The 57,671-nt window shown below is 69.7% G+C and carries 49 protein-coding genes and 3 pseudogenes (1 of these 52 running past the window's edge); 30 read left to right on the top strand and 22 right to left on the bottom strand.

The window, feature by feature from the left end:
- Positions 1 to 1,035, top strand: a 1,035-nt coding sequence (locus ADK67_RS27570; protein ID WP_157620876.1) for a tetratricopeptide repeat protein, incomplete at its 5' end; no start/stop codon positions are given.
- Positions 1,036 to 1,165: 130 nt separating this feature from the next.
- Here ADK67_RS27570 and ADK67_RS51230 read toward each other — a convergent pair.
- The gene (locus tag ADK67_RS51230) at positions 1,166 to 1,429 is read right to left on the bottom strand and encodes a hypothetical protein (RefSeq protein WP_157620877.1); all 264 of its coding nucleotides are present in this window, start codon (positions 1,427 to 1,429) and stop codon (positions 1,166 to 1,168) included.
- Between the two features lie 459 nt (positions 1,430 to 1,888).
- On the opposite strand from ADK67_RS51230, the gene ADK67_RS51235 reads away from it, so the two are divergent.
- Both ADK67_RS51235 and ADK67_RS27575 read left to right on the top strand, forming a co-directional pair.
- Positions 1,889 to 2,077: a hypothetical protein gene (locus ADK67_RS51235; protein WP_157620878.1), complete on the top strand. Its 189-nt coding sequence runs from the start codon at positions 1,889 to 1,891 to the stop codon at positions 2,075 to 2,077.
- A gap of 594 nt (positions 2,078 to 2,671) precedes the next feature.
- On the top strand, positions 2,672 to 6,100 hold the full coding sequence (locus tag ADK67_RS27575; RefSeq protein WP_053719436.1) for an error-prone DNA polymerase: 3,429 nt from the start codon (positions 2,672 to 2,674) through the stop codon (positions 6,098 to 6,100).
- Between the two features lie 283 nt (positions 6,101 to 6,383).
- Here the strand turns inward: ADK67_RS27575 and ADK67_RS27580 are convergent, their stop codons facing one another.
- The gene (locus ADK67_RS27580; protein WP_053719437.1) at positions 6,384 to 8,861 is read right to left on the bottom strand and encodes a tetratricopeptide repeat protein; all 2,478 of its coding nucleotides are present in this window, start codon (positions 8,859 to 8,861) and stop codon (positions 6,384 to 6,386) included.
- Positions 8,862 to 9,266: 405 nt separating this feature from the next.
- Positions 9,267 to 11,552 (bottom strand): ATP-binding protein, encoded by a 2,286-nt coding sequence (locus tag ADK67_RS27585; RefSeq protein ID WP_231648376.1) that lies wholly within the window; start codon positions 11,550 to 11,552, stop codon positions 9,267 to 9,269.
- A gap of 524 nt (positions 11,553 to 12,076) precedes the next feature.
- Between ADK67_RS27585 and ADK67_RS27590 the strand changes: the two genes are divergently transcribed.
- From ADK67_RS27590 to ADK67_RS27600, 4 genes are all read left to right on the top strand, one after another.
- Positions 12,077 to 12,730 carry a TnsA-like heteromeric transposase endonuclease subunit gene (locus tag ADK67_RS27590; RefSeq protein ID WP_269436034.1) on the top strand — a complete coding sequence of 218 codons (654 nt, stop codon included), beginning with the start codon at positions 12,077 to 12,079 and terminating at the stop codon, positions 12,728 to 12,730.
- Positions 12,727 to 13,908 (top strand): helix-turn-helix domain-containing protein, encoded by a 1,182-nt coding sequence (locus ADK67_RS52745; protein WP_197289636.1) that lies wholly within the window; start codon positions 12,727 to 12,729, stop codon positions 13,906 to 13,908. The genes ADK67_RS27590 and ADK67_RS52745 overlap by 4 nt, the downstream gene beginning before the upstream one ends.
- Positions 13,909 to 14,205: 297 nt before the next feature.
- Positions 14,206 to 14,859, top strand: a complete 654-nt coding sequence (locus ADK67_RS52755; protein WP_197289637.1) for a hypothetical protein — start codon at positions 14,206 to 14,208, stop codon at positions 14,857 to 14,859.
- Entirely contained in the window at positions 14,856 to 15,761 is a 906-nt protein-coding gene (locus tag ADK67_RS27600; RefSeq protein ID WP_197289644.1) for an AAA family ATPase, read from the top strand. Before ADK67_RS52755 ends, ADK67_RS27600 begins: the two co-directional genes overlap by 4 nt.
- A 247-nt stretch (positions 15,762 to 16,008) precedes the next feature.
- Here ADK67_RS27600 and ADK67_RS27605 read toward each other — a convergent pair whose 3' ends face one another.
- Positions 16,009 to 16,485, bottom strand: coding sequence for a hypothetical protein (locus tag ADK67_RS27605; protein ID WP_053719438.1), 477 nt, complete (start codon positions 16,483 to 16,485; stop codon positions 16,009 to 16,011).
- A 516-nt stretch (positions 16,486 to 17,001) separates the two neighbouring features.
- Between ADK67_RS27605 and ADK67_RS27610 the strand changes: the two genes are divergently transcribed.
- Both ADK67_RS27610 and ADK67_RS27615 read left to right on the top strand, forming a co-directional pair.
- On the top strand, positions 17,002 to 17,514 hold the full coding sequence (locus ADK67_RS27610; protein ID WP_053719439.1) for an RNA polymerase sigma factor: 513 nt from the start codon (positions 17,002 to 17,004) through the stop codon (positions 17,512 to 17,514).
- Positions 17,511 to 18,293, top strand: coding sequence for a hypothetical protein (locus tag ADK67_RS27615; protein ID WP_157620879.1), 783 nt, complete (start codon positions 17,511 to 17,513; stop codon positions 18,291 to 18,293). The genes ADK67_RS27610 and ADK67_RS27615 overlap by 4 nt, the downstream gene beginning before the upstream one ends.
- Before the next feature lie 625 nt (positions 18,294 to 18,918).
- Here ADK67_RS27615 and ADK67_RS27620 read toward each other — a convergent pair.
- The 6 genes from ADK67_RS27620 to ADK67_RS27645 all read right to left on the bottom strand — a co-directional run bounded on the left by ADK67_RS27620 (position 18,919) and on the right by ADK67_RS27645 (position 25,987).
- Complete coding sequence (locus tag ADK67_RS27620) at positions 18,919 to 19,257, bottom strand: hypothetical protein (RefSeq protein WP_053719441.1); 339 nt, start codon at positions 19,255 to 19,257, stop codon at positions 18,919 to 18,921.
- Positions 19,258 to 19,369: 112 nt separating this feature from the next.
- The gene (locus ADK67_RS27625) at positions 19,370 to 19,909 is read right to left on the bottom strand and encodes a CHAP domain-containing protein (protein ID WP_053719442.1); all 540 of its coding nucleotides are present in this window, start codon (positions 19,907 to 19,909) and stop codon (positions 19,370 to 19,372) included.
- A 209-nt stretch (positions 19,910 to 20,118) separates the two neighbouring features.
- Complete coding sequence (locus ADK67_RS27630; RefSeq protein WP_053719443.1) at positions 20,119 to 20,991, bottom strand: helix-turn-helix transcriptional regulator; 873 nt, start codon at positions 20,989 to 20,991, stop codon at positions 20,119 to 20,121.
- A 230-nt stretch (positions 20,992 to 21,221) separates the two neighbouring features.
- Positions 21,222 to 22,175 (bottom strand): hypothetical protein, encoded by a 954-nt coding sequence (locus ADK67_RS27635; protein ID WP_053719444.1) that lies wholly within the window; start codon positions 22,173 to 22,175, stop codon positions 21,222 to 21,224.
- Between the two features lie 3 nt (positions 22,176 to 22,178).
- A complete protein-coding gene (locus tag ADK67_RS27640; RefSeq protein ID WP_053719445.1) occupies positions 22,179 to 22,748 on the bottom strand; it encodes a hypothetical protein in 570 nt (189 codons plus the stop codon).
- Positions 22,745 to 25,987 (bottom strand): CHAT domain-containing protein, encoded by a 3,243-nt coding sequence (locus tag ADK67_RS27645; RefSeq protein WP_157620880.1) that lies wholly within the window; start codon positions 25,985 to 25,987, stop codon positions 22,745 to 22,747. Before ADK67_RS27645 ends, ADK67_RS27640 begins: the two co-directional genes overlap by 4 nt.
- Positions 25,988 to 26,077: 90 nt before the next feature.
- Between ADK67_RS27645 and ADK67_RS27650 the strand changes: the two genes are divergently transcribed.
- Positions 26,078 to 27,916, top strand: a complete 1,839-nt coding sequence (locus ADK67_RS27650) for a hypothetical protein (protein ID WP_053719447.1) — start codon at positions 26,078 to 26,080, stop codon at positions 27,914 to 27,916.
- A 420-nt stretch (positions 27,917 to 28,336) separates the two neighbouring features.
- Here the strand turns inward: ADK67_RS27650 and ADK67_RS27655 are convergent, their stop codons facing one another.
- Positions 28,337 to 29,170 carry a phosphotransferase family protein gene (locus ADK67_RS27655; RefSeq protein ID WP_197289639.1) on the bottom strand — a complete coding sequence of 278 codons (834 nt, stop codon included), beginning with the start codon at positions 29,168 to 29,170 and terminating at the stop codon, positions 28,337 to 28,339.
- 71 nt (positions 29,171 to 29,241) lie between these two features.
- Positions 29,242 to 30,630, bottom strand: coding sequence for a helix-turn-helix transcriptional regulator (locus ADK67_RS27660; protein ID WP_053719448.1), 1,389 nt, complete (start codon positions 30,628 to 30,630; stop codon positions 29,242 to 29,244).
- 709 nt (positions 30,631 to 31,339) lie between these two features.
- On the opposite strand from ADK67_RS27660, the gene ADK67_RS27670 reads away from it, so the two are divergent.
- Positions 31,340 to 32,107, top strand: coding sequence for an SAM-dependent methyltransferase (locus tag ADK67_RS27670; protein ID WP_197289640.1), 768 nt, complete (start codon positions 31,340 to 31,342; stop codon positions 32,105 to 32,107).
- Between the two features lie 455 nt (positions 32,108 to 32,562).
- On the opposite strand, the gene ADK67_RS27675 is transcribed toward ADK67_RS27670, so the two are convergent.
- Positions 32,563 to 34,275, bottom strand: a complete 1,713-nt coding sequence (locus ADK67_RS27675) for a hypothetical protein (RefSeq protein WP_053719451.1) — start codon at positions 34,273 to 34,275, stop codon at positions 32,563 to 32,565.
- Positions 34,272 to 35,489, bottom strand: a complete 1,218-nt coding sequence (locus tag ADK67_RS27680) for a hypothetical protein (RefSeq protein WP_053719452.1) — start codon at positions 35,487 to 35,489, stop codon at positions 34,272 to 34,274. Before ADK67_RS27680 ends, ADK67_RS27675 begins: the two co-directional genes overlap by 4 nt.
- A gap of 364 nt (positions 35,490 to 35,853) precedes the next feature.
- On the opposite strand from ADK67_RS27680, the gene ADK67_RS53925 reads away from it, so the two are divergent.
- Positions 35,854 to 36,042 (top strand): transposase, encoded by a 189-nt coding sequence (locus ADK67_RS53925; protein WP_231648378.1) that lies wholly within the window; start codon positions 35,854 to 35,856, stop codon positions 36,040 to 36,042.
- Between the two features lie 246 nt (positions 36,043 to 36,288).
- Here ADK67_RS53925 and ADK67_RS27685 read toward each other — a convergent pair whose 3' ends face one another.
- Complete coding sequence (locus ADK67_RS27685; protein WP_157620881.1) at positions 36,289 to 37,488, bottom strand: tetratricopeptide repeat protein; 1,200 nt, start codon at positions 37,486 to 37,488, stop codon at positions 36,289 to 36,291.
- Between ADK67_RS27685 and ADK67_RS51240 the strand changes: the two genes are divergently transcribed.
- The 10 genes and pseudogenes from ADK67_RS51240 to ADK67_RS55130 all read left to right on the top strand — a co-directional run.
- Positions 37,472 to 37,669 (top strand): hypothetical protein, encoded by a 198-nt coding sequence (locus ADK67_RS51240; protein WP_157620882.1) that lies wholly within the window; start codon positions 37,472 to 37,474, stop codon positions 37,667 to 37,669. The two genes, ADK67_RS27685 and ADK67_RS51240, sit on opposite strands and share 17 nt — an antisense overlap.
- Before the next feature lie 242 nt (positions 37,670 to 37,911).
- Positions 37,912 to 38,043: a hypothetical protein gene (locus ADK67_RS54780; protein WP_269436035.1), complete on the top strand. Its 132-nt coding sequence runs from the start codon at positions 37,912 to 37,914 to the stop codon at positions 38,041 to 38,043.
- 64 nt (positions 38,044 to 38,107) lie between these two features.
- Complete coding sequence (locus ADK67_RS54785) at positions 38,108 to 38,242, top strand: hypothetical protein (protein WP_269436036.1); 135 nt, start codon at positions 38,108 to 38,110, stop codon at positions 38,240 to 38,242.
- 1 nt (position 38,243) lies between these two features.
- Complete coding sequence (locus tag ADK67_RS51245; RefSeq protein WP_157620883.1) at positions 38,244 to 38,405, top strand: hypothetical protein; 162 nt, start codon at positions 38,244 to 38,246, stop codon at positions 38,403 to 38,405.
- Between the two features lie 628 nt (positions 38,406 to 39,033).
- Positions 39,034 to 39,246, top strand: a complete 213-nt coding sequence (locus ADK67_RS27690) for a hypothetical protein (protein ID WP_053719454.1) — start codon at positions 39,034 to 39,036, stop codon at positions 39,244 to 39,246.
- Positions 39,247 to 39,389: 143 nt separating this feature from the next.
- Positions 39,390 to 40,019, top strand: a complete 630-nt coding sequence (locus ADK67_RS27695; protein WP_197289641.1) for a hypothetical protein — start codon at positions 39,390 to 39,392, stop codon at positions 40,017 to 40,019.
- A complete protein-coding gene (locus ADK67_RS27700) occupies positions 40,003 to 40,416 on the top strand; it encodes a hypothetical protein (RefSeq protein WP_053719456.1) in 414 nt (137 codons plus the stop codon). Before ADK67_RS27695 ends, ADK67_RS27700 begins: the two co-directional genes overlap by 17 nt.
- Before the next feature lie 797 nt (positions 40,417 to 41,213).
- Positions 41,214 to 41,675 (top strand): phage terminase small subunit P27 family, encoded by a 462-nt coding sequence (locus ADK67_RS27705; RefSeq protein ID WP_053719457.1) that lies wholly within the window; start codon positions 41,214 to 41,216, stop codon positions 41,673 to 41,675.
- A gap of 100 nt (positions 41,676 to 41,775) precedes the next feature.
- Complete coding sequence (locus tag ADK67_RS55125) at positions 41,776 to 42,672, top strand: terminase large subunit domain-containing protein (RefSeq protein ID WP_053719458.1); 897 nt, start codon at positions 41,776 to 41,778, stop codon at positions 42,670 to 42,672.
- Positions 42,573 to 43,415: pseudogene (locus tag ADK67_RS55130) on the top strand (terminase TerL endonuclease subunit); the annotation flags it as partial. The gene ADK67_RS55125 and the pseudogene ADK67_RS55130, both read left to right, overlap by 100 nt.
- Before the next feature lie 24 nt (positions 43,416 to 43,439).
- Here the strand turns inward: ADK67_RS55130 and ADK67_RS51250 are convergent.
- Positions 43,440 to 44,249 (bottom strand): hypothetical protein, encoded by an 810-nt coding sequence (locus tag ADK67_RS51250; RefSeq protein ID WP_197289642.1) that lies wholly within the window; start codon positions 44,247 to 44,249, stop codon positions 43,440 to 43,442.
- A 230-nt stretch (positions 44,250 to 44,479) separates the two neighbouring features.
- Here ADK67_RS51250 and ADK67_RS27730 point away from each other — a divergent pair, with 230 nt between their 5' ends.
- The 6 genes and pseudogenes from ADK67_RS27730 to ADK67_RS54790 form a co-directional block, all read left to right on the top strand.
- Complete coding sequence (locus ADK67_RS27730) at positions 44,480 to 45,934, top strand: phage portal protein (RefSeq protein WP_063797742.1); 1,455 nt, start codon at positions 44,480 to 44,482, stop codon at positions 45,932 to 45,934.
- A pseudogene (locus ADK67_RS52765) lies at positions 45,931 to 46,205 on the top strand (SU10 major capsid protein). Before ADK67_RS27730 ends, ADK67_RS52765 begins: the two are co-directional and overlap by 4 nt.
- Positions 46,206 to 47,096: 891 nt before the next feature.
- On the top strand, positions 47,097 to 47,249 hold the full coding sequence (locus ADK67_RS51255) for a hypothetical protein (protein ID WP_157620885.1): 153 nt from the start codon (positions 47,097 to 47,099) through the stop codon (positions 47,247 to 47,249).
- A gap of 200 nt (positions 47,250 to 47,449) precedes the next feature.
- Positions 47,450 to 47,659: a hypothetical protein gene (locus ADK67_RS27740; protein WP_053719463.1), complete on the top strand. Its 210-nt coding sequence runs from the start codon at positions 47,450 to 47,452 to the stop codon at positions 47,657 to 47,659.
- A gap of 62 nt (positions 47,660 to 47,721) precedes the next feature.
- Positions 47,722 to 48,978 (top strand): hypothetical protein, encoded by a 1,257-nt coding sequence (locus tag ADK67_RS27745; protein ID WP_157620886.1) that lies wholly within the window; start codon positions 47,722 to 47,724, stop codon positions 48,976 to 48,978.
- 574 nt (positions 48,979 to 49,552) lie between these two features.
- A pseudogene (locus ADK67_RS54790) lies at positions 49,553 to 49,624 on the top strand (hypothetical protein); the annotation flags it as partial.
- A 303-nt stretch (positions 49,625 to 49,927) separates the two neighbouring features.
- Here the strand turns inward: ADK67_RS54790 and ADK67_RS27750 are convergent.
- The 3 genes from ADK67_RS27750 to ADK67_RS27760 form a co-directional block, all read right to left on the bottom strand.
- Positions 49,928 to 50,521 (bottom strand): hypothetical protein, encoded by a 594-nt coding sequence (locus ADK67_RS27750; protein ID WP_053719465.1) that lies wholly within the window; start codon positions 50,519 to 50,521, stop codon positions 49,928 to 49,930.
- 187 nt (positions 50,522 to 50,708) lie between these two features.
- Positions 50,709 to 51,263, bottom strand: a complete 555-nt coding sequence (locus ADK67_RS27755; protein WP_157620887.1) for a hypothetical protein — start codon at positions 51,261 to 51,263, stop codon at positions 50,709 to 50,711.
- A 183-nt stretch (positions 51,264 to 51,446) separates the two neighbouring features.
- On the bottom strand, positions 51,447 to 51,743 hold the full coding sequence (locus ADK67_RS27760; protein WP_157620888.1) for a hypothetical protein: 297 nt from the start codon (positions 51,741 to 51,743) through the stop codon (positions 51,447 to 51,449).
- Positions 51,744 to 52,491: 748 nt separating this feature from the next.
- Here ADK67_RS27760 and ADK67_RS27770 point away from each other — a divergent pair.
- A complete protein-coding gene (locus tag ADK67_RS27770) occupies positions 52,492 to 53,595 on the top strand; it encodes a hypothetical protein (protein WP_053719469.1) in 1,104 nt (367 codons plus the stop codon).
- 126 nt (positions 53,596 to 53,721) lie between these two features.
- On the opposite strand, the gene ADK67_RS27775 is transcribed toward ADK67_RS27770, so the two are convergent.
- From ADK67_RS27775 to ADK67_RS27785, 3 genes are all read right to left on the bottom strand, one after another.
- The gene (locus ADK67_RS27775) at positions 53,722 to 54,363 is read right to left on the bottom strand and encodes a 2'-5' RNA ligase family protein (protein WP_053719470.1); all 642 of its coding nucleotides are present in this window, start codon (positions 54,361 to 54,363) and stop codon (positions 53,722 to 53,724) included.
- A 265-nt stretch (positions 54,364 to 54,628) separates the two neighbouring features.
- Positions 54,629 to 55,519, bottom strand: coding sequence for a phosphotransferase family protein (locus ADK67_RS27780; RefSeq protein ID WP_157620889.1), 891 nt, complete (start codon positions 55,517 to 55,519; stop codon positions 54,629 to 54,631).
- Positions 55,500 to 56,861 (bottom strand): helix-turn-helix transcriptional regulator, encoded by a 1,362-nt coding sequence (locus ADK67_RS27785; RefSeq protein ID WP_053719471.1) that lies wholly within the window; start codon positions 56,859 to 56,861, stop codon positions 55,500 to 55,502. Before ADK67_RS27785 ends, ADK67_RS27780 begins: the two co-directional genes overlap by 20 nt.
- Before the next feature lie 445 nt (positions 56,862 to 57,306).
- Here ADK67_RS27785 and ADK67_RS27790 point away from each other — a divergent pair, with 445 nt between their 5' ends.
- A protein-coding gene (locus ADK67_RS27790; protein WP_197289643.1) for a hypothetical protein crosses the window boundary here: on the top strand, positions 57,307 to 57,671 show its 5' portion. It continues 199 nt past the right edge of the window; only the first 365 of its 564 coding nucleotides appear in the window; its start codon is at positions 57,307 to 57,309; its stop codon lies beyond the right edge, outside the window.

The following is a 57,671-nucleotide window of genomic DNA, read 5'->3' on the forward strand; positions in this document are numbered from 1 at the left end:
ACCCTGCCCGAGCACGTGCGGGAAGCGGCCCTGACCCGGGTGGCGGACTTCCACCTGCACACCGCCCACGCCGCCGCCCGCCTCCTGGAACCCCACCGCCCGCTCCTGTCGCCCGAGCCGCCCGCGCCCGGCGTGCACCCGCACCCGCTGCCCGACACCGCCGCGGCGCTGGCCTGGCTGGCCGCCGAGCACGCCACCCTGCTGGCCACCCAACGCACCGCCGCCACCCTCCGCCACCACCACACCGTCTGGCACCTCGCCTGGAACCTGCACACCTTTCACCTCCGACGGGCACACCGGCACGACGCGATCACCACGTGGCAGGCCGCACTGGACGCCGCCGACCACCTGCCCGACCCCGCCACCCGCGGCCGCGCCCACCGGATTCTCGGCAGCGCCTGCTCCCTGCTGGGCCTGCACGAACAGGCCACCACCCACCTGGAGCAGGCCCTCGACCTGGCCCTGCGCCACCACGACCCCGCCGAACAGGCAACCACCCACCGGGCACTCGCGTTCGCCCGGGGACGACGGGGGGACGACCGGCAGGCCCTGGAGCACGCCCACCAAGCCCTCGACCTCTCCCGTGCCCTCGACCAGCCGGTGGGGGAAGCCGACGCGCTCAACGCGGTGGGCTGGTTCGCCGCGCGCCTGGGCCAGTTCGACACCGCCCGCGAGCACTGCCACGCCGCCCTCACCCTGCACCGATACCACCACAACCCCGACGGCGAGGCGGACACCCAGGACAGCCTGGGCTACATCGCCCACCACACCGGCGACCACCACCAAGCCCTCGACCACTACCACCAGGCCCTCACCCTGTACCGCAACCTCGGCCACGCCTACGAGGTCGCGAACACCCTCGACAACATGGGCCATCCCCACGCCGCCCTCGGACAACACGAGCAGGCCCGCACGGTATGGCGGGAGGCGCTGGAGCTGTACCGGGAACAAGGCCGCGGCACCGACGCCGAGCGCGTCCAACGCCAACTCGACGACCTCGACGACACTGGTCACGCCGGTGCTGACAGGCAGTGACGCCTACCCGCTGACACCTGGTGACGGGTTCTCAGGTCAGCGAACTGATGCCTCACAGGAGGAGGCCGCGGCGCGGCGGAGGGCTCGCTGCTGAACGCAAGGAGCCGGATAACAGTCCATTCCTTCGCGGTCACCGTGGTGGTCGACTCCTCGTCGATGTGGGCATCGGTTGACCCCGATCGAGGGAAGGGATGCCGGGTCGGCGGGTGAGCGCAGTGGCGTAGCGTTCGAGTCTTTGGTTGAGCAGCAGTGTCGTTCCGCGCTGGTTGCGGGGCGTGACGAATATGCTGATCTGTTCGACGAACTGGTGTGTTCCCGGGTCGTGCTGCTTGTGATCCAGCACGATCGGGGCGAACAGGTAGTCGCCCCGGGTGACGTGTGCCCAGACCAGCACCGAGGCGATCAGGCGTTTCCGTTCGGTCCAGTGGGCCGGGCCCGCCGGCCGGTGTCGGAAGGGCAGGTCGTCGGTGAGGTCGTGCCAGTCGGCGGGGCGCCAGCGACCAGGTGGCCGGCCGCGCTCGGCGTCGGACGTAGTCGGTCTTGTACGGCAGGTCGTCCAGGCGTCGCGCGATGGTCTCCGCGCCAGCGTCGAACAGGAGTCAGGGGGATGTCGTGGGGGCCGCCCATCGCCATAACTTCGGCACCGCCAACCCTGCCGGGCCGGGCGGGATGTCCAGTAGCGGCGCGGCACCGTTCCAGGAGCCTCCGGCGGGGAGTTCGACGAGCTTCAGGGCGACCGCTCGTCCCAGCAGCCTGGCGTCGCAGCCGGCGAACTCCGTAGGTCCTCATCGCCGCAACGATGTGACGCGAGACCACCACCGATGCACCGATCGCGCTGGTCGAGGACTCCCTATTGGTCGCAGCGGGCCCGGTCGACCCCGACCTGCTGCGCTGGGCGGTGCTGTTCCCCGGCATCTGGGACGGGCCGCGACGGCATGAGGCGGGCATCCGCCTGAACTCCGGTTCGTCGGCTCGTCGTCCGGATCGCGCGGTGTTGATTCCGGCCGGCGTGAGCGTGCCCCAACCGTATCGTCCTGCCTGATCCAACAGACTGAAACCGTGCACAGAGGTCCCATTTGAACTCCACGGCGAGGCCGGGCGCGGGTTCGAGTGGTTCGCCGAGGACGGCGAGCATGGGCGCGATGTGCGGCAGCGCGTCGATCGGCCGTGCGGGTTCGGCCACCCTCCACCTCCCCGCCGCCGTCGTATCCGTCCAGTCATCCTCGGGTGGAATCGTCGGGTTCGCGACAGGATCATGCAGGGTTTCCGCCAGTCCGGCCCACGTGGAGTCAATCGCGACGCCCGGCCCGGCCGGGCCTACGCGGTGTTCGCGGAGCGCACCACGGCGTGCTCGCGCTGTATCCCGCCGTACGGCGGCAGTACACCCAGGAGTTGGGGCTGCCGGTCACGCGAGTGGCAGGTGCGTGGGCTAACGGTGAAGCGAGGACGCGGGGGCGGCTCGCGGCAGCGACGGACGGACCTGGTCAGCAAGGCGCCTCCCGCTTGCGTGTCCGGGTCGCATGGACTAAAAAGCTGTCGAACCTATGTTCGACCGACCGGTGGCCTCTTCGGATGGCGGTCCGGTCGGTTCTGCCGACTTCCCCTCGGTGGTATCGCCGGTGGGGAGGATTGTGCGTTGGGGTTCGACAGCGGGACGGATCTGCCGTGGGCGCAGCTGGAGCGGGCGCTGTCCGGGCGGGTCGACGCCGCCGGGCACTGTTCGCCGGGACCGCGCGGGCGTGACGGCTATGTCCGCGCGGAGGACCTGCTCGACCGCCGGGTGACCAGGGAAGACCAGAACACGGCGCGGGTGCCCTACGCGGAGCTGCACTGTCACTCCAACTTCAGCTTCCTCGACGGCGCGAGCCACCCCGAGGAGCTGGTGGAGGAGGCGGCGCGGCTGGGGCTGGACGCGGTCGCGTTGACCGACCACGATGGGATGCACGGGGTGGTGCGGTTCGCCGAGGCCGCGCGGGAGTTGGGCGTGCACACCGTGTATGGCTCGGAGCTGAGTGTGCGCTCGGCCGGACCGCGTACCGGCGTGCCGGACCCGATCGGCGAGCACCTGCTGGTGCTGGCGCGCGGCGCGGAGGGCTACCGACGGTTGTGCTCGGTCATCTCCGACGCCCACCTGCGCGGCGAGGAGAAGGGCAGCCCGGTCTACGACCTGGACCAGGTGGTCGAGGAACTCGCCGGGCACGTGCTGGTGCTCACCGGCTGCCGCAAGGGCGCCGTGCGCCGGGCGTTGAAGCGCGGCGGCGCCGCGGAGGCCGCCGAGGCGCTCGGTGTGTTGGTGGACCGGTTCGGGCGGCAGCACGTGGCGGTGGAGTTGGTCGACCATGCGCTGCCGGAGGACTCGGTACGCAACGACCTGCTGGCCGCGCTCGCGACGCAGGCGGGGTTGCCGGTGGTGGCGACCAACGCGGTGCACTACGCCACCCCGCGTGGCGGTCGGGTGGCGGCGGCGATGGCGTCGGTGCGTGCCCGACTGCCGCTGGAGCGGATGGCGGGATGGCTGCCGCCGCACGGGCAGGCGGCGCTGCGGGCGGGGGAGCGGATGGCGCGTCGGTTCGCCCGGTTTCCCGGCGCGGTGCACCACGCGGCGCTGCTGGGGCTGGAGTGCGCCTTCGACTTGCGGCTCGTCGCCCCCAGGTTGCCGCCGTTCGACGTGCCCGAGGGGCACACGGAGGCGTCGTGGCTGCGGGAGCTGACCGCCGCGTGCGCCCGCGAACGCTACGGCCCACCGGAGGCCGACCCGCGGGCGTGGGCGCAGCTGGAGCACGAGCTGGACATCATCGAGCGGCTGGACTTCCCCGGCTACTTCCTGATCGTGCACGACATCGTGGAGTTCTGCCGCCGCAACGACATCCTGTGCCAGGGCCGCGGCTCGGCGGCGAACTCCGCAGTCTGCTACGCGCTGGGCGTCACCAACGTCGACGCGGTGAAGTACGACCTGCTGTTCGAACGCTTCCTGTCGGTGGAGCGCGACGGGCCGCCCGACATCGACCTGGACATCGAGTCCGACCGCCGCGAGATGGTGATCCAGTACGTGTACCGCCGCTACGGGCGCCGGCACGCCGCACAGGTCGCGAACGTGATCACCTACCGGGCACGGTCGGCGATCCGCGACGCCGCGCACGCCCTGGGCTACCCGCCGGGCAGCCAGGACGCCTGGAGCAAGCGGGTCGACGGCTGGGGCACCGTACGCGACGCCGCCGCCGACAACACCCCCGACAACCCCGCCGGCCACACCACCGACCCCGCGGCGGGGGACCGGCCAGTCACCCCCGGCCAGGCGGACGGCATCGGCCACGCACCGGCCCGGTCACCGGAGAGCGGTGGTCGGGTCGGGCCGATTCCGCGGGAGGTGCTGCTGCTGGCCGCCGAACTGGAGGGAGCGCCGCGACATCTGGGCATCCACTCCGGCGGCATGGTCATCTGTGACCGGCCGGTGGCAGAGGTGGTGCCCGTGGAACGGGCCCGGATGCCCGGCAGGACGGTGTTGCAGTGGGACAAGGACGACTGCGCCACCGCCGGGCTGGTCAAGTTCGACCTGCTCGGCCTCGGCATGCTCTCCGCCATCCGCTACACCCGCGACCTGGTCGCCGAACACGAAGGCATACAGGTCGACCTCGCCCGACTCGACCTGACCGACCCGGCCGTCTACGACATGCTGGAACACGCCGACACCGTCGGCGTGTTCCAGGTGGAAAGCAGAGCGCAGATGGGCACCCTGCCCCGACTGCGCCCCCGCAGCTTCTGGGACATCGCCGTCCAGGTCGCGCTCATCAGACCAGGCCCGATCCAGGGCGGCTCAGTGCACCCCTACCTGCGCCGCCGCCGCGGCGAACCCTGGAACCACGACCACCCGCTGCTGGCCCACGCCCTGGACCGCACCCTGGGTGTGCCGTTGTTCCAGGAGCAGGTCATGCAGGTTGCGATCGACGTCGCCGGGTTCAGCCCGGGGGAGGCCGACGAACTGCGACGGGCCATGGGCTCCAAGCGTGCACTGTCCAAGATGGAGCGTCTACGGGAACGGTTCTATGCCGGCGCGGCCCGCAACGGGATCACCGGCGAACTCGCCGATCGCATCTTCCTGCAGGCACAAGCCTTCTCAGGCTACGGCTTCCCACTGAGCCATGCGCTGAGCTTCGCGCACATCGTGTTCCAGAGCGCCTGGTTCAAGCTCTACCACCCGGCCGCGTTCTGCGCCGCCCTGCTGCGCGCCCAACCGATGGGCTTCTACTCCCCGCAGTCGCTGATCGCCGACGCCCGCCGCCACGGCGTCCGCGTCCTGCGCGCCGACGTCGACGTCAGCCTTCCCCACGCCACCCTCGAACCGGACCCCGACAGCACCGGCGGTCACGCCGTGCGGCTGGGCCTGGGCGCCGTGCGCGACCTCGGCGACGACGCCGCCGAACACATCACCACCGAACGCCACACCCACGGCCCCTACACCGACCTGGGCGACCTGGCACGACGGACCGGCCTGACCACCACCCAACTCGAAGCCCTGGCCACCGCGGGCGCGCTGGGCAGCCTGCACCCCGACCGCCGCGCCGCCCTGTGGCAGGCCGGCGCCGCCGCCCGCGAACACCCCGAACGCCTCGCCGGCACCAGCGGCGTCACCACACCACCCGCCCTACCCGGCATGACCACCTGGGACCTGATCGCCGCCGACATGCGCTTCACCGGCGTCACCCCCGACGACCACCCCGTCCGACTACTGCGCACCCACCTCACCGACCTCGGTGCCATCCCCGCCGACCAACTCGCCGACGTCCCCCACGGCACACGCGTCCTGGTCGGCGGCGCGGTCACCCACCGCCAACGCCCCGGCACCGCAGGCGGAATCACGTTCATCAACATCGAGGACGAGACCGGAATGATCAACGTCGTCGTCAGCGTCGGCCTCTGGCGCACCAGCAAGAGCTACGCGCGAGACGCCAACGCCCTGCTCGTGCGCGGCATCATCGAGAACGCCAGCGGCGCCGTCAACCTCGTCGCCGACCAACTCCGCCCACTCGACCCACGAGTAGCCGGCAGATCACGCGACTTCCGCTGACTGCCGGGTCGTCGGTTGTAGGATCTCAAAATCGACTGCCAGTTTTCATTCGAGTCTGCCACCATGCTGCCACTTGGCAGCGGACTGAGACTGGGCTCTTCGGGTAGGACTTCAATCGTGGGGTTATGCGCGGTGTTGCTGTTGCCGATGGTGGAGTTGTGGCTTACACACCGCCCGCTCCTACTGATGGTGACGCGTTGATGGGCGAACCGTTAGTTGGATCGGTGTCTGTGAGTTTGCCCGCTGATGGAAATGGCCTAATTTCCACTTCATTGTCAGCGCGTCAGTTAGAGTGCCGCTTCACCATTTCTTGCCAGTGAGTGAGCTTGTTGCGGGTGATCATAGTACTGGGGTGGTCGGGCCCGAGGACCCGGAGGTGGTCGGCCAGCAGCGCCTCCAACTCGGCCACCGCACTGCCCGGGTCGCCCGCCTCACCCCGCCAGCGGGCGAGGTTGGCACGGGTGCTTAAGGTGACGGGGTGGTCGGGCCCCATCACCCGGAGATGATCTGGCAGCAGCGCCTTGAACCCGGCCACAGCGCCAACTGGGTCACCCGCTTCACCCCGCGAGTGGGCGAGGATGCCACGGGTGATCAGGGTGTCGGGGTGGTCGGGCCCGAGAACCCGGAGTCGGTCGGCCAGCAGCGCCTCCGACTCAGCCACCGCGCTGCCTGGGTCGCCCGCCTCAACCCGCCAGTAGGCAAGGTCGATGCGGGTGTGAAGGCTGTCGGGGTGGTCGGGCCCGAGGACCCGGAGTCGGTCGCTCAGCAGCGCCTCCAACTCGGCCACCGCACTGCCCGGGTCATCCGCTTCGCCCCGCCTGTAGGCGAGGCTCCCGCGGGTGTTCAGGGTGTCGGGGTGGTCGGGTCCCAACACGCGCAGTTGGTCGGTCACCAGCGCTTCTAATCCGGCCACCGCACTGCCCGGGTCACCCTCCTCACCCCGCCAGTAGGCGAGGCTCCCGCGGGTGTTCAGGGTGTCGGGGTGGTCGGGTCCCAACACGCGCAGTCGGTCGGCCAGCAGTGCCTCGAACCCGGCCACCGCGCCAGCCTGGTCACCCGCTGAGCCCCGCCAAGAGGCGAGCTTGCTACGGGTGTCCAAGGTGTCGGGGTGGTCGGGCCCCATCACCCGGAGGTGGTCGGTCAGCAGTGCCTCGAACCCGGCCACCGCACTGCCTGGGTCACCCGCTGCACCCCGCCAGTAGGCGAGCTTGCCACGGGTGTTCAGGGTGTCGGGGTGGTCGGGCCCCAGTTGTGAGTTGATGTGGCCGTAGAGGTTGTGCCAGTAGGTGATGGCGGCGTGGACTTGGCCGCTGCCGCCCAGAGATTTCCCCGCGCGTTCGAGTACGTCGTGGAGTGCGGGGGTGAGCAGTGCGGGGGTTGTGTGGGTGTGGAGTGTGGTGGTGTTGGAGCGTAAGGCTTGGCCGAGGTCGGGGTGGACGGTGTCGACATCCGGCCAGATCCCCAGGAGGGTGTCGGCGGTGGTGTGGGCGAGGGTGTGGAGGTGGTCGGGGCTCAGGGCGTCACGGACGGCGCGTTGGACCAGGGCGTGCACCGCCACCGCCTTGGCTGGGCGGTCGGGGGTGAGGGTGATGAGGTTGAACCGGTGTAGTCGTGTGAGTCCGTCGTTGACGTCGTCGTGATCGACCCGCCTGCGCGCAAGGGTGGTGAGGTGGTCCAGGACCGGTGGGGCGCTGAACATGTCGAGTGGGATGCCGTGGGGGTCGAGCAGGGCGGCGATCTCCAGCAGCGGCCGTGCCAGGCCCGCGCCACGCGGCTGGGTGGGGTTCTCGACGAGGTCGGCGCGGTCGATGGACACCGACCAGGTCGCAGCGATGGTGAGTTGGTGTTCGGGCAGGGCGTGTTCGGGTGGGGTCAGTTCGGCCAGAGTGCGGCGCCGGTCCGCGAGCATCTTCCGGTAGGTCGTGACGGTGAGCAGGGGTTGGTCGGCCAGGTAGGCCGCAGCCTGGCTCAACGCCAACGGCAAACACCCCAGCTCCGTCGCCAACCCGGCCAGCCGGTCCCGGACACCGCCGTCCGCGGTGCCGGCCATGGTTTCGGCGAGGTAGGACAGGGCTTCGTCGGGGGTGAACACGTCCAGCTCGATCACCCGGTGATCGCCGCGCCCCGCCGCCGCGTCACGCCGGCGGCTGGTGACCACGACCTGCCCACCGGCACTGGGTGGTGGGTCCAGGCCGCGCAGGTGCGCCGGGTCCTGCACGTCGTCCAACACGATCAGCCAGCGGCGCGAGGTGGAGGCCAGCCACTCCCGAAACCGGGCCGCAGCCTGCTCGGGTGGCCGGTCGGCGATCTGCGGGTCCTGTTGGACCAGCACCCGCGTGGCAGCGTCGGCGTAGGTGGTCACGATCGCGTCGCGAGAGAGCGCCGACACCCACACCGCCACGTCCACCACCGGGTCGGCCCAGACCGACCACGCGTGACGGGCGGCCAACTGCGACTTGCCCACCCCACCCATTCCCGACACGACCACGCCTGCGCGCTGCGGCGCGCCGACCACCATCGCCGCGCGTCCCGAGGCCAACGCGTCGACCAGCAGCGCGTACGCCCGGCGGTCCTGGTGGTGGTCGGCTGGGGACGGCGGAACGCCGACCCGTACCGGCCATGCCACCCGCGCGCGGTCGCCCTGGTGGACCGCGACCGTCGCGTCGCGACCGGCTTGGACGACCACGGCGTATCCGGACGCGGTCGCGTCCAGGTCCACCCTGTGCCCGTCACCGCCACCCGTGGCACCGTCGGTCGTCACGTGCGCGCACTCCAGTTCGACCGGATCTCCGACCCCTCCAGAACAACCTTGGCGTCCCGCACACTCGCGCACACCGCACGATGGCGGACCGCACCCCCATCACCGGCAGATGGTGCTCCCGCGGGGGCGGGGAAGTGGAGTTCTCTGCCTGCGAGCGCCGGACCGCTCCCGTACGCCGACGCCTTCAACCGGCCCGAGGAAGTGCCACGGGAACTGAGACTGATCTTGGTGACACCGTCGTGAGACAACAGAGAAACCACAGGTCGACTAAGATCGACATGTCCCAAGGGGCGAGAACCTACATTCGTTCCTCAGGTTGTAAGATTAGAACGCAACGCGAACCTACTTTATGCTGTCCGACGAGCAGTTGTTGTTGTTTCGCGAGTCTCACTGTCGAGGGTGTCGTTAGGGCGGCGTGGCACCGATGGGCGCCTGATGTGCGTTCGTGGCCGACGCGGAGTCGAGGTTGTCGAGTAGTTGTCGAACGCGTTCGGCGTCGGCGGTGCGGTCCTGGTGACGGAACAGGCGAAGGGCTTCCTGCCACGCCGTGTGGGCTTGGTCGTGCTTACCGAGATCGTGGTGCACGTGGCCGAGACGGTCGAGTGTGTCGGCGGACAACCTGGCGTCGCCGGTGGTGCGGAACGATTCGAGGGCCTGATGGTAGTAGTTGAGCGCTTGGGTGTGGTCGCCATTGCGATGGGCGATGAAGCCCAGACTGTCCAGGACGTTGCCCTCAGCCTCCGGAGCGCTGTGCTGGCGGAACATGGTCAGAGCCTGCTGGCAGTGGTCACGGGCGGCGGCGAGGTCGCCAACGTGGGCCGCGTGCCACCCGACCGCGTTGAGTGCACTGGCTACGGACAGTGGATCACCGTGGTTGCGGGCTAGGTCCAGAGCTTGCCGGGCGTGCTTCAAAGCCTGCCGGTCGTCCCCGTGAAGCTCCCAAGCCCGTTGGAGATCAAGTTGGATACGGGCTTGACGAACAGGCTCGTGGTGGTGTTCGGCCAATGTGAGGGCTTGGTTCAGCTGCTCGATGGCCTTCTGGTGCTGTCCGTGTTCGGCGTAGGTACGGCCAAGGTATCGGTGGACGCGGATAGCGGCGTAGAAGGGAAGGTATGCGGCGACTCGCGTGGTGGCCTGCCACACGTCCAATGCGCCGTAGCGGTGCCCACGCCGTTCGTGAGCCTCGCCAAGGATCGCAGCCAGGTTGAAAGCGGTCATGTGCCGCTGGTGTGTGACGGCGATGCGGTGAGCGGCCAGTAGATGCGGGTGGTGGAGATCCAACCAGGTCAGCGCGGTGGGCTGGTCGGCGATCGGCTCCGGGCACACGCCGGTGATCGGTGGGGCGGTACGGCTTCCCTTATGCGGGTGCAGGACGTGGTGCACGGTGTGGGCGGTGTCGTCGTAGAAGTCGATCACCCGGTCCAACGCCGCCCGGCGTTGGAGTTCGGTCAGGTCGTTGTGGGCTGTGATGGTGGCGTAGGCGCGGATGAGGTCGTGCATGGAGTAGCGGCCCTGGGGCTGGCGGTCGAGCAGGGAGTGTTCCCGCAGGGCGCGCAGAATCCGGTGTGTCCGTGGCAGGGGCAGGCCGGTGAGGGGGGCGGCGGCGTGCAGGGTGGTGTCGGGTCCGGGGGCGATGCCGAGCAGGGCGAACGTGGTGCGTTGTTCGTCGGTGAGCCGGTGCAGGGACCAGGACAGGACGGTGGGCAGGCTGGCGGCGGGGTCGGTGTCGTGGTCCAGCGCGTCCAGGCCGAGGTCGCGCAGCTCGGTCACGAACTCTGCCAGCGGGATGGCCGGGTGGACAGCGGCTTGACGGGCGGTGATCGTCAACGCCAGCGCGTGGTGGCCGCACAGCTCGATCAGCGCGTCGGTCGCCTCGGGTTCGGCGTTGGTGCGCCGGTGGCCGAGGCGTCGTTCCAGCAGTGCCCGGGCCTCGGCGTGGCCGAGGACGTCCAGCGGTAGGTGGTGTGCGCCGTGGCGGTCGATAAGGGAGGGCAGGATGGTGCGGCCGGTGACCAGCACGGTGCAGGTCGGGCTTCCGGGCAGCAGCGGTGCGACTTGGTCGATCGTGGCGGCGTTGTCCAGCACGACCAGTATCCGCCGTCCGGCGACCATGCTGCGGTACAGCGTGGCCAGGTCGTCGAGGTTCGAGGGTAGGGCCGCGGGGTCGATGCCGAGGGCGGTCAGGAAGCCGCGTGCGGCGTCTGCCGGTGGGGTCGGTCGTCCGGTGGGGCTGAAGCCCTGCAGGTCGGCGAAGAGTTGTCCGTCGGGGAAGCGGTGCAGGTTGCGGTGGGCCCAGGTCAGGGCGAGCGTGGTCTTGCCGATCCCGGCCGCGCCTCCGATGGCCGAGATCATGACCGCCGTTCCGGCTGGCGGCTCGGCACCGGCCCACCCCGGCCTGAGGTGGTCGTCGTGGTGTTCGGACCGGGCAGCGGCGAGGGCACGGTCGAGCGTCGCCAGCTCGGCGGTGCGTCCGGTGAACACCGCGGGCGCGGCGGGTAGCTGACGCGGGACCGACGGCACGGAAGGTGTGGGCGCGGGGTGCAGGTGCACGTCGCCGTGTATCACTCCGGCCTGCACCACCGCGCTCGCGGTACCGGACATCGTGTTGAGTGCCATGGGCAGGCCGTCGTGTTCGGTCTCGCGACCGGACGCGAGACCGGCGCCTAGCCGATCGCGCTTGGGCGTCGCCACGCTCGGCCACCTCCCGGGCCCGTTGTCACCACCTGGTGCCGTTCAGCGTCGCATCGCGCCGTGCGCGTCGGCAGGGAACGGGCGAGCGATTCACCCGACCGCCGAAGCACTCCGCACAACGGTGGAGCCGCCGGTCGCTCGTACGTCAAGGGCCCGATGACAAGCCGCTGCTGGATGGTGGGGCGAACGTGGCCTGACCCGGTGGCCGGTCCGTGATCGCCCACCCGACCCCTCCGTCCCTGGGCAGCTACCCCCGGGTCGTGGTTGGGGCGTAGCCCACCGGGTAGTGGACGGTCGCCGAACCCCGTACGTGCTCGCCCGGTGCCTGTGGCACGCCGCCCGAGACTGATCATCCACACATCGCCGTGAGACACCTCAGAACATCCAGGTCACGGAAGATCCAAATGTCACCAGGCGCGAGACCCTACAGCGCTGTAGGGTCTCACAATTCATGTCGCAATCTCACGAGTAACGTCGCGCGCATGTCGTATACGACATCTATGTAAGATTGATCTTCGCGGGCGGTGGGTCGGTGTTGGGCTGTTCGTGTGGTGTCGCCGACGCGCATGCCGACCTTTCGCTGGTATCGGGGGCAGAAGCACCACTCGGGCACGTACTGGTCGAGCACTATGAAGGGACATGTTCCGTACGAGTCGCGACTGGAACTCGCGCGATTGCTGTTCGCGGATTTCGACAGTTCGGTGCGGGTGATCGCCGCCCAACCCTTTCTCCTGGAGAAGGAAGTTCTGGGTGTAAGGCGTAGGTCCGTGCCGGACTTCCTGCTGTTGACCGGGTCGGGCCCGGTGGTGGTCGATGTGAAGCCTCAGGCCCTCCTCAGCAGGCCGGAAGTCGCTCGCGCTCTCGCGTGGACGAGGGACGAGGTCGAGCCCCGTGGTTGGCGGTACGAGGTCTGGAGCGAGCCTCCGCTCGTCGAGCTGGAGTGCGTCCGGTTCCTGGCGGCTTACCGTCGTGAGTGGTTGTTCGACGGCGACCTGCTGGTGCGGCTGCGGAGCGAGAATCTGGACGGGGCTCGACTGCTCGGGGTCTGCCGGACATGGACTGCGTGGCCGGTCGAGGTGGTCCGGGCCGCGGTGCTGCATCTGATGTGGTGCGGGCACTTCGTCGTCGATCTGGCTCATCCGACAGGGCCTGGCCACATCCTGCGGATCGCACGATGAGCACCGCGGCCGTGCGGATCGGAGTCGGTGCGCGCTTCGTCCACGAGGGTGGCGTCGTGGAGATCGTGGAGATGCTGCGCATGGCTGCGGGCAACGAGGTCGTGCTCAGGAGCACCTCGAACCAGGACCTCCTGCGGGTATCCCTGCGCGAGCTGCTGACCTCTGCCCGCATGAGGCCGATTCCCGACACCTCGGGGCCTGCTGGGGACGATCCCGTGGAACCGGCCGATGTGCTGCTCACACAGCTGTCCGAGGCCGAGCGGGACAGGGTCCGCAACCGCGCCGCGCACGTGCGCGAGGTTCTGACCGGGTATCGCTCGGGAGCGCGCGAGCTGTCGCGGGCGGGCGAGCCTCGGCCGGAGTACGCGCCGGGAGTGGCGATGTACGGCCGGTACGCGGCCAAGGCCGCCGAACTCGGTGTCACCGCGCGTACGGTCCAGCGCTGGGTCCGCGACTTCCAGGACAGCGGTGAAGCCGGTCTTGTACCCCACAGGCGGACGGCACAGCGTGGTCACGGGCTCAAGGTCGACCGGCGCTGGACCGACATCGCGCTCGAAGTGATGGTGGAGCACACCGGCGAGTCGACGCCGTCGAGGACGATGGTGATCGACCGGACCAACGCGCGCGTGCTCGCGCAGTTCGGTGACGGCGTGGTAAAGGTGCCGAGCCGGGCGACGGCGTTCCGGGTGCTGGAGCAGTTGGAGCGGCGGCATCCGACGTTCCGGTTGAGCGCCAGGCGCAACCGGGACATCGCGGAGCGGCCGGCCGGGGTGTACGGGAAGCTGCGACCGACGAGGCCGGGCGAGTACGTGCTGATGGACTCGACGCGGCTGGACGTCTTCGCGTTGGACCCGGTGACGTTGCGCTGGATCAACTGCGAACTCACGGTGGCGATGGACTGGTACACGCGCTGCGTGACCGGGATCAGGCTCACGCCGGTGTCGACGAAGGCCGTCGACGTCGCCTCGGTGCTGTTCCAGGTCTTCCGGCCTCGGCCGGCCGGGGCGGACTGGCCGGAGCACGCGGTGTGGCCCGCGCACGGTATCCCGCGCACCGTGCTGCTCGACGTCGACGCCGTCCAACGCCCGGCGGTTCGGCGGCCTGGGTGTCGGGTCCGGTTATGGTGCCGGAGACGATCGTGGTCGATCACGGCAAGGTGTTCGTCTCCGAGCACCTGACCAGCGTGTGCGCGCGGATGGGGATCTCGATCCAGCCAGCGCGGTTGCGCACGGGCCGGGACAAGGGCCCGGTGGAGCGGTTCTTCCGCACGCTCCCGGAAGACCTGCTGCAGGCGCTGCCCGGCTACAAGGGCCCCGACGTGCACGCGCGTGGATCAACCCGGAGCGCGAGGCGTTCTTCTTCCTCGACGGACTGGAGGCGATCATCCGCGAGTGGGTCGCGGTGGTCTATCACCACCGGCCGCACGACGGGCTGCTCGACCCGCACCTGCCCGCGATGCGGATGTCCCGGCGACGATGTTCGACCACGGCCTCGCCCGCGCCGGCTACATCGAGGCGCCCCGCGATCCGGACCTGGCGCTGGAGGTCCTGCGCACCGCGTGGCGCACGATCCAGCACTACGGCGTGGAGATCGACGGCCGCCGCCACAACGGGCCCGCGCTGGACCCGTACCGCGGCAGCAAGAGCCCCTACACCGGTCGGGCCCGGGGGCGGTGGCCGTTCCAGGTCGACCCGGACGACGTCAACCGCGTGTACTTCCGCGATCCGCACGCGCGCACGTGGCATACGTTGACGTGGGAACACGCCCCGGCCCTGGACATGCCGTTCAGCCAGGACGCGCTGGCCTTCGCCCGCAGGCTGGCGGCGTCGCGCTACACCTATCCCGACGACAAGGTCGCGGTGGCCGACTTGCTGGAGCGTTGGAACGCCGGTCTGGGAGGCAGCCTGCCCGAACGACGGATCGCGTTGCGGCTCGCGCGGGAGCAGACGGCGCTCGACCCGCCGGCGGCCGGATCGACGGTCTCCGCGCTGCCGTCGGTGGCGCGAGTGCTCGACGCCGCGACGCGAGCACCGGAGCCTCCGCCGGTGATGGGCGACGACGACGTCGACGACGTGGCCGTTCTGGAGGCCGAGGACGACTTCTACGCCGACGCGTTGGAGGACGTGTGAGCACCCGCGGGCTGGACAACCTCACCCTCGCGCGCAAGGAGGGCTGGCAGCAGTTCGTCGACGCACCCGCCCGCACCCGGCCGGAGCCGTTGTCGACCAGGAAGATCCGTGCGCTCGGCGAGGCGGCGCGCAACGACTACGACCGGCGGCGTCGGGAGTGGCACGCGAACCTGGGGCCGCTGCGGACCCCGCAGCTGGTCGCACTGCACGAGGATCTGTGGGACATCGTGGACAGCAACGCCCACGACGGGGACAAGGCCAAGGGCGCGGTCGCGATCGACGCCTTTCCCGGCCCGGGCAAGACCACTTCGGTGCTGGCGTTCGCCAGACGGTTCCACCGGCGCGAGATCGCCGAGCACGGGCCGCTCACGCCGGAGGGGCACCAACGGTGGCCGGTGTGCCGGGTCGGGCTGACCGGCAACACCGGGTTGAAGGACTTCAACCGGGCGATGCTGGAGTTCTTCGCGCACCCTGGGACAAACCGGGGCACCGCGGCGTTGTTCGCCGCCCGCGCGCTGGACTGCATGACCAGCTGCCACGTGCGGCTGCTCATCGTGGACGACCTGTACTTCCTGCGGTGGCGCAACACCTCGGGTGTGGAGATCAGTAACCACTTCAAGTACATCGCCAACGAGTACCCGGTGACGCTGGTGTTCGTCGGCGTGGGTTTGGCGCGGCGAGGTCTGCTCGACGAGATCGACGCGGCCGGCGACCCGGTGTTGGCGCAGTCCGGGCGGCGCACCACCCGGCTGGGGATGGAGCCGTTCCTGGTCGACACCGCCGCGCGGTGCTGCTGGCCATCGAGCAGCGCCTGGTGCTGGCCCGCGCACGGCCGGGGATGCTCGCCGACGAGTTGTCGGACTACCTGTTCGCCCGCTCGACCGGACACATCGGATCGTTGATGACGCTGGTTAACCGGGGATGTCAGCGCGCCGTGCGCACCGGGGCCGAACCAGGGGCCGGTCTCGGACGGCTCCGCGGGCCCCCGCAGTCAAGTGCCACCGACACCGGCCCCACGGCCGCCCCAGGTGCGGTCACCACCGACCAACAACCGCGGTCACTTCAGGCAGACAAGGTCAGCGACCCCATGTATGCCTGAGTCGTAGGGAATCTCGTTCTGAGCACGGCTGATGCCCCCATGCGTGTCGGTCACCCACACGCGTACCAGATGCCGTCCCAACCGGCGGGCAGGATGTAGTCCTGGCACCAGAACGTGTTGCTGGACTGCGTGTAGACCGCCAGCCTCCGGTACTTGGACCGCGGGTCCGTGTTCTCGAGGAAGGGCGTGGCGATGTGGTCGGCATAGCCGCCGCCGGGCATCTGCTTCCAACCGCCCGAGTTCGGCCAGGCGTGCCAGATCTTGCGGTCCGGGCCGATGCCGAAGCACTCGTCCGAGGTGGTTGCCCAGTCGACCTTGTAGACGTACGTGCCGACCTTGAACGTGCCGCCGTAGTTGAAACAGCTCACCCGGCCGTTCGCGGGCACTGTGATCAGTTGGTAGGGCGCGAGCTCAATGGCATCCGATGCCTGCGCCGACGCCTGCGCGATGATCGATACACCGCCGTCGCCGCTCGCCGGGCTCGCCTGTGCAGTGGTCGCCGATGCGGTCGTGACCAGCGCGACCATGCCCAGCGCGGTGCAGAAAGCTTTCAACATACGCATGTGTGATCTGCCTTTCTCTATTCCGGGGGACTTCACCCCGGATGTTGGACACGGGGGTTATGCGGCTGAGGTCAGCGTAGCCGGTGTTGGCAGCAGGCTGTTCTCACCCGAGTAACGATCACGGATTTCGCTCGCCCTGCGGTTCGGTGCCCAAGGGAACGATGCGGGGATCTGATCGCGTGAAATTCTCACAGTATACAACCGTTGACCTATCCGGACATGGGAATACGGACTGTGGCTGGACAAGGCGTCGCCACGGGTGCGCGCATGCCGGCCGCACGTAATATTCAGGAAACGCTGCACCACGTCGATCCAGCGCCGCGATCAGTCCTTCCGTCTCGCCACGGTTCACCCCTTACATGCCTGGAGGCAGCGCGGCGTATGAGTCATCGACAAACTTTTTCGCACCTGTTCGGACGCTGACCACTCACCGCCCGGCCAGTACGGTCTGCCACGGGGACGAAGGAGGGTCAAGGGGGCATGGACGACGCATCCGAGTTCGACGAGATCTTCACCGGAATGCTGCCGAGGCTCTACTCGCGCGTCACGGCGTTGGTAGGAAGCCGTGCGCTGGCCGACGACGTGGTGCAAGAGGTCTACCTACGACTGCGGGCCACCGGGCGCCGTACCCGGCGGTTCATCGGGCACCCCACCCCCTACGGCTACGCGTTGACCACAGCGGTCAACCTCGCCCGCGCCCACTGGAGGTCACAACGACGCGAACTCCTGCTCGACGACTTCCCGGCCGCCTCGTACGACGGCGGCATGGCCGAAGCCGAAGCACGGTACGACCTGACCTGGCTGTTGGCGACCCTGACCGCCAAGGAGGCCGCCACGATAGTCCTGGTGGACCTCGACGGCCTTACCCTTGACGAGGTCGCGACACTGCTTGGCGTGCACAAGGGCACCGCACAGCGCAACCGCATGCGCGCCCTGGGCAAACTCCGCGAACGCCTGACCCACCCCTCCTTCCAAGAGGGGACGCGGCGATGACCCGCTTTGACTCGGGCGAGGACGACGCCTACGTCATCCGACGTCTACGCGATGCTTCAGACGCGGTACGACCCCCGCACGACCTACTCCAGCGCGCCCGCCAACGCCACCACGCACGACGACGCCGCAGCCACCTGGCCAGCGCAGTCGCCGCTATCGTGATCATCTTGGGTGCAACCGCATGGCTGCCCGGTCACAACCGGCCGACTGACACCACGACGGGGATGGCGAGCACAGCCCTCGCCACGGGCACGCAGCAGGTGCGCGCGGTCGTTCCGGTCGATGGCCCGTGGCAGCCGTGGAAATCCGGCCCCGATGCGAGTCTGATCACCATCCCCGTATGCCCACCGACGGGAAACCTCCCCGAAGTCAGGGGAATGGGATGGGCCGAGGAGGACTGCCCTGGCAACTCCGCCGCGCTCTACTCTGATGCGCGGAGCGCTGATGACGTTCCGGGCATACTCTTGCGGTTTCCGATTCCGAACCTCACCCGCCTGGCACAGTGTCGCCTGCGCCTCCGCATTCCTAACACCAGCAATGCGCGCGGCCTGGCCCACTACGACCTGTACCTCGGCTCCCTCGACAAACCGACCCGTACCAAAGGTGACCGGTCCTTCGAAATTAACCAAAGCTCCTACCGCGGAAAGTGGCTGGAGTTCACAGACCAACTCATCGTGCCCTCTGCTGGCATAACGACGATCACACTGCAACTCAGAGCCACGACCAAGTCCCCCACCATGTTGGGCGTCGACGCCGCCCAACTTGCCTGCACCACCTGAGCACTACCCAGTCAACCCTTTGGACGGAACGCACCACTCGCTCAGCCAATGCGCTGTCCATGCTGCAGAGGGCGCGATTTGCGCGTCAGTTTGGCCACCACGGCCGTCGGCGTGCCTGTAAGCCGGATCGTAGCTCAACGTGCTCGACGTCGGTCTGCACCCCTGCACCTGGTCGCCGCTGCTTTGTACGTCATCCGTACTTACCTGTGCACACCGGGGCGCACACCGATACGGGGCGGCACACCTCATTGTCCGCATTCGCATCTGACCTGCGGATACTGCGGGAGAAGGCGGACAGTCCGCCAATCGGGACCTCCGCTAGCGAGCCTCTACCAATCGTTGAAGTGCCACGCGCCTGAGACTGGTCATGGTGACGGCGTCGTGAGACAGGCAGAGAACACCCAGCTCACGCAAGATCGACATGTCACACGCGGTGAGAACCTACAGGCGCTGTAGGGTCCCAATTTCGATGACACTTTCCCAAAGGTCGTGGCACTGAATGGCACTAGTGCCACGAAAACTGGGATTGATCATTCTGTCACGTCGCCAGAGTGTCGCGGTGTGCAACACCTGTCGGGCGCGTTTCCGTGGCCGCAGGCGAATCGGTGCGCCTGCGGCCGGGTGATCAGGTGTCGAACCGATCCCAGCGGTCGATGTCCTTCTCGACCTCACCGCCGGCCACGTCCGGTGGTGTCACGTAGAACGCGGGAACGTCGCCAGAGAGGTCGACGAACACCAGGGCTCGAGCGCCTTCGGTGTCTTGCCGGGTGCCGCGCCGCATGGGGCGTTCCTGCGCAGTACGGCGGGGGAACACGCGGGGGAGGGGGCCGCCGATCTCTAGGCGGAACCGCCGGTCCTCTTCCACGACCGTGACGTGGTGGCGGGTGCGGCGTGCCGCTTCGGCGGCCGCCAGATAGACGGCCACCTGGTGTACCCGATCCGGGCTCAAGTCGGCGAACTCCATTCGGACACCCTAGGCCCTGTTCAGGGCAGGTTTCGTGCGGCGAGGCGTCTGCGGTGGCCTCCCCGTGCCGGGGCGGCCACCGCAGACGCCGCGCGGTGCTGGTCGTTCGTTCTCAGGGAGCGAGGATGTAGCTCATACCGACGACGTCGGGCAGGACGCGGGTGGTGAACTCGCCGAGAGCGCCGCCGGCGTTGGTCTCGGTGATGCGGATCTTCTTGACGCCGTTCTCGATGAAGACCTCGTCAACCCAGCCGACGTGCCCGTAGTTGGGGTCGGCGCCGTGTACACCGGGTTCGAACACGACAAGCGATCGGGGTTCGGCGTCGAGCACGACGGTCCAGCCGCGGGCGGCGGCGTTGTCGTTCATGTCCTTGGCGTTGCCGCCGATCAGCGGCCACAGGCCGGTGTGCTCGTGGAACTTCTCGTAGGCGCCCCAGGTGCACTGCCCGTAGTAGTCGCGGGCGAGGTTGTGGTCGGTCGTCTGCCCGGTGGCCCGGTTCTGGGCGACGACGATCGGCGCGGGATCGGCGATCGCGGTCGTCGCGGCGGTCAGCGGCGCCAGGCCGATCAACGCGGTGAGCAACCCGCTCGCGGCGGCGATGCCGGCCCGGCGGCGGCCCGCACGGGTCTCGGCGATGGTGTGGACGGTCATCGTCCTGTTGTCCTTCCCTTGTCGCTGTGGTGCTGCGGTCCACTCCAGCGAGCCAGCGCGACGGGAGGTGTCGCAACGGTGCGACGGGGGTGCGCGTCCTAGTTTCTGCCGTACCGCGCCTGAACAGTCAGAACGGGGTGTGTGCGGAGTGCGCGGGGTGCGGTCTCGCACGTGCGGCGCACTCACCGCACCCCTGGCGCGGGGGACGGTCAGCAGGCGGACAGGCCGGGCACCGGCGTGCTGCCGTCGGTGAAGGGCAGGTCGGTGTAGATGGAGAGGACGTAGGCCCCAGAGCTCATCTTGGCCCACGCCGTGGTGGTGATGGGCCGTCCGCCGACCTCTTCGTCGACGGGCTCCCCGTCGAGCACCATGCACACCACCTGCACGAAGTCGCCCTGCGACAGCACCCCCGCCTGGCAGGAGCGGGAGGGTTGGTCCCAGATCCGCGCGCCCCGCCCGCCGGTGTCGGCGATGCGCGTGCGCACCGACCCCGGTCGCAGGTCCACTTCCACTTTCCTGCAGTTCGCGCCCGATGTCGGCTGCCCAGCGGCCGCGCCCGAGGTGGGCGTGCCGGAGGTGGTCGTGCCCGAGGTCGCGCCGGTGCCGGACTTGGACGGGGACCAGATCAACCAGCCCGTCCCCAGCCCCACCGCGATCAGTGCCGCAGCCAGAGCCGCGCCCTGCAGGAGTGTGAGACGAATGGCTGCCTTCCTGCGGCCGGCGTCGTGCCGGGAGGCGTTCTCCGCGCCGGGGACCGTGCCGTCGGCGTCGGCCGGGGTGGCGAGGCCCAGTTGCGGCTGGGCCAGCTCCCGTAGCTGAGCCCACCGCTGGATCTCCTCCTCCGCCAGGCCCTTCGCCTCAAGCAGAGTCCGCAGGTTCTTCTCGCTGATCAGCCGCTGCTCGTGCAGCCACCCGCGCAGCGTCGAATTGCTGATGTCGATTTCAGCGGCCAGCTTCCGCCAGCCCAACTCGCCCTTGACCCGCTCGGCCAGCGCCTTCTGGAACCCAGGCACCCCGCCGGTCACGGCGTCCGGTGCCCTCGACGGCTCGGCCGGTTCCGGCGTGCCGTTGATCTCCGTCATGACCGACAGTCTGAGTCACCATCGCCTGGGCAGGACACCGGCTGAAGGTAGGACAGGTCGTCGACCGCGTGCTCTACCGTGCCGAGGCCGCAGGCCGTGACCAGGTGTAGCTCGCCGATTCGACCGCGTGCACCAGATCGGCGCCGACGTGTGGTGTGCTGCTGCACGAAGATTGATCATCACCGTGAAGCCGCCGCCGTGATCTGTCGACGGGGCGCGCGCTGGCGTTATCACCTCAGCCACACCACTCCCAGTCCGCTCGTGATGAGCACGGTCCATGCGAGCACGCTCAACGACACGGACGGCAGCGCCCGCACCTCGGCGCGGTCGTCGGGTTCGGGGAGCAGCGGGGTGTCGAGCGGGATGTTGCGGTACCAGAACTGGTTCAGCCGCGGCCACTGGTCGTCGCCCTCCAGGCCGAGGCAGGTGAGCAGTTCCCCGCGGTAGAGGTCGAACGCGACGCGCACCTGTTCGCCGTAGAGACGGGCTGGCGCCAGCGCCCCGCGGTAGGTGGCCCAGGCGACCGCGGCTCCGCCCCAGTAGCAGGCGAGGAACAGCCGGACCGGCCCGCCGGTGACCGCGAGCCACGCTCCCGCCGCCACGGCGAAGAACGCGGCCTGCGCCGAGATCGTCAGCTGGAACTCGATCTCCGCGCGGGCGGCGGTCAGCGACGCGGTGAGCTTGTCCGGCAGTAGGGGGAACAGGCGCGGCCACGTCAGCACGGCGTCCGCGCCGTAACGCTCGGACGGGTAGCTCTCCGCGGAGCGCAGGACGTTGCCGAGCCGGGTCGGGAGGACGTCGGCCGGGTCGGCGGGGTAGTCGGACGCGCCGCGTTCGAAACCGAGCCGCCGGGCGCGTCGGCGGTGCCGGTGTGTGCCGGGAAGCAGCAGGACGCGCCCCAGCCGGCCCGGCCAAAGCCCTTCGTAGCATCGGATGAGCGGCTGCGTCCGCCCCGAGACGATGGCGGCGATCAACACGGCGGCGACGACGGTCGCGGTGCCCGCCAACACTTTCACCGTGCCGTCGAGCGTGTTCCACGCGCGCAGGGCCCCGGCCGGGTCGGTCAGCGTGCTCGCGACCACTGCCCCGAGCAGGCCGAGCGTGATCAGGGTCGGCAGCAGCGCGTTGACCAGGAACCGTCGGTCGAACAGGCCGGTGGTCTCCCGCACGACGTCGGTGAGCACCGGTCACCCTCCCAGTTCGAGGTCGTGCGGTTCGCGGTCGGGGTTGGCGCAGCGCGGTGGCCTGCGCGGGTTCCAGTGCTCCAGTGTGTTGCGGTGGCCGCAGTGCGCGCAGGCGACGTGGGCGGCGGCGAGCCGCACCCGGCCGGGTAGCGCTCCGTCGGCCGAGGCTCCGGCCGGGCCCATCTGATTGCCGAGCGCGGGATGGGTGCCGGAGGCGAGGTAGTCCGAGACCCGCGCGACCGGCAGCACTCCGGCGGGCGTGCCGTCCCGCGTCAGCACCAGACGGGTGATCCCGAGCAGCAGCAAGGAGATCGCGGGGGAGTCGGCGAGCTGCGCGAAGGTCAGGCCCGCGTCGACCTCGACCGCCGGCGGCAGCGCCTGCCATGTCGCCAGGGTGTCCGCGTCGGCGTCGGCCAGTTCCGGCGCGGTCACGGTGCCCAGCACGGTGCCATCGTCGTCGATCACTACCCCGGTGCCCTTCAGCACGGCGCGCGCCTCGGCCGGGGTCAGCTCGCCGGCCAGGACTGTGAAGTCGTGGTCGCGGTGTTCGGCGATCTGGTCCGTGGGTTTCACCGCCAGTCCCCGATCAGCACGAACCCCGCCCAGTGGTACGGATGCGCATACGGCCTCCTGGTGTAGTCGGGCCGCGCGGCGGTGGCGCGCGATGCCAATGTCGCCCTGGCGTGTGCGGCGGACAGCCCCGGGTCGTCGTCGCCCGCGGAGTCGAGCAGCCTCTCACACGCTGCGGCCGCCGCGGCGAAGTCACCCGCGCGGAACCTGATGTCGGCCACGGTCCGCGTGACGGTCCGCTCGTCACCACCGACCATCGTGCAGTACTCGATCACGTCGGCGCACGTCGAGGTGCGTACCGCGAGTTGTGCCGCGCGTAGCGCCTCGGACTTGCCCGCACCCGCCTTCAGGGCCGGGTAGAACGAGTTCATCAACAGGCCGGTGGACAGCTCGTCCACCGGCCACAGGCTGACCAGTACGGCCGACGCGCCCGCGTAGATCAACGCCCTGGGCAGGCCGAACAGCTCGTCGCCCGCCCTGCGGTGCGCGACACCGCTCTGGCACGCGCTCAGTGTGACCAGGTCGGCGGGCAGCGACAACCCGAGGATCTTCTCCGCGGTCAGCGCACCGTCCGCGTGCCCGCCTGCGAGCAGCACACGGGACCGCGCGGGCCGCTCGGCGTCGAACTCGCCGTGGCAGGCGATGTGGAGCACGGAGACGGCCTCCCGCACCGCGGACCTCATGCCGGACAGCGACGCCCGGTCGCCGACGAGCCGTTCGGCGTCGCCGAGCACCGAAGCGATCAGCCGGCTCTGCGCCCGCGAATGCCCCAAGGGCCGGTCGGGGCGGGAATCGGCCAGCACGACCGACCTGGTCGCGGCCGGCCGCCGTTTCGCCTGGCAGTGGCGCATCACTGCGGCGGACGGGGTGTAGCACGTCGGATTCCGCTCGGCCAGCGGCACTCCGTCGACCTCGACCGCGTGCAGCGGAACGCCGTGCAGGTGGTCGTGCGGGACGATCCAGATCACCTGCCCCGGCGTGCTGTGCCGCACCAGCGGTGCGACCAGCGGGCTCAACTCACGCCAGCCGTCCGGATCGGCGGAACGCACGTCGTCGAACGAGGCGGCCACGATCCTGGCGAGCGCGGAGCGACGCAGCGGCACGCGCACAACGGTCGGTTCCGCGTCGCCGGCCTCGACCAGCAGCAGCACGACGGCGTCTTCGGTGACGTGGTACTCGGCGAGCAGGGCCCGCCCCAGCAGCGGGCCGACGTCGGCGAACGCGAGCGGATCACCGCGGCGGAGCTGGACGTACTCGGCGCCGCGCACCCCGACGGCGGCGATGTCCTGCCAGGTGGCGCTCAGCCTGGCGCGGGCGGCCCGCACGGCGGCCAGTGCGGCGACGTGCCCACCGGGTGCTCGCATCTGCGGGCGAAGGCGCTCGATTTCCTCGATGGCCTCGCGTTCACGCCGCACCAGGGGGTCCGGCACGTGGTCGGCCCGCAGGTGCGTGGTGCCCAGCTGCTCCAGCAGCAGCCGCGATCGGGACCGCTCCGCCAGGTCGAACGCGGCGACGGCAGGTCGCGACCGGCCGGTCTCACCCGCCACCGCGGCAAGCAGGCCGATCTGGTGGGAGTGCAGGGTCTCGAACCAGCCGTTGACCTGGAGGCGCAGCGGCTCGTCCACGACCTCGTCGCGGAAGCGCTTCTGGAGCCGCAGCGCCTCGTCGAGCGTCTCGAACGCCGCGCGCGGGTCGATCGGCGTCTGGAGCCTGGCCAGCTGGGCCAGCACGCCCATGGCGATGAGCTGCTGGGAGTTGCTCTCCAGCAGCGCCGCGGCGGCCCGCAGCTCCCGCGAGCCTTCCGCGTGCCGTCCTCGCCGGAACAACGTGGTGCCGCGGTCGATCATCCGCTGCGCCGGCCCGGCGCCGGGGTGGCGGGTGCGGGTGATCTCGTGTTCCTCGGCGGGTGCGCCCGGTGGAGCGACCGTGACCAGGGGCAACCACGGAGGGTCGGCCTGGGGACGGGTGTCGGGCAGCCCTGCCCGCGTGGCGAAGTCCGGGTACTCACGGTCGTCGGCGGGGTGGTCGACGGTCGCGCCGGCCCAGCGGCGGACAGGTGCTACCAGTCCGGTGTCGTCGGCGATCGCGGCACGTTCGGCCGCGGCCTCGGCGGTGCGGTCCAACCGCTCGGCCAGCAGCCGGGCCCGGAACAGCCGGACCAGCGCAGCGATCGCGGGCAGCCCGGCGTCGTCGTACACGGTGGCGGCGGTGCGGTAGCAGTCGGCGGCGGCTTCCCAGTCCGCCGTGGCTTCGAGGACCTGCGCGCGGGCGAACGTGCAGTGCGCCCGCGCCCGAGCGATCTCGTCCGGGTTGACGTACGGCCGCGCGATGGCGATCAGGTGCTCGGCGGTGGCCAGCCAGTGCTTGCCCGCGTCGACGGCGTGGGCAGTCGGCGGCCACTGCGTCTGCCGGAAGTCCCCACGCAGGTCGTAGACGGCCAATGCCGCCATGGTGTGCGGCAGGGCCATCCCGGTCGGCTCGCGCACCTCGTCGTGCAGCCACGCTTCGGAGTGCCGGGGATCGGCAGCGCGGAACCGCCGCGCCGACTCGACCCTGGACCACCACAGCGTCCAACGGTCCGTGCCGAGGTGCACGGCCACCGCCACCAGGGCCGTCAGGGAGACCGCGATCGACGCCCACGCGGTGGCCGTCGACGGCTGGAACAGGAACGAGTAGGCCAGCACTGTGCCGTTGGCGATGAGGCTGACCGGGTGGGCCACCGTCCACACCGTCGGGATGGGCCAGCGCAGCAGTGCGGTGGACATGACCTGCAAGCTGACCAACGCTCCTGCGGTGAGGAGGACCTCCGCCGCGCCGTTCGGGAGCTTGCCGAAGAGGACCGGTGGGATGGCCAGAACGAGGTTCGCCGACGTTTCCAGCAGGAGATGCCCGCGCCGGTCGTGGCGGCTCACCTTCCGGGCCCGCGACCCGCTCGCCGCGCACACGGCCGTCGCGAGCCCGCCCACCGCCATGGTCAGCACCGGGTTGACCGGGCCGCCGGCGTTGACGACTCCGGCCGCGACGGCCAGCGGAACCCACAACTGCACCCGCCACAGGCCGCGCACGACGTGGTCGAGCAGACCCAACGGCCTGCCGGGCGCCTTCACATGGCGACCGCGCGGCAATGCGGCGGTGCCGAGCGCCACCACGAGGAGGAACCACGCCGCCGTCGTGATCACCCGCGAGTCAACCGGCGGTGGGGTCGCGTGCTGCGCGAGGTCGTGGACTGGGGCTGTCACCACGCCGCCGCACTGTCTCGCACGAAACCATCATCTTGGTTCGTCGGCGGCAGCACAATGAGGTGTCCGGTTGCGCGACGCAGGGGAGGCCGAGTGGCCGGGATCGGGGACCCTTCGACGCTCGCCTCCGTGCTGCTGCACATCGCGAGCGTCGTGCTGGCGTTGACCAGGCTGCGTGACGTGATCGGCCCCGGCCGGCGGGGCAGGGCCCTCTACGTGCTCGACCTGGTTGCCGCACTCGCTGTGCTGTTCACCGCGGGGTGGTTCGCCGACCTCGTGGCGGAACTGGCCCACGACCGGGTCGTGCTCGTGGTGGCGGTCGGACTGGCCGCCGGACTCGCGGGCATGGCCACCACGGGGTTCGTCGCGTTGATCGCGGCCACCACCGGCGGTGGCGGGACGCCGGTGATCGCCTGGTTCGTCACGCCTTTGCTGGTGGGTGCGGCCCTGCGCAACATCCGGATGCCGCCGGAGCCACCCCCGGACGTCGGCGGCGACCTCACCGGGGTCACCGGGCGGTGGTACATGCGGCCGACCGCGCTCGACGTGTTCTGGGGCTTCGCGGCGCGGGTGGTGTGCGTCGTCCCGCTGGTGTGCGTGTTCCTCGTACCGGCCGGTGATGTCGAACAGCGGGCGCGGATCGGCGGCGCCGTGGTGATGTGGGTGGTGCTGCTGGTCGGCGACCGCGCGCGACGGCCCCTGCTGATCCGCCACCGCAGAGCGGCGCGGACGACGGACGTCGGCCTGTTCCTGGTGCTGCTGGCGGTCGCCGCCGGCCCGAACGGCGAGGTGATCTCGCGGTGGTGGGCGGCGCACGCGACCGAGGCCCAGTGGTACGTGGTGGTGGCGGGCCCCGGCGTGATGCTGCTCTACTCCGCCATCACCCCGCGGTTCGACAGGTGGAGGCTGTCCTGGGCGGTCGTGCGGGCCAGGTCGGTTCTCCTCGGACTGCCGCAGATCGCGTTAGCCCTCACGACCCTGCCGTTCCTCGTCGCGGGGGTGTTCCACCCGGCGTGGGGACCGCTGGAGTCGGCCTTCGTCGCGTTGCTGACCGGGTTGGTCCAGGCGGCGGGCTCGGGCTGGAACGGCGACGGCTTCCACCGCCAGGCCGCCGACGTGCTGATGCTGGCGAGAGCCGCTCCGCCGGAGCGGACGTTGCTGCTCGCCGGATGGTTGAACGACCACCTGTACCGGCGTCGGACATTGCGGGTCCGCACGTGGGCTCACACCGCTCTGCCGCGGCTGGCGGGGGTGGCGGCACACCTCGGGGCCGAGGCCGCACACGCCACCACGGCGGTGCACACGACGCTGCCGTGGGGCGGTTCCGTGCGGCTGGACCACACGATGGCCGAGAAGCTCTTGCGGGTGGGGGAGCAGGCGTTGGACGCGGTGGACAACGCCTATCCCGCCCAGATGCGCACGCCGGGCACCTTGGGACACCTGGTCCAGCAGACCGCCCGCGCCGACCTGGCCGGGCGTCGTTCCCTTGTAGCGCAATACCTCGACGACTTCGAAGGCGCGATCGCGGCCTCCCGCCAGACCGCCGACCACTACACCGCGGTGCGCGCACCGGCGCACGCGGCCACCGAACTCGTCCACACCGCGAACAGGCTCTCCGCAGTGGGCCAGCACGAGGCCGCCGCCGCCCTGCTCGCGGACGTGCCCGACGACCTGCCGCCACCTGTCCGGCGACTGCTGCTCGTGGTCCGCGCGGCCGTGGCGCAACGTGCAGGCCGAAGCATCGCCGCCCGCAGTCTGCTCGCCGCGGCGAGAACGATTCCCGAGCACAGTACTTTCGCGTTCCGCAAGGCTTTCCTGGCGGAGCGGATCAAGTTCCCCTCCTTCGGCGAGGGCGCACACCGGACACTCGTGGCGACCGAACGCGAACTCGACCGCGAACTCGGCCCGACCACCCCGCTACACAACCCGTGACAGTCGGCGCGGACCTCGAGGGCGTTCGGCTCGGCGTGGTTTGCCTGGAGGTAGCGGCCGTAGGTCCGCAGGTCGCATCCGGCCTGTCCGGGCAGGTACGGGGCCTGCTGCCATCCGGCCGAGTCGCAGGCGTTCCCGTGGTCCCACACGGTGACGCGGAACCACAGCTTGTCCCAGCCCCAGTTGTGTTCGTCGCGCAGGGCGGCGAACAGGCGGGCCAGCACTCGCCCCGTGAGTTCCTCGGCGCGGGCGGCGTTTCGATGCCGCCGCTGTCGCGGTCGCAGTGGACCGGGTGCGTCACGGGCCACCAGGTTATGCCGTCGTCGCTGGTCTCGACCAGCCAGGTGTACTCCACACCCGGATATTCTGTCGTGCGCGAGCGATCCCACCGCACACTGGATCTGCGGACGGATGAGTACGTTAGGAGACGGCTCGCCATTGAACGTCACGGTTGCCGCTGCGCAGCGACCGCAGCCGGATGTCCAGTTCCGTGGCGGCGGCGGGCTTGTTCGGCGAGAGTCGGATGTAGGACGCCAGGGAGTGCAGCTCGGCGAGATCGCGGAGAAGGCGCCAGCCGTTCCACTCGGTGAGGTTGTAGCCGTAGGCGTTTCGGAACGCGGTGCGGTCGGCTTCGGGGGTGTGGAAGTGGTCGGGCAGGCTGGCGATCAGGTCGAGTTCCCGGGGGCCGAAGCATGCTTGGTCCCAGTCGATGAGTAGCCAGCCGGTGGGGTCGCGGACGAGGTTCTCGCTGTGCACGTCGGCGTGCACGAGCCCCAGGCCCAGGGGGAACTCGGTGGTGGCGAAGGCGTCGCGTACAGCTTGCGTTTGATCGGTGAGCCATGCGTGGTCGTCCTTGGTCAGGACGGGTGCCCGCCGTTGGGCGTCGAGAGTCAGCGCCTCCTGCAGTCTGTGCAGGGGCTTGTAGTGGGGCAAGGTCAGCGGTGGTGGCGGCAGGGTGTGGAGGTGTCGCAGTGGCGTGGCGAGATCGGTGGGGCTCGGGGTGGGTGTCGTGGGTCGCAGTGGCCAGAAGGTTGCCACCGCGTCGGCTGTGATGACCGGCTGTTCTCCGGGTGTCGGGGCCAGTGCGATGGGGGCGGGTTGGGTGGCCAGCCAGCGGGTGACCTCGATGGCGGTGACGGCGCGTTCCCACCGCAGCGTTGTCGCCGGCGCGAGCCTCACCACGACCTGGTCGTGCGGCAGCAGGTAGACGGCGTTGGACCGGTGGTGCAGCAGGCGCGCACCGTCGACGTTCACGCGGAAAACCTCACACACCTGCCGCAGTTCATCGATCCCTGGCAGGTCGCCTCGCTCTCGCGCCCTGGTGCTCACGCGGCGTTGTGGGGAGGCAACTCGTCGACGCGCCTGCGCAGGTCCGCCACGTCCGGTCGGTGCGTGTGGGGTGCGGCGACCGTCGCCATCGTGTGCAGGCGTACGTGTGCGCGTGTGGAGGACAAGGCGCTGATTTCGGTCACTGCCCGGTGCCCGGTGGCGACGGCGGCGTCGATGTCGCCCACGCGGAACTGACTGGCGGCCAGGCCGGGCAGGTTCACCGCGGCCGAGCGGGCGTAGTCGGGGCCGTAGTTGTCGACGGCGGCGCTCAGACGCTCCACCGCTTCGCCCGCGAAGCGGGTGTCGGTGGCGGCGAGCAGATACAACGCGTGCCCGCGTTGCGCGTCGAGTTCCGCCGGGACGACGTGGGACGGCACGGGTGTCGCATCCATGTCGAGGTAGGTCTGTTGCGCGACATCGAGAGCCCGGTGGCAGGCGTCGACGTTCCCGAGCGTTGCCTGGCACCAGGCCAGGTTAGACGCGATGTAGCCGTCGGTGCTGCGGCTGACCCGGTGGTCGTGTCCGGCCGCGGTCGCGTTCGCCAGCCTCACCAGCCGCAGCGCTGCCTGGGGCCGGTTCAGGTGCAGTGCCTGATGCGCCATGTCGAGATGCAGGTGCACCGTGAGGTCCGCGCTGCGCGGAGCGTCGGCCTCCTTTGCGAGCTTCAGGGCAATCGTCCACAGTCGGAGAGCGTCATCGTGCAGCTCGACGTCGTAGGCCATCCAGCCCGCGGTCTGGGCCAGGTCGGCGGTGGCCAGACGCAGCGACGTGCGCACCGGCCCCGAGCACTCAAGGTCGTGCAGCTTCAACACGTGCTCGAGTTGGGTTACTGCGGCAGCGCGGACCAGCCCGCCGCCGTACCGGTAGTCGTGGTCCCGGAAGCCCTTGGTCAGGTTCTCGATTTCCTCGACGTCGGCGGCGCCCAGGCGGCGGGTCAGGGCCGGGTTCGCGTTGGTCGGCAGCAGGTATTCCAAGCGCTCCAACTCGGGAACGATCTCCATCCCGAGAGTGATCGCGGTGATGCTTTCGAGGAAGCCCCTGCGATTCAGCGCCATCCAGGTCGCCTCCTTGTGGAACTCCAGGTCGATGTCCGGCGGCGAGTGCCGGGCCGATGACATCGTCGCATCGGTGGCGTCGGGTTGGTGCGGGCCGGAGGTGGTGGGGAGATGGTCGCGGATGGGGAGCCCGGTGAGGAGTCGGTCGAGGTCGTCGATGCCGATCGCGAGTGCCTGGGCCAGGGGTGGGCGCTGTTCGGGAGAGGGTGTGCTCGTGCCCGCTTCCCAGGTGCGCACGGTTCTGGCGTTGACGCCGACCTTCTCGGCGAGGCGTTCCTGGGTGAGCCCGCACGTCAGCCGCCGTTGCTGAAGCGTCTTCCGCCTCGTCATCGCTACGCGATCCCTCCCCGTACCTGGACCGGACACGCTAGCCCAGTGATCGCGCATACAGCAGGTCACGGCCGGTGCGCCGATCGGCTTTCACCCGTTCGTACCCATCGGCCCGCCGGAGGGTCTCCGCAAAATTGCCGCTTCGTCACCTGGCTCCCTGTCGGGATCGACAGTTGGCTGTTGACAGGCCCCGGTGTCGGTGAGACCTCCGATCTCCACGTGGTGGGCGACTCCATGTTGCGCGGGGCCGACCGCAGGTCGACACGCTGATCGCTGGTCCGGAGGCTGCTACCGATGACCCTGTCACTGACCGTTGCCGCTCCACTGGAAGTCGGACGAGGCCGGTTCCGTGAGACGAACGGCGGGCACTGCTGCAACACGTGGGAGAACCACGGCAGTGCCGGATGGGAGTGCGCCCACGGACACGTACTGGCCCGCGACGATGCCACCGCCGCACTGAATCGCGCCGCTGGCGCTCTCGTCCCCACCGCTGGCGTTCCGGCCTCCCTCCCGTCTACCGCTGGTGACGACCAGGTCGCGCCGAAAGACGCTGCCAGGACATCTCTTGCTCAGGAGCAGACGGCCTGACGTGCCGCTGAGCAGGTTCCCGCCCGAATCGGCTACGTCTTCGACGAGGTACTCCATGTCTGCCGTGCCCCTGTCCATGCCAAGGTGGCCGCCCGAGCCGCGAAGCCCGGTGTGGCCGGGCATGTCGGTGGGATCCGTCGGTGCCGGGTTCGACCACGGTGCTGGCGAACGTGGACTGCTCGCCGCGCCGCATCCGGCGCGGGCGACGGACTACCTGCTCGGCGGTGGGTACAACTTCCCGGCGGACCGCGAGTTGGCGCGTCGGTGGTCGACGGTCGATCCCGATGCGGAGCGCACGGCGCGGGCCGGTCGGTCGTTCCTCGCGCGCGCTGTCCGGCACCTCGTGGCAGCTGGCGTTCGGGGACTGGTGGACCTGTCCACCGCTGTCACGGCGGGCGGCGCGCCGCACCAGGTCGTCGACGACAACAGGCTCCACGCCCGCACGGTGTATGTGCAGTCGGATCCGGTGTTGCTCGCACTGGGCAGGATGCTCGTGCCCGAACCCCATGCCGTGATGGAGGCGCCGGTGGGTGCTCCGGCCGCGGCATGGAACGTGGCGTTGACAGCCGGTGTCCTGACGCCCGCCGAGCCGGTCGCGTTGCTGGCCGTGGGGCTGGCGGATCTGGTCGCGTCACGCGAGGAGTTGTGCGACGTGCTCGCGGTGTGGCGCGCCGTGGTGCCGGCAGGGTCGTGGTTGGTGCTGACGCATCGGTTCGACACCGCGGTCGTTCCCGGCGCCGGGCCGGGGGAGGAGCTGGCCGTACTGGTCGGAGATGCGGGATGGACCTCGTGCGAACCGGTGGTTCGTGCGCCGTACTGGCGTCCATTGTGGCCGTTCGACATCGACGGAATCCCACCCGCGGCACCGGTGTGCGTGGCGACTTTCTGAGGCACTGCCGATGTTTGCCGGGTGGTGGCCACTGCGGTGGTCCCCACGTCCGTGCACGGCGTGCACAACCTCCGCAGCACATGCTCGTGCGGCGCGGCGCCGATGGAGCGGTCTCCGCGTGGACGAACTGGTCACGGTGACCACGGATAGCTGCGCACGTCCGTGTCGAAGGCCGCGATCAGCTCGGCGTCGCCGGATCCGATTGTCCGGTCGCAGCGAGCTGTCGCCGGCGAGTCCGGCCGCGTTGAGCACCGCAACCCCCGCACACGCCACCGCGGCGAGGGGCACCCTGGCGGGCGGCTTGCGGCCGAGCCTGACAGTTCCGGCATCGGCGCGTTTTCCGCATTTGGGATGCACCCTTAGGCGACCCTCAGCCCGTGTTTCAAAGGTGAGGTTGTCGCCGGGCGTGTCGCTGACCTGTTCCGTCGGATTCGCAACCTCTCCAGGCAGTGCAGCTAGCGGTCGGGCGCTACCCCGATCGCGATCACCCCGTCGGCCACCGGAATCCGGCGGCCGGCGGTTTCCAGGAAGAGCGTGCCGCCCCGGACTCCCAGCGGGGGGTCGACGAACACCAGGCTCGTGTCGTCCCCGAGCGGGTGCGTCTGCACCGGGGCATCCTCCAGCGCCACCCATCGGTCGCCTTCCAACCGCATTCGGGTCGGCGGCTGAACCGGAATCCTCTCGAAGCGGGGGCCGCACCGCAAGGTGGAGAAGGTCGCGTTGAGGCGGCCCTCGCGGTCGTACCGGACGTCTTGGACGAGCGAGCCGTCGACGTCGGTGGGGTCGCCCAGCACGCCGGGGGTGAGTGAGGGCCGGCGTTCACCGGTCTCCACGTCCACGGGGACCAGCGAGAGGATCCTGTGGCAGATGCTCATGTGTCGGATCGTTAGGTATACGGCCGTGCGGCCGTCCGGCGAGATAGTGCCCGTCTGTCCGATCCGATGGCCTCCATCGGCGATGCCGAAGTCGCGTACCGTGCCGTCGAAGTCGAGCAGGTACAGGGATACGGAGCCGCCATAGGCGACCGGGGGTGGCACAACGCCGACGAGTACGGCGTCGGAGGCGCCCGCCAGCAGCATGATCGCCCCCTCGGAGGGTCCGGTATACGGCTCGATGGCTCGGGGAGCGGGTATCACGACTGGCGCGGGCGTCGGTTGCGCGCCGGGCGTGCCCAGGTCGAGGGTGATGATGCGGTTGGCGTCCCGTTCGAGCCAGGCGATGCGGCTCCCGCCCACGACCACCGCATTCCAACACTCGCCACAGGGCACGGTGCGGTCCTCACCGTCGGCGACGTCGACCACCGCGATACCCGCGGGCGACACGGCGTAGGCGAACCGGCCGTCGAGGGTGAAGTGCGGATCCGGGATGACCCCGAAGTCCCCGAAGTCGCCCGCGACCTCGCTGATCGCCCGCTCGTCCCTGACGACGGCGAACCGCTCCGCCGTCACGTAGGCGTACGCGAGCGGTTGGGGCGGGGCGGTGGTGGTGACGTTGATCCTCGCGGCCTCGGGTGACTCGGGCACGACGAGCTTGTCCAGCACCTCGGTCAGTTCGGCTGCGTCTTCGGTGAAGGCCACCGCCTGCACGGCCTGCTCACTGGCCAGCCGCTCCAACGATTCCCGCTGCTCGGCGGGCACGCGGTGGCCGATGACCCGGATATCCAGTGCCAGCCCGGCGGCGTCGACGCGCTCGCGGATGGCACGGGAGACCTCCGCCTGCTCCTGGGTGCACGCATCGACGCCCGTGGTGGAGACGACCACGATCCGGTTGCGCTGCGAGCCGCGGAACGGGTAGATTCTGGAGAAGTCGTCGATCGCCGCGAGCACGCCGCTGAGCAGCGTCGCCCGGCCGGTCGGGGTCAGGGCGCGCACGACGCCGGGTACCTCGTCGGCTTCGTCGGTCACCTCGCTCGTGTTGTCTGCCGCGCCGCATTCGCCGCCGAAGCGGCGCAGGCTCAGCGCGTCGGCGTCGCCGGTGTTGTGCGCGGTGGCCTCGACGGCGTCCGCGACGGCGGGGAAGTCCGTGCCGGGTGCGGAGGTGTCCACCAGCAGGGTGGTCCGGTGGTCGGGGACGGAGCGGACGACCAGGTAGCCGACCACGCACCCGGCGAGCACGAGCGCCACGGCCAGGGCGGCGAGCAGCCTGCGCCGCGTGGTGGCGGTGCTCATCTCGTCCCTCCCGGGCTCGATGCGCGCAGAGCGGCGAGAATCTCGTTGATCGCGTCGACCTGGGCGTTGTAGTCGTCCGCCGCCCGCTGGAACGATTCGAACCGGTCGGTGAAGGGAGCTCCGGACCTGGCCACGTCGAGCAGTTGCCGCGCCGCATCCACGACGCGGCCCTGCCGTTCCCGCAGTTGCAGTGTCTTCGCGTGCAGGTCGCGCGCGACCGATGTTCGTGCCCGGCCGCGCAGTTCGGCGAACTCGTCGTCGGCCGTGATCGGGGCCACGTCGTCGATGATCCGGCCGGCGATGTCGAGGCGGCCGTCCACGATCGCCTGGACGGCCTCGTTGAGCCGGGCGACGGCGGGGTCGAACATGTCGATGACGCGGTCCGCGGACCGCAGGACCGGCTCGACGTTGGTGACCCACTCCAACGCGGCGCGCAGCTCGTCGGGCGAGTCGGGCAGCAGCGGCGTCGGCGCGTCCGCACCGGCCGCGAGCCGTTCCAACCCGTCGCGGTGGTCGTCGCCGAGCTGGTAGCCCACGAACCGGAACTGGATGTCCAACCCGGCGGCGGCGACCCGGTCCCGGATCTCCTCCTCGACGAACGCCCGGTCGTCGTCGCAGGCGTCCACGCCGTTGCGCGTCACCACGATGATCCGGTTGACCTGCTTCGCGTCCTGGGAGAACGGCTCGGAGAAGTCCGCGGTGGCCTCGACGATGCCCCGCAGCAACGTCGCCTCACCCGCCGGGGAGGCGACGCGCACCGCCTCCCCGATCTCGTCCCGGTTGCCCTTGCCGAACCCGACCAGCCGGCTCGTGTTGCCCTCCGCACCGCACTGGCCACCGAACCCGCGCAGCGCGATCGCGTCATCCTCGCCGGTGTTGCCCAGCGCCTTGCCCAACGAGTCCACGCTCGCCGCGAAGTCCTCGGGCGAGGCACCCGCCCCGGACAGGTCGACGAGAAACTCCGTCTTGTACGTCGGCGCGAACTGCGGCACCACCCAGGTCAGCACGGCGTATGTGCCGCCGGCGACCAGCACGGCCACGATGAGCGCGACCACCGCGTTGCGCACCGCCCGGGGAAGGGTGACGGTGAACCGGTAGAGCCGCCCCACGACCCCACCGTGGACCGTGCCCACCTGTATGACGGTCTCGACGCGCTCGGCCGACACCTCGTTGGACACAGCGTCGTGCACCGCACCCTGGTCGGGCTTCCCCATGGCGCCCCCTTTTTCGCCAGGCAAGGCCGTCCGAAGTCGCCCCGCCCCGGCCATCGTCGGCCAATCGAGCGGGGAGCGATCCGCACGACTGCGGGTTGGGCGGCACCTTCAGCGCAAACCCGCCGATCGAACCCTCCAGGCCGAAGAACGCGCACAAGTGCTTGCCCTTGAGTCGGGATCGAGGCCGGTGACACCGTCTCCGAGCGCGGCCCGGCTGAGGTGACCGTCGGCGTGTCGTTGGCCCGGACGTGGCGGGGTCTCCGGTAAGTGGGTTGGCGACCAGGAAACCCGAACACCGGAGACCTCGTGGCCGGGTGCGGCGGCAGCGGGGCGGGCCGACGCGCAGTGGGCGCTGCTGCGACCACTGTTACCCGTCGGGCGCAAGCCGGGCCGCCGGCCCAAGTGGAGTAAACGGCAGTTGATCGACGGCATCCGGTGGCGGGTCCGGGTCGGCGCCCCGTGGCGGGACGTCCCGCCGGACCACAGGCCCTGGCAGACCGTGTACGGGTTGTTCCGCCGCCGGCAGCAGGCCGGGTGTGGCAGGCGATCCTGACCGCATTGCAGGCCCGTGCCGACGCCGACGGGCTGGTCGTGGGACCTGAGCGTGGACTCCACGGTCGCGCGGGCACACCAGCACGCGGCCGGCGCCCGTAAAAAGGGGATCCCCAGGTCGAGCCGCCCGGCACCCCGGCGGGTGGAATAGAGCCGGACGATCACGGATGGGGTCGGTCGCGGGGCGGGTGGACCAGCAAGCTGCACCTGGCCTGCGAGCAGGGCCGGCGGCCGCTGTCGCTGCTGGTCACCGCCGGACAACGCGACGACAGTCCGCCGTTTGCCGGTCTCGTGATCCAGGTCGGGGGTCGGCTGTGGTTGCGCAGCAGGCGATCGCTGCGCTCATGGCGTCGGCGCGGCCGCCGTGGCGCGCGGCGAGATAGTTCGTCCGGGCGGCGGTGAACCACTCGACCGCCCGGTCGGGATCACCCGTAGCTTGGGCGCAGTGGCCGAGGGCCGCCTGCACGTCGGCCACGTGGAGCGGGGATCCGGATCGGGTGGCGACCGGCAGCGCGTTGTTCAGCAGCGGTGCAGCCTCGGTGGGGCGGCCGACGCGTATGAGTACGTCCGCGCGGGTCGTGTTCACCCTGGCGTGGCCGAGGTCGTCGCCGACGGCGAGCATGAGCGTGGCGGCGTGGCCGAGGTTGATCAGGGCTTCGTCGTGACGGTCCAGGTCGGTCAGCGCGGTGGCCAGGCTGTGGTGCCGCAGCGCGCGGCTGTGGTCGTCGTCGGCCTGCTCCAGCGAGCGGAACAGGTCTGCCAGTGCCTGTTCGGTGTGGCCGGCTGCCCGCTTCGCGTGGGCGCGTGCCGACAGGGCGGTGGAGAGCACCGTCGGGTCGGCCGCCGTCGTGGCGATCGTGACGGCTTCGTCGCACAACGGCAGCGCTGCCTGGTGTCTGCCCGTGTCGGTGAGGGAGATCGCCGCGCGGGCGAGGTGGTCGGCGCGGGTCAGCAGTCGTGCGCGGTGGGGCAGGGTCGGGGATCGCTGTGCTGCTGTCAGCCCGATCATCTGGGCCTCGACGGCGCCGCTGTGGTCGCCGGTCCAGCGGCTCAGCCGCCAGAGGGCCTGGGCCAGCCACCAGGTCAGGTCGTGGTCCAGCCTGAGCACCAGGGGCAGGAGAGCACGCAGGTGGCGCGCGTTGTCGGTGTACCACCGGGTGGCGTCGATGGTGGAGTCGAAGATGTGCGTGGCGGTGGATGTCGGGCACGTGGCCGGGCGGCGGTCGTGCGGATGGATCGCCTGGTCGGCTGCGAGTGCCCGTGTCAGGAACCAGTGGATGTGGCGCAGGAGCGGATCGAACAGATCGTCCGTCGGTCCGGGGTGTCGCGTCCGGCGGATGCGGTAGTCGGTTCCGCCGTCGGTGCGCGTGGCGCGGCCCGCCGCCGTCAGGCGCTCCAGCACGTCGTGGGCGTCGGCGAACGAGCCTCGGATGATCCAGGCGACCATTTCCACCGGCACCGCGGCCACGGGTTCGGTCGGCACCGACAGCACTCGCACCAGCAGTTCGGCGCGGCAATCCGGCGCGGACCTGTCGTCGCGCGTCGTCACGTTCGTCGGATGCCGTGGTGCGGTGGTCGCGACCGGGGCCGACGAGGTGGGGGCGATGGTGGGCACGACACCTCCGTGACCGGGCTTGGCGGGTAGTGAGGGGCCGCCTGGGATGGCATCCGACACCGGGGGCGTCGGGGCGTGACCATCGCTTCCGATCGAGCTGGGAGGCGGGAAGCGATCTGCGTGGGCAGGCCCGGTGTCGGATGCCGTTGATCCCCAGCCAACTCTTCGCAGGCCGGAAGGACCAGGTCATCCGGCGGCGATGAAGCGGCAATTTTGCGGAGAACGACGTCCGCGGGCCGACTGCACCGCAAGAAGGTGACCGCCAAGGAGTTCGAGACGTTCGCCGATGCGGTCTTGCGGGACAAGCCGATGCCCAGTGCAGGCAAGGCACCGCATGACCGGTATGCCGTCCGTACCGGGGTGGTGGGGCTAGCTGTTCCGTGGTGAGGTGGACCTCACCGAGAAGATCAAGGGCACCCGGTAGGCCGCACTGCTGGCCGTGGTGTCCTGGGTGCAGAACCTCAAGCCCGCCAAGGTGGCCGGTGACCGGGGCTTGCAGGACCGTGCCCTAGCCGCCGTGTTCCCCGCCAGGGAAAGCCTGAACACCGCACAGACCGCCCTGAACCTGCTGCTGGAAGGGGCCTGACATGGGGCCGGATGACTGGCTGAGGGAAATCCGGGAGATCTTCAACCAGCACTCCCAGGGCAACCCGGTGGACCTGGACCGGTTGGCCCAGGTCTGGGAAGACCTGGACACCTGGTTGGTCCGGGGAGGCTTCCCGCCCGCCCCTTGGTGGCACCGGACCTGACCGCACCCCTACCGACTGCCCCCGGCATCCCGATGCCGGGGGCAGTCCCGTGCACGGAGGTCGAGGCCGTTGCCCTCCCGTGCCTCCCGCCCCTGCACCCGCCCCGGTTGCCCGAACCGCACCGGCACCGGGGGCATGTGCCCCGACTGCCGCAGCCGTACCCGCCGTGCCCACGGCACGAGCGCCCAGCGCGGCTACACCGCTGGTCACCGGTCCCGCTTCCGTCCGGGAGTGCTCTCCCGCCCCGGTGACCGGGTGTGCCGCTGCGACCTCACCGCCTGCCCCGACCATCCGGGTGTCAGCTGTAGCTCACCGTCCACTGTGGCCGACCACTGGCCGCAGACACGGCGCGAACTGGTAGCCGCTGGGCTTGACCCTGACCACCCGGACCGGGGCAGAGGGCTGTGTTTGCCGTGCCATGCCCGGATCACTGCGAGGGACCACCGCACCCGAGGAGGCGGGAACAGCGCGTGAGCCGCCCGCCCCACGCGCCGAGCAAGGCCGGTTGCGGCTCCGGCCGCGCCACCCCAGGGGGTGACCCTTGAGCCACGCGGAAGGGCACAAGCCACTGAGGCCCGATTCCGTCCCGCCAGGTTTCCGGCAACGCCGAACCCACGTCCGCAGACCGGTGCCCGAGGACAGCGAAACCGGGCGCGAACTGGCCGCCGTCCTCGACCGCCTGGCGCTCGCGGCCGACCAGGTCCACGCCTGGGTAGACGAGCACGACTCCCTTGTGCGCCATGCCTACGAGCTGGGAGCGACGCAACACGAGATCGCCCCGCACGCGCAGGTCGCGCAGTCCACGGTGAGCCGGATGCTCGCCCGCGACACCACGGCCTGAACCCGTCCGCCCGGTGATGCAGCCCGCATCACCCATGCACCAAGCATCGCGACCACCGGAGGTGCGCCGTACCCATCGTTGTCGACGGGATCACCCCGTCCGAGAAGATCCGCGCCGAACTCGCGGCCGAGGGGAAACCGGTTTTGCTCGGCTTCAGCCGGGGCAAGGACAGCCTTGCCGCGTGGCTGGCGATGCGGGAAGCCGGAATCGAGGTGGTGCCCTACCACCTGTACCTCGTGCCGGGCCTGCGGTTCATCGAGGACTCGTTGAAGTTCTACGAGGACTTCTTCGGCACGCCCATCCTGAACCTGCCGCACCCAACACTGTTCCGCTGGCTCAACACGCTGATGTTCCAGCCCCCGGAGCGCGCGGCGGTCATCGAGGCCGCACAGCTCCCCGAACCCACGTATGAGGAGCTGGCCGACCTGATCCGCGCGGACGTCGACCTGCCCGCGGCCTGGAACGCCGACGGCGTCCGCGCGGCCGACTCGCCGAACCGGAGGATGGCGATGGTCACCCACGGGCCGAAACGCGAGCACCTGCGCAAAGTGTCGATCGTGTGGGACTGGCGCATCGCCGACGTGCGCGAAGCCCTCGCCCGCCACAACGGCCCGCTGCCCCCGGAATACGAGTGGTTCGGCCGCAGCTTCGACGGGCTGGACTTCCGGTTCCTCGACCCGATCCGGCGCCACGCCCCGGACGACTACGCCCGGATCTTGCAGTGGTTCCCGCTCGCCGACCTGGAGGTGTTCCGCCGTGACCTCGCCCGCTGACCCCAACGCCGACCTCCTGGCCCAACTCCAGGCCACCGCCGCCATCGGCGGGCCGACCTCCGACGCCGACCTGCTGGCCCAGCTCAACGCCGACCCCGAACCCGACCCGCTGGCCGATGTCGAGTACACCGGCGACCTGGCCACCGACTCGACCGCGGAACTCGACGCCCTTGCCCGCGGCTTCCGCGAGCGCACCGCGCGGGAGGACGAGCGGTTCCGCCTCGCCACGGACTCGGAGTTCTGGTTCGTCCTGTGCTTCAAGTCCCGCGAGGAGAAGGACGCCTTCCTGCGCGCCGCGCGGCTGTTCCACCTCGGGGACAAGTACCTCGACGGCCGCGCCGCCGCGTCGGCGCTGGGCGTCGACCTGCCCGAACCCGACACCGGAGAGGAGGAGTAAACGATCATGCGAGGCCGACTCGGTCGCCTCGTCGCGGGCGCCCGCCGTGCACTGTCCCGTCGCGCAGCTAGCCCGTCCCGAGGCCGCAGCTCTGGCAGCTGATGATCAGGCGGGAATGTACAGATCCGTTTGGTGATCGACACCAACCAAGCTCTCTCCAACCAGAGGTTGTAAGGTTGATAATGTCTCACAGCGGGACGTTTTCATGAGACACCGTGCCGCGAGGTTGGGTGACGCACCTCCCGGTGCGCCACCCAACAGATCACCTGATCAGGTCGCTGATCTCACCAATCAACGCGACGACCTGCACCAGGGCACTGAGAAGGAGAACGGCCTGGTCAGAGCGGTAACTCTGGCCAGGCCGCCTTTCCTCGTCACGCTCGGGATCGTCATCCTCCGCATGATCGTTTCCTACCAACTCGCACCTCCCATGTGATCACCTCATGATGAGGTGAGCCAGCTTGCCCGGCTCACGTGACGCCGGTAAGCCCGCGAAGGCGCTGTTGATCCTATAGATCTTCTTTCAGTCGGCCCACAGCATGTGGTGCCGCACTCCTGAGAACCTAACCAGTCGTGCGATTTACGTGAAGTGGGTTGACCCGGAATCTTCAGGCAGCAGCAGGGATGAGCGCTGCCGAGGCACCTACCTTCGCTGGTAGCCCTCAGTGACGTGCCTCGGTGACCACCAGGCACGGGGGCATGCAGTCCGCTACAACTGGCTACGCAGGCCGTGGTTTCTGTGTTCGTGAGTCGATCTCGCCTGATGGCCTTCGACTCGACGGACGGAGGTAGTCACGATGGGCAAGCGAGGCCCGGCTTCGAAGCCCACTCAGCTCCGCATCCTGCACGGCGACCGCACCGACCGGATCAATGACCGCGAGCCCGCTCCTCCTGAACAGGAGATCATCTGTCCGGACTGGGCGTCGGACGGTGCACGGGAGATCTGGGGTCGACTGGCTCCAAGCCTGGAGCAGCGCAGGGTGTTGACCGCGTGGGATGTGGACGCTTTTCTCGTGCTGTGTGAGGCGTTGAACCGTTACCGCAACGCCACCGCGCTGGTGAACGGCTCGGCGCTGTTGGTGCAGGGCGGATCGGGCCTGATGAAGAACCCGGCGTTGCAGGTGCAGGCCGAGGCGGAGCGCACGTTTCTGACCTACGCCGCCCGCTTCGGGCTGACGCCGTCGGATCGCCAGTCCATCAAGGTGGAGGTGGGCGGCGACCAGGACCACAAGGGCGGACCGGGCCGCCTCCTCAGCTAAGCCCCGCGCCAACCCGAAGCGCACCACGACCAGCTCGCGCACCGGCACCGCTACGCCCCGAACAACCACCACGACACCCCATCGCGGGGCGCGGTTGCCGGTGTGCGGGCGCACCTTCGACGGCCACACCTGCCGCAAGCGCGGCGAACACCTCTGCAAGCCCCGCGCCGACCACGCCCAGGCGTTCGCCCAGGAGATCTGCGTCCACACCAAGGACCGGTGGGCACGGCGGCCGTTCATCCTCGCCGACTGGCAGCGCGACGACATCGTCCGCCCGCTGTTCGGCGAGGTCCGCTGGGACGACGAGGCCGAGTGCTACGTCCGCCGGTTCCGCATCGCGTGGATCGAACTGGCCCGCAAGAACGGCAAGTCCGAACTGCTGGCGTTCGTCGCCCTGTACCTCCTGGTCGGGGACGGCGTGGAGTCGGCCGAGGTCTACGGCTGTGCCCGCGACACCGACCAGGCCAAGCTGGTGTTCAACGTCGCCGCCCGCATGGTCCGGCTCTCGCCGGTGCTGTCGAAGCGGCTGCGGGTCATCGAGCACTCGGCGCGCATCGTGGACGAGAAGACCAACTCCGTCTACGCCGTCGTCCCGGCCGACGCGCTGGGCGGCCTAGGTAGCAACCCGAGTTGCGTCATCTTCGACGAGGTCCTGACCCAGCCCAACGGCGACTTCTGGAACGCCATGCGCACCGGCATGGGCACGCGGCTTGAGCCGTTGCTGATCGCGGCCACGACCGCGGGCAACGACCCCGCCTCCTTCGCCAAGGGCGAGCACGACGAGTTCGCCAAGATCGCCGAGAACCCCGCGCGGGCGCCGCACCGGTTCGTCTACCTGCGCAACACCCCGCCGACGCCGACCCGTGGGACGAGGCGAACTGGTACCACGCCAACCCCGCCCTCGGGGACTTCCTGTCGCTGGCCGCGCTACGGGAAGAAGCCCTCGAAGCCCGCAACGACCCGCTCAAGGAGAACGCGTTCCGGCAGTTCCGGTTGAACCAGTGGGTCAACCAGGCGTCGCGGTGGATGCCGATGCATCTGTACGCGGCGTGCACCGGCAGCACCCGCGACGAGCCCGATGCTCTGCGCCGGGAGCTGGCCCGCCGCCCCGCGTGGGGCGGACTGGACCTGGCCTCGAAGCTCGACCTGACCGCCTGGTGCCTGGTGGTGCCGAACGGCGTCGACGGTCACCCGTCAGTGCTGTGGCGGTTCTGGCTGCCCGAAGCCGGGGTGATTTTCCTGGACGAGCGCACCGAGGGCCGCGTCTCCCAGTGGGCCGCGGCGGGCTGGATCACCGTCACCGACGGCGAAGTCATCGACTACGAGAAGGTGGAAGCCGACATCATCGCCGACACCGGCCTGCTGCGCGTCGCGGACATCTCCTACGACGAGTGGTCCGGCGAACCCGTCCGCCAACGCCTGGAGAAGAAGACCGGTGTGCCGATGTTCCCGGTCGCCCAGACCTACAAGGGCATGACGGCGGGCATGACCGAACTCATGGCCCTGGCCAAATCACGCGGCTGGTCCCACCACGGCAACCCCGTCGCCGAATGGTGCTTCGACTCCGTCGAAGTCCGCCACCCACCCGGTGAACCAGACCTCATCCGCCCCGACAAGCCCGAGCGCGGCAAGACCGGCAAGCGCATCGACGCCGTACCCACAGCCGCGGTGGCGGTCGGCGGCTGGAAGCTGCGTGGCGCAAGGAGAACCAAGTCCTCACGGATGACGGTCCTCGGATGAACATGCGGCGATTCGTACCGCAAATCAGGATGCCGGCACGACCACCGCGTCGATCAATCCCAGATGGATATCACACTTCGACGCATCAACTTCCAGCCTAACGCGAAGGGCTCCGGCGATATTCGCATCAATGGATTTGACCTGACCGACTTTGACTGTCGCCCCACCCTTGGCGACGCCGTCCGCCGTTACCTGGAAGTTCGCTTCGACCTCCGGCGCGGAGTCATCGCTCACCCCGACCTGCATCCTCAATGATGCATACTTTCGATCGACCTGCAAATCGACCCACTTCGGAGAACAGCCCAGTCGTTTGACCACAACGGCGTTGTCGTAGTCCGCTGCATTCACCCTGATAGATCCGCTTTCGAACACGTCCCTTTGGCCCCCGGCGATCGGAACCGACCAAACGGAAACCGGATCAAGGGGGCCGCCTGTGCTCGACACGACCGTGGGCTGCACCGGAGGAGTCGTAGAGTCTTTCTCCTGGTCCAACGCCTTCGACTCGACGCTCGCCCCTCCGGTCGTCGGTCCGATCAGATCTGATGATGCGCCGCCGGTCCTCCCCGCGATAAGACTCCGATCGACGACTACCGTGAGTGTAGCCACGCCGACGACTATGAGCACAAGCGCAGCCGAAGTACGTAACTTGGGCAGTTTGCCCGCCACCCGTAAAAACAGCAGTAAACCAGTCAGAACGAAAAACGCACCCGCGACTGCCGCAAAGAACGGCTTAGGACTCTCGACCCATACGACGACCGCCGATATATCCGCAATGATGGCGATGACACTCAGGATCTTGGAACCGCTCTGCGGGCCAGCGGGGTTGTCGGTCATCGCACGCCTTCCACTTGAGCATCTGATGGAATTAACTTCGTGTACTTCCCAGGTGCGAGAGTCTGCCATACCGACCGCTACCAGGTCTTTGCGTCTCATGGCTGATGCCCGGTCGGCCGAGTGGTCGGTGGTGATGGACTGACTTGATCTCCACGAAGTTCGACTTGACCCCCACCCAGTGGATCGCGCGATTGGCGCGGCTGCACAACGCGTAGCTCCCGGAGCTGGAGTTGCTGGACGCCTACTACGAGGGAGAACAGCCGCTGTCGTACATGCACCCGGAGCTGATCCGCCGCCTGGACGGCCGCGTGCGCCAGGTGGTGATCAACTGGCCTCAGCTCGTGGTCGACGCGCTGGACGAGCGCCTGGACCTGACCGGGTTCCGGCTGGGCGGGCAGCGGGCCGCCGATCGCGAGCTGTGGCAGATCTGGCAGGCCAACCGGCTGGACCTGCACGCCGAACAGGCCCACGTCGACGCCCTGGCCCTCGGGCGCGCGTTCGCCATCGTCGGCACCAACGAGGACGACGCCGCCGCCCCGCTGGTCACGGTGGAGTCCCCGCTGGACGTCCACGTCGACCTCGACCCGCGGACCCGCCGCGTCCGGGCCGCGCTCAAACGCCAGTTCAGCGACGACGCCGAGGACGGCAACACGGAGGCGTGGGCGACGCTGTACCTGCCCAACGAGACCATCTGGTACACCTCCGAGAACGGCGGCGGGACCTGGGTCGAGGACCAGCGCGACGACCACGGCCTGGGCCGCGTCCCGGTGGTGCCGATCGTCAACCGGCCCCGCACGCGCCGCCGCCGCACCGCCCCGCCCCGGCTCGGGCGCTCGGAGCTGGCCGCCGTGCTGCCGCTGTCGGACGCCGCGTCGAAGATCGCCACGGACATGACGGTGTCGGCGGAGTATCACGCGATGCCGCGCCGCTACGCGCTGGGCTTCGACAAGGAGGACTTCGTCGACGCCCAGGGCCGTCCGCTGTCGCCGTGGGAGGCAGTGGCCGGTGTCCTGTGGGCCTCGCCCAAGAGCCCGAAGGAGGACGGGGTCAGCGTCGGTCAGTTCCCCGAAGCCGACCTGTCGAACTTCCACTCCACCCTCAACGCCCTGGCCCGGCTGGTCGCCAGCCTCACCGGCCTGCCGCCGCACTTCCTCGGCTACGCCACCGAGAACCCCGCCTCAGCGGACGGCATCCGCAGTTCGGAGTCCCGGCACATCAAGCGCGCCGAACGCCGTCAACGCTCGTTCGGTGACGGCCGGGAAGAGGTCATGCGCACGGTCCTGCTGGTGCGCGACGGGCGGGTGCCGGACGAAGCGCTGCGTATGGAAGTGCAGTGGGTCGACGCGGCCACCCCGACCTTCGCCGCCCAGGCCGATGGCGTGGTGAAGCTGTTCAGCGCGGACCGGTTGCTGCCGCGTCGCGCGTCGCGCGCTGGGCTACTCCGATGCCCAGATCCGGGAAATGGAAGCCGAGGACGCCGAGGCGTACAGCCGGGCCATCGGCGACCAGGCGGGCGAGTTCGGCCCCAAGCCGCTGCCCGCGGCCCGCGACCCGGCCGACGACGACCTGGAGTTCGAGCGCGTGCCCGCGCGCCGTGCACCGGTCCGGCTCGACCCGGCGGTGGGCGTGCCGCCGCAAGAAGAACTACCGCGAGGAGACCCGCAGCATCGCAGGGGTCGCCGTGACCACGATCGAGACCGACTTCGGCCGGTTGTCGGTCATGCTCAACCGGTACATGCCCACCGACACGGTCCAGGTGGTCAGCCTCGACCAGTGCGCCCCGTGATGCTGGAGAAGCCCGGTCAGGGGTTCCTGTTCTCCGAACCGCTGGCCAAGACCGGCTCGTCGGACCGGGCGCAGATCTACGGCGAGATCTCCTTGGAGTACGGGCCGGAGATCGCGCACGGCAAGATCACCGGCCTGACCACCGGCCCGACCGGTGGGGGTGGCGCGTGAAGTTCACCAGCACCCGCTACCCGCAGCTCGTCGTCCACGACCTCGGTGTGACCTTCGTGGACGGCTAGGCCGAGGTGGCCGACAAGGACACCGTCGACGCCCTGCGCGGGCTGCCCGCCGAGCTGGGTGTCCGCGCTGCCGGTGGCAGGCCGCCAGTCGCCCGAACAGATGCGGCGAAGGTAACTTCCGATTAGGAGTGCACCACCGACGCCCAGTTGCATGGCGCACCCTTCGTCGGGTCTTCGCCGCACAGCTTGGTCTGGCTAAATGTGGCGGCGGCTGTGAGGAGCGCAACCACTAAGGAACGCAGGACGAATCTGCGCCCGAACGTGGCTTTTTCGAGGGCGTGACGAGCCCTCTTCCGCCGAGGTGTCGTCGCCCGAACGCGATCTCTGATCATGATCCAGAGCATCGCCGCGTTCATCACGCCCGAGGCGACGGACGCAAGCTTGTCCGCCTCGTCAAGATCCATACGCAAACAATGCCAGAGCAGGCCAGCCCTTCGCTGGAGGGATGGGTGTTAAGGAGGTGTCCTGGCTCTTACCGATCGTCTTGTTACCGTCGATGACGTCCAGGCGCGCACGGACATCGAGCTGACGCCGGAACAGCGGGCACGGGCAACGGTGCTCATCGGCGACGCCTCGGCGATCAGCCGCGCCCGCGTGCCCAATCTGTCCGACCCGCCGCCCGCGACCGCGCCCGGCGTGATCGCCACGGCGGTGCTGCGGAACGGGCCGCAAGATTTCCTCAAGATCGCCGGTTGCGCACCTGGTCCGCGCCTGACCTGGACGGTTGGCTTGCACCGCGATCACGCCGGTCACGAGGTTCCGAGGCCGCCGACGTTCTTTGTTCCCTCTGTTCAAGCACCGAGTCTCACGGAGAGCACTGATCATGACGTTTGTCCGCCGGTCGGCGGTCCGGTTGTTGGCTGTCTGCCGGGTGGCGTTGGTGGTGGTCACCTTTGTCCTGGCGGTGCTGGTGGCCGTGGCACTGAGCGCGTCCGGCACGGCAGGCGAGCCCGCGGACGATGCCGAGTCGTCGTGATTCGTCGAGCGGTTCGTACGGGACGCCGGTCCAGGTTCCCTCGAACTGTGCGGTTGGTCGGACCGGCACGGCGACTGTGTCCCGTCGTCGGCGGCCTGCGGCGTGATGCACAGGACTGGCGCCGAACCGCTTTGCCGACCCGGTTCCGCTGTGGCGGTCCTGTGCCCATCCCGCTCCGTGTGTCTCCTTGGCAAGGATCCGTGGCCGCGATCGAGCCGGCCGCAGCGCTCACCGACGAGGCCCACCGCCGGGCCGGGGCAGGTGACCGGCCTGCCGCCTGCGTGTACGACGACGTCGAACTGTCCGGCACGCGCCGCCCGCACTCCATCCCATCGGTCGGTGCGCTCAGGGACCGGTCGGAGGACCCGCCCGCGAGGGCGCCTCCCGGTGGCGTCGGCCGCGTCTGGTGAGCCCGGCGCGGCGCAAATCGCGTGTCCCCTTGTTTCGTGAAGTCCCCAGGAAGGTCGGCTCGATGGCAATGGCTCGCAGAGCACCACGCAAGGACCACGTCGGCTTCCGTGTGCAGGAGGACTGGATCGTCACAGCGGTACGGCGGTGGGCGCCGCCGACCCCCGGCTCGCACCAGGTGACGGTGATCGGCGTGCACCACGTGGGCACCGAGCAGTACTACGAGCGGGTGAAGGCCGTCGCGAACAGCGATCCGGACGCGGTAGTGCTCTACGAAGGGTTGCGGCCGGGCAGCGTGGGCGAGGACGGCCCGGTGAAGCTCACCACGCAGGAGTACAAGGCGGTCGCGGTCGAGCAGGAATCCGGCCCGGCCGCCGGGTACCGGCAGATGGCATGGCTGCTGGGTCTGAAGGTGGGCTCGTCGTCGCTTGCCTCCGAGTACACCAAGCCCAACTGGCGCAACGGCGACATGCACATGCTCGACGTCATGCGCGCGATCGGCACCCGCAATTTGGGCGCGCGGTCGATCCAAGGGTCGGCGTTCGGCAACACCGCGTTCGACCCGCACGCGCAGGCCGCTGCGCACGCGGCGCGCCAAGTCGACGGCGGAGCGGACCTCGAGCGGGCGCGGAAGGAGGCCGCCGAACTGGGCGACGCCATCGCGACCGGCGCCGCGCAGGCCGGCGAGGGACTCAAGGCCATGTCGGCGGCAACACTCGCCAGCGCCGTACGCCACGATCCGGTGTGGCGGTTGCGGGCGATGGACAACGCGCGACGCGCGCTGAAATGGGCGTGTCCGGGTGAAATGCCGTTGTTGATGCGTGCCGTGCAGTCGGTCACGCGACTGCTCACGGGCGGCTGGCGCCGTAAGTCCAGGACAGCGGAGCGGATCAATCACCTCGTGGTGTACGACCTGCGGGAGCTGCAACTGATGACACGGGTGATGCGGCTGGCACAGGACACGCCGGTGGTGGTGGTGTTCGGCGCCGGACACATGGAGGGCATCGGGTCGTTCCTCGACCGCAACGGCTACCGGCAGCAGACGGACCGGGTGTCATGGTTGCAGGCATTCCCGGTGCGGGTGCCCACTGGGCGGGAGCGTAAGCAGGTCCTCGCCGAGCTGGCGACGAAGATCGAGCGGGAACGGACCGAAGCAGCGGAGAAGAACACAGTGGCTGATGCCGATACCGCCGCTCAGGCCGCCTCGCGGACTGTCCGACCCGACGACATCGGCGGGGCGTCCATCGGCGCAGCACGCGAGGCTGCCGAGAACGGTCCGGCCCACGTCGAGGAGCCCACGAAGTCGGACCCCGTCTCCTGAACGAGGCAGTACCCAAGCGACTTCACCGGACAGACCAGGCCCCAACTCGGCCAGGACGGTCGTGAACCCGGACAACGCCAAAGCAAGGACCGGATCTGCGGTCCTTGCCGGTGGAGCGGGAAGGCGTTACGGCAGTCTATTCGCTGATCGCCACCGTGCGGCTCGCGCGGTGGACGACAACCGCCCTGACGGTCGTCGTGGTCGTCGTGGCTGCACGTGGGCGACGAACTGCCGCACCGCCGGAGATCGGAGCCGGCTCCGCTGCGCACGTTCCTCCAGCGCACAACCGGTGCGGAAGTCGACCACGACGACTCATCGACCGCAGGGCGTCATCTCGATCATCCGTCCGATTGGTGCTGCTCGCAGGCACCGTGTCGGCTGGAGCGGGACGGGGTATGCCCGTCACGGGCTGTGCCATGCCGCCGTGGATTCGCGGTCGCGGTGCTCGAAATCGGCACGGGGTCGGGCTTCCAGACCGCACTGCTCGCCCGTCTGGTGAGGGACGTGGCTGCGTCGAACTGTGGGCCGACCGACGCGGCGGGCTGGCGGGACCTCGCCCGACTCGGGATCGGCAATGTCGAACTGCGCGTCGGGGGCCGGTACTCGTGGTGTGCCCAAGCATGCGCCCTACGACGCGGTCGTCGTGTCCACCGTATTCCCGGCGGTGCCGGCGTCGTTGGTCGAGCAGTTGCGTGTCGGCGCCGACTCGTGCAACCGATCGGGTCCGGCGGAGGGAGTCGATGCGGGTGGCCGGCGGACTGGAGCGGCGGAGCGTGCTGACGACGGCCAGGTTCGTCCGCCTGTACGACGATTACGGTTACCCGCGTTGAACCGTGCGAGAAGGCCCGGGAACCGCAGGACGAACGCTGAGCCGCCGCGACTCCACTGCCTGAACTGCGGCTGCACGCCGCGATCGATCGCCCGGATGGACTGCCGATGTGCGCGAACATCAGCTGCAGACCCGCGCCGTGGACGACGCCCTGGACCTGCTGGACGTGCTGATCACCAGCAAGTTGTTGGCACGGGCGGAGCGGGAGTCGAACAAGCAGAAGGTCAGGACCTGGCCCAGGCTCGGGAAGGCGTCGATCCGACTCGCCGCGGTGGTCGGGGTGCTGATGGAGGTGACCGGCGCCAGTGAGGACATCGCCGCGGACACCGAGCGGGAGGGTGTGGTGTTCGAGCCGGTGAGCTTGTCGCAGGTGTGGGAGCAGATCGAGGCGGTGGTGCCGCGCGAGCAGATCACCCAGGCGCTGACCGACATCGTGGCGCTGGCCGGGCAGGCGGACGAGGACGCCGACGCGGCGTGGCGGACGGAGCTGGTCAAGCGGTATGCGACGGTGCGGCCGTTCCTGCCGCTGCTGTGCCAGGTCATCGCGTTCGGCGCCACCCCGGAGGGGGAGCGGGTGCTGCGGGCGTTGACGGCGCTGCCGGGGTTGTGGGGCGGTGGCCGCAACAAGGTCGGGGTGGACGAGATCGACCAGGACCTGCTGATCGGGTCGTGGCGCAAGCTGGTGCTGTCCGGGCCGGAGTTGGAGCCGGGCACGGTGGACTGGCGCGCCTACACCTTCTGCGTGCTGGAGCAGTTCCACCGGCACCTCAAGCGCCGGGACATCTTCGCCGTTTCCCTTGCCCATAGCCACCTCGAACAGTCGACGACAGTGGCAGGCAACCTACCGCCGACCTCGAATACACGTTCGAGTGACAACGGTCCAGGCGTCCGGTGCTGCCGGTTACCAACCGCCGCCGTCGCCTCCGTAGTGCGCCCAGACCATCTGGCCGGCGTCGCCGGTGATCCTGGCCGCCGTGGAGGTCTTCGCCGCCAGCACCGGATTCCCGGCCACCGGTTCCATCAGGTCACGGACTGCGGTGCCGAGGTCGATCATCGCCCACGCGATGCGCTCCACGTCGGTGTCGCTGAGGGTGTGCAGCTCCGTCTGCCCGGTCTGGCGCAGCGTGTCCAGGTCGGCCGCCGGCGTGCCCTCGCCGTACTCGGCCAGCGTGTCGGCGTCGACCAGCTCGTCGAGCCGGTCGGTGGCCACCGTGGCCTGGGCGGCGACGGTGAACGCGTCGATCCGCGTCGTGGTGGCGGGTGCGAAGTCGTGCAGGAGTTCGCTGACCACTCCGGCGATCGTCAGCGCGACCCGTGCGGCCATGATCCGCTCGGTGATCTCGCCGTCCGGCCGGTCGGCGGCCCGTCGGGCGGCGTGTGCCACGCCGGTCACCAGACCGGCCAGGCCGGTGGTCGTGCCAGCACGCAGCGGCGAGGTGGGTGGGGAGTCGTTCATGCCGCGCATAGTGGCCCGCCGTGCGCGGCTACCGACCGGTCGTCACGGCCCCCCGGTAGCGCAGGCCGAAAAACAACGGTTGGCCTTGTCGGCGCTGATCCGTACGCGTTCGGCACTGATCACTCGCGGTTCGGGGCCTTCGGGGACCACTGCACGCCTGGTCGCTTGCTATGCACGAGGTCGTCAGGCGGCTGGCGGCGTAGCGTCGCTGGTCGTGTCCGTCGGGCGGAACGGAGTGGCGAGTGAGACCGCGGCGGCGAGCACGCTGAGCAGCAGCGCGGTGTACGCCCAGAAGCGGCGGTCCATAATGTCGTTGTCGCACATCATGCCGTACCCGCCGGTGCCGTGGTCGATCCGGGAAACCGAGGTGCCGCAGCTGACCGAGGGGAGGGTCGGGTTCGGCTCGGTCGAGACGTCCGTGACCAGTCCGATCGTGCCGACGACGGCCAGCAGAACGGCGGCGACGAGGAGGAGGGCCATGCGCAGAGCGGACGACACGAGCGGCCTCCGAGGGTGGGGTAAGTCCTCATCCTGACGGGGGGCGTGCGCCCCGCGCACCGCGTTACTGCGGATCGTCGGGGTGGCACCCCGCGCACACGCTAGCGGGCGTGCGGATCGCCCCCGGCTTGCAGTGGCCGCCTCCCGGGCGTGCTGGGCGCGCACGACGTCGCCGGGAACCCGCAGGTTGTCGGGCCTGGTGGTCTGCATGGCCAGGCAGGTCTCCAGCGGGGTGTCGAGCGCGATCGCGACGTCGAGGGCAACGACGGGATCGTCAGCCTGGGTTGTGGTCTGGACGGGTGGTCGATGGTTGTCGTCCCGTGACCGGCACTGCGGCCGGGCCTACGGTGTTCGGGAACAGCCCATCGCCGGCAGCTCGGACGCATCTGTCCGGAGCGGGCGGGGAAGGAGCTGGGATGTCGTTTCGTCGGCAAATCGGGGTACGGCGGGTACGAGCGCGACGATTACGCCACGCAGTACCAGGCAGGGTAGTACCAGGCGGGCCAGTCAGGGCGGCCATTGGAGACCGACGCCAGCGTGTTGCAGTGGGAGCGTGGGTTGACCGCGCCACTGGCGGCGTTGATCGCGCATCTGCACTTGTTGATGATCGAGGCCCGGCTGACCCGCGCACGCATCATGGCCAGCTTCGTCGACGACGCCACCAGCGGCGAAACCCCGCTCTATCACGTTCCTGACGGGCCGGGGTGGCTGGCGTGTCAACCGCTGGCGCGTGTCCGACCAGATGGTCCCGCGCGACAAGCGCACCCCGCCGGACACACTGCTGGTCGACCGGATCGTCATCCTCGCGACTCGTGCCACCGGCCAGGACATCGCCGGTGTCCGGCGCAAGGTCGGACGACTCCACCAGGCCGCTGTCGAAGCCGCCCGCGCGCGACTTTCAGATGACCCGGACGGCCGCGAGGCCGCGGTCCACGACGGAGTACAGCGCCTCAGGGCGGACCTGGCCGACGCCTGGAACCGTATCGACCGGTTCGCCGTCGATGCCGCGGACACCGTCACCGAGTACAAGCAGTTCCTCCGCACAGTCGATCAACAGTTGCTGGCCAAGGAGGAGGAGTACGGCGAGCGCCTGCGCGCCGTCACGGGTGACCGCCGCCTCGAAATGAAGAGTTTCTACTCGGATATGAAGGCCGTGGTCGCGCGGCACCACCCGAAACTCAAGGACTACGCCATCGAGTTGCAGCGCCTCCAGGACGACGCGGCGCAGATGTGGCGCGTCCTGGAGATGCTCCAGACCGAGTTGATCACCCTCCGCGCGGAGAACGACTGTTTGCACACCGCAGCCCGCGCCGACGACCTGATCCTGAACGCGGGTTCGGAGGTCGACCGCCAACTGCATGAACGGTTCGAATCGCTGGGCACCTGGGCAGCCGATCTGGCCAGAAGGAGTGCCCGCGTGCAGGATCAGGTCGACGGTGTCGAACGCGACTCTCCCGCAGTCCACTACACCGACCGGTACCCGATGGCTGCGCTCGTTGAACCACGTTTCCCTGTCTACCGGTCGGTCCACCTCACGGCGGAACCGCGCGACGATCACCCCGGCTTCACGCGAAGAGAGCTCGTTCTTTTCCTCGCCGCATTGGTGATCGCCATCGTGATCATGCTGCTCTGGCTGGCGCGACATCGGCGAACGGTCCCACCCATTGGTGCTGCTCCGTGCCGAAGTGGCTATGCCAAGAGCTGTAAGCACTGGTCAGGTGTGGTTCGGGCGGGACTCTGTAAAGCCGTCGCGCTTGACGCCCGCGGCCACACCACAGCTGCGATAGGATCGTTACGAGGAACGCGATCCCACGCAGATCATCGCTCGCGGTGAATCGCACGAACGCCATCGGTGACGGCCGCCGTGGTGGCGAAGAGCAACGAGCCCGTTTTGTTGGGTGGGCCCGATACGACGCCAACGACCGCACGGCTGGCATGTGCTCGATTTGCTCTGTAGTCACTAGGACTTTGGTGCGACCGCTCCGAAGGGCACCGATGCGACGTCGGTCCACTCGTATGCCTTGCGGTCGCGATTGAGGTTGATCAGCGATACAGAGGACACGGTGACCTTCCCCGTGTGCTCGCCATGGATGCGCAGGGCTTCGGCGAGAGGTTCGGCGGCTCCGGCGGCGTTGGAGTAGGCGAGGCTGACGTGAGCCCGGAACCCGGTTTCGGGTTCGGGCACGTTGTCCGGTCCCCAGACGTCGCCGATGGCGGCGCGGAGGGCCAGCCGCAGTTGCGCCAGCGGTTCCAGCGGTCGGGCGGGCATCTGGATGGTCTCGGGGTCGACGTGGGCCGGGCCGATGGTGACGGTGAAGGGCTCCAGTTCGGCGCAGCGCTTGCGGGCCGCCTCCACGATGCGGTTCACGTCGTCGCGGAGCACTTCGTCGGTGAAGCCGATGCCCTGGAGTGTCAGGTGCAGCCATCGTGGGGGAACCGGGTCGAGTTGGGGCAGCGCCGCCAGAACGGGCGCATAGTCGGTAACAAGCTGTTGCGCGCCTGGCTGGTCGCCGAAAGTGATGTGCCAGGTGTAGAACGACCTGCCGACCTTCCAGCCCGGCCTCCACCACCAGTGGTCGCGCATCGGTTCCGGCTCGTTCACGCGGTCAACTCCCTTGTCCCGGTCTCACTGCAAAGTCGATCATGGCGCCGCGGATCCTTCTCGTCGTCGCGTCGGCCGTCCCACCCACATGGCTTCCGGCACTGCCGGAGATCGGAGCTGGCTCCGTTGCGCGAGTTCTTCCAGCACACCGCCGGCGAAAGAATGCGATGACGACTGATACGACCGCAGGGCGTCGTCGCGGTCATTTGTCGGAGCCATGCCTGCTCCGCAGGCACCGTGTCGTCCGGACCGCCGGGTACGCCGGTCATGGGTTGTGCCATGCCGCGGTGGATTCGCGGTGGTGTAGGACGTGCAGGCGGTGGCGTAACACGGTGACGGCTTCGGTGTCGCCATGGTCGGCGCGGCGGATGAAGGAGCCGAGGGTGTGCAGGTCGCGGAGGCCGCGCAGGGTCGGCAGGCCGGGCCAGTCGCGCAGGTCGTGGCCGTAGGCTCGGGCGAAGCGGTCCAGTTCGGTGGTGGTGCGGCCCATGCGGATGCCCTGGTAGGTGTTGGCCAGGTCCAGTTCGCGCGGGCCGGTGGCGGTCTCGTCCCAGTCGCCGAGCAGCCACTGGCCGCTGAGGGTGTCGAGCAGCATGTTGCCGGGGTAGGCGTCGCCGTGCAGGTGGCCGTTGCCCAGTGGGAAGTCGAGTGTGGCGTAGTCGGCCAGCAGTGCGTCTGCGGTGTCGGCGAGCCAGGCACGGTCGCCGGGGGATAGGCAGGCGGCCGTGGCGATGGCGGTGCGAAGGGAGGCGAGGGGCCGGTAGACGGGCAGGTCGACCGGTGGTGGCGGGAGTCGGTGCAGTTCGCGCAGCAGGCGGCCCAGCTCGGCCGGATCGGGCCGTGGGGGCGGGTCGGGTTGGGGGTAGTGGGTCCAGAAGGTGACCACGAGCCCGTCGCCGACGATCGGTTCGCCATGGGGCAGTGGGGCGGTGGCGGGGAAGCCCTGGCCGGTCAGCCAGCCGGCGACCGCCACCGCGCGCTCGGCGGCGGCCCGGTCGCCGGTGTGCACGCGGGCGACGGCGTCGACAGCGGGCAGCAGGTAGACCGTGGTGGCGTGGCGGTGCAGCAGCCGCAGCCCGCTGGTGTCCAGCCCCATCCGGTGGGCCCCGTCCACCACGAGTCCGGCGGGGTCCTGGTCAGGGTGCAGTGCGATCACCGGACGAATCTAGCGACCGCGCCGCCGTGGGCGCGTCGAGCAGGTCGCCCAACAGCTCCCGGGCGCGTTGGACGCCGCCGACGTCGCTGATCAACCGCCGGGTGCGGCGGACCGCGGGTGGTAGTTGCGCGATGCGCTCACCGAATGGCAGGTGCCGCAGCGGCGCCAAGGCCGCCGCGGCGGCGTCGAAGTCCCGGTCGCGCAGGTGGCTGTGCGCGAGCACGATGCGGGTGAGTGCGACATCGCCGTAGGACCGCTCCTGTTCGGGTGCGGCGGCGTAGGCGGTGAGCGCGTCATGGGCGTGGCGGCGCGCGGCGGCAGGGTCGCCGAGCAGGTCGTGGGTGCCGGCGCGGTAGTAGGCCTGCTTGGTGTGCGGGAAGGTGAAGATCCCGCCGAAGGCGCTGACTTCGTCGTGCCGGTCGGGCAGTGTCTCCAGGTCGTGCAGGCGCCGCAGGGCGTCGAGGGCCCGAGCGGCGTCGCCTGTCCGTGCGCTCACCCGCGCTTCCAGGGCCACGGTGCGCCGGATGGTCTGCGTCCCGACCGCTCCTGCCGAGACCGGGGTGAGGAATCTCAGCGCTGCGGCCGGGGTAGGGCTCCACTCCAGGGCCAGGGCGGCGCTGCCGCGTGCCCACACACGCAGCGCGTCGCTGTCGGCGGCTTCGGCGCAGCGCTCGGCGGTGTGCAACTGGGCACGGGCGGCGGCGGGGTCGCCCAGATTCTGCGACGCGGAAGCCAGCAGCAGGCACCCGGTCCCGGCGACGAGGTAGGCGTCGCGGAGTTGACGGGGCCGCACACCTCGACGGATCAACGTGAACGCGGCGTCGCGGACCCCGACGATGCGGGGGAGCAGGTCGACCGCGGGGGTGTGGACGTACTCGGTGGCCAGTTCCGCCAGTGACACGGCCAGCCAGTCCAGGTCGGGGTCGTCGACCGTGGCGGTCGCCAGTACGGAGCCGAAGTCGAGTGCGCGGCGCGCCGCGGCGGACATCAGCGCCTGCACATCGACCGGTTCCCCGGCCGCCGGTCGGCCGCCAGGCAGCGCGGCGTCGTCCGGCGGCGGTGTGCGGTGTGCTTGCTCCTGACGAGCGGTCCCCTGTGTTTCGCCTGTCGATCGAACGCCGTGCGGTTCGCCGATCGGGAGTCCGTCGAGGAGTCGGTCGAGGTCGTCCATGGTGACGTGGAGTGCGTCGGCCAGGGCAGGGCGCTGTTCGGGCAGTGGGGTGCTGGTGCCGGCTTCCCAGGTGCGCACGGTCCTGGCGTTGACGCCGATTTTTTCGCCGAGGCGTTCCTGACTCAGCCCGTACATCATCCGCCGCTGCTGAAGCGTCTCCCGCCTCGCCATCGCTACGTGACACCTCCCGTATCCAGGCCGGACACGCTAGACGAGATCCACTGGATTCAGCAGGTCGCGCCCGGTCACCGGTTGGCAGATCACCCGTTCGATGTAGGAGCGGTTCCTCAAGATCTCCTCAAGATCGCCGGTTGCGCACCTGGCTCCGCCAGGTATTGGGCGATTGGCTTGTGGCCGGTATCCGCCATCGTCCCGGTTTCGTAATCACGGTGGCCTTTCGCTTCGAGAAGGGTCCGCCGCCGCGCGCGTGGCCTGGACGACGGCGGATGCCCTGATGCATGTGAACCCACGCTTGGAGCACTTCGCGTATGCCGTCCGTCGTCTTCCCGATCGTCGCAGCCGCCGTCTCGCTGTCCGCTTCGGATACACGGTCGACCACGACTACCTGCACGACCGTGAGTGTTGAGAGGACGGCATGACCTCCGACGGCGTCGAGGTGAGCAACCGGCTCGACGGGATTGTGCACGGCCCGGCCGCGCAGGCAGGCCAGATCGACGTCATGCACATTCATGCCTCGACCGCTTCTGCCGCGCCGATCCCGTGGCAGCTTCCGCCGGCCCCGCGGGCGTTCACCGATCGACAGGACGACCGTGAGCGGTTGAACCACGTGTTGACCGGCACCAGGGGGGACGACGCGGATGGCGGGATGGCCGCCGGCCCGGTGGTCATCGGCCTGTACGGCCCGACCGGTATCGGCAAGTCTGCGCTGGCCGTGCGGTGGCTGCACGAACAGCACGATCGGCTCCCGGACGGGCAGCTGCACGCCCGGTTCGACACCGGCGGCCCGGTGGACGCTCCCGA

The organism is Saccharothrix sp. NRRL B-16348 (assembly GCF_001280085.1).
Classification (GTDB): Bacteria; Actinomycetota; Actinomycetes; order Mycobacteriales; family Pseudonocardiaceae; genus Actinosynnema.

Bases quoted from the DNA above. Each gene is read 5' to 3' on its own strand.
- ADK67_RS52745 (WP_197289636.1), top strand. From the start codon at position 12,727: ATGAGCACCGCGGCCGTGCGGATCGGAGTCGGTGCGCGCTTCGTCCAC.
- ADK67_RS52755 (WP_197289637.1), top strand. From the start codon at position 14,206: ATGTTCGACCACGGCCTCGCCCGCGCCGGCTACATCGAGGCGCCCCGC.
- ADK67_RS27605 (WP_053719438.1), bottom strand. From the start codon at position 16,485: ATGGTCGCGCTGGTCACGACCGCATCGGCGACCACTGCACAGGCGAGC.
- ADK67_RS27610 (WP_053719439.1), top strand. From the start codon at position 17,002: ATGGACGACGCATCCGAGTTCGACGAGATCTTCACCGGAATGCTGCCG.
- ADK67_RS27615 (WP_157620879.1), top strand. From the start codon at position 17,511: ATGACCCGCTTTGACTCGGGCGAGGACGACGCCTACGTCATCCGACGT.
- ADK67_RS27620 (WP_053719441.1), bottom strand. From the start codon at position 19,257: ATGGAGTTCGCCGACTTGAGCCCGGATCGGGTACACCAGGTGGCCGTC.
- ADK67_RS27625 (WP_053719442.1), bottom strand. From the start codon at position 19,909: ATGACCGTCCACACCATCGCCGAGACCCGTGCGGGCCGCCGCCGGGCC.
- ADK67_RS27630 (WP_053719443.1), bottom strand. From the start codon at position 20,991: ATGACGGAGATCAACGGCACGCCGGAACCGGCCGAGCCGTCGAGGGCA.
- ADK67_RS27660 (WP_053719448.1), bottom strand. From the start codon at position 30,630: ATGACGAGGCGGAAGACGCTTCAGCAACGGCGGCTGACGTGCGGGCTC.
- ADK67_RS27670 (WP_197289640.1), top strand. From the start codon at position 31,340: ATGTCGGTGGGATCCGTCGGTGCCGGGTTCGACCACGGTGCTGGCGAA.
- ADK67_RS27675 (WP_053719451.1), bottom strand. From the start codon at position 34,275: ATGAGCACCGCCACCACGCGGCGCAGGCTGCTCGCCGCCCTGGCCGTG.
- ADK67_RS27680 (WP_053719452.1), bottom strand. From the start codon at position 35,489: ATGGGGAAGCCCGACCAGGGTGCGGTGCACGACGCTGTGTCCAACGAG.
- ADK67_RS51240 (WP_157620882.1), top strand. From the start codon at position 37,472: ATGATCCAGGCGACCATTTCCACCGGCACCGCGGCCACGGGTTCGGTC.
- ADK67_RS27685 (WP_157620881.1), bottom strand. From the start codon at position 37,488: ATGGTCGCCTGGATCATCCGAGGCTCGTTCGCCGACGCCCACGACGTG.
- ADK67_RS51245 (WP_157620883.1), top strand. From the start codon at position 38,244: ATGGGGCCGGATGACTGGCTGAGGGAAATCCGGGAGATCTTCAACCAG.
- ADK67_RS27705 (WP_053719457.1), top strand. From the start codon at position 41,214: ATGGGCAAGCGAGGCCCGGCTTCGAAGCCCACTCAGCTCCGCATCCTG.
- ADK67_RS51250 (WP_197289642.1), bottom strand. From the start codon at position 44,249: ATGACCGACAACCCCGCTGGCCCGCAGAGCGGTTCCAAGATCCTGAGT.
- ADK67_RS51255 (WP_157620885.1), top strand. From the start codon at position 47,097: ATGACGTTTGTCCGCCGGTCGGCGGTCCGGTTGTTGGCTGTCTGCCGG.
- ADK67_RS27745 (WP_157620886.1), top strand. From the start codon at position 47,722: ATGGCAATGGCTCGCAGAGCACCACGCAAGGACCACGTCGGCTTCCGT.
- ADK67_RS27755 (WP_157620887.1), bottom strand. From the start codon at position 51,263: ATGAACGACTCCCCACCCACCTCGCCGCTGCGTGCTGGCACGACCACC.
- ADK67_RS27760 (WP_157620888.1), bottom strand. From the start codon at position 51,743: ATGGCCCTCCTCCTCGTCGCCGCCGTTCTGCTGGCCGTCGTCGGCACG.
- ADK67_RS27785 (WP_053719471.1), bottom strand. From the start codon at position 56,861: ATGGCGAGGCGGGAGACGCTTCAGCAGCGGCGGATGATGTACGGGCTG.